Annotated in this window: 56 protein-coding genes, 1 tRNA gene and 1 pseudogene (2 of these 58 only partly in view); 26 read left to right on the forward strand and 32 right to left on the reverse strand. The window is 68.4% G+C overall.

Annotation, left to right across the window (positions count from 1 at the left end; translation table 11 throughout):
- On the reverse strand, positions 1-130 hold the beginning of the coding sequence (locus tag ASF53_RS08690) for a hypothetical protein (RefSeq protein WP_056197005.1). Its footprint begins 962 nt before the window's first position; only the first 130 of its 1,092 coding nucleotides appear in the window; it begins with the start codon at positions 128-130; the stop codon falls past the left edge of the window.
- A 168-nt stretch (positions 131-298) separates the two neighbouring features.
- Between ASF53_RS08690 and ASF53_RS08695 the strand changes: the two genes are divergently transcribed.
- Positions 299-2,032, forward strand: coding sequence for a GspE/PulE family protein (locus ASF53_RS08695; RefSeq protein WP_056197007.1), 1,734 nt, complete (start codon positions 299-301; stop codon positions 2,030-2,032).
- Positions 2,032-3,246, forward strand: coding sequence for a type II secretion system F family protein (locus tag ASF53_RS08700; protein WP_056197008.1), 1,215 nt, complete (start codon positions 2,032-2,034; stop codon positions 3,244-3,246). The genes ASF53_RS08695 and ASF53_RS08700 overlap by 1 nt, the downstream gene beginning before the upstream one ends.
- Positions 3,247-3,277: 31 nt before the next feature.
- Here the strand turns inward: ASF53_RS08700 and ASF53_RS08705 are convergent, their stop codons facing one another.
- A complete protein-coding gene (locus ASF53_RS08705) occupies positions 3,278-3,754 on the reverse strand; it encodes a prepilin peptidase (protein ID WP_056197011.1) in 477 nt (158 codons plus the stop codon).
- A 312-nt stretch (positions 3,755-4,066) separates the two neighbouring features.
- Here ASF53_RS08705 and gspG point away from each other — a divergent pair, with 312 nt between their 5' ends.
- From gspG to gspD, 7 genes are all read left to right on the forward strand, one after another.
- Complete coding sequence (gene gspG, locus ASF53_RS08710; protein ID WP_056197014.1) at positions 4,067-4,510, forward strand: type II secretion system major pseudopilin GspG; 444 nt, start codon at positions 4,067-4,069, stop codon at positions 4,508-4,510.
- A 293-nt stretch (positions 4,511-4,803) separates the two neighbouring features.
- A complete protein-coding gene (locus tag ASF53_RS24840; RefSeq protein WP_286134244.1) occupies positions 4,804-4,962 on the forward strand; it encodes a hypothetical protein in 159 nt (52 codons plus the stop codon).
- Complete coding sequence (locus tag ASF53_RS08715; RefSeq protein ID WP_082482595.1) at positions 4,959-5,420, forward strand: prepilin-type N-terminal cleavage/methylation domain-containing protein; 462 nt, start codon at positions 4,959-4,961, stop codon at positions 5,418-5,420. The genes ASF53_RS24840 and ASF53_RS08715 overlap by 4 nt, the downstream gene beginning before the upstream one ends.
- Positions 5,417-5,812: a PulJ/GspJ family protein gene (locus ASF53_RS08720; protein ID WP_056197020.1), complete on the forward strand. Its 396-nt coding sequence runs from the start codon at positions 5,417-5,419 to the stop codon at positions 5,810-5,812. The genes ASF53_RS08715 and ASF53_RS08720 overlap by 4 nt, the downstream gene beginning before the upstream one ends.
- On the forward strand, positions 5,805-6,416 hold the full coding sequence (locus ASF53_RS08725; protein ID WP_056197021.1) for a prepilin-type N-terminal cleavage/methylation domain-containing protein: 612 nt from the start codon (positions 5,805-5,807) through the stop codon (positions 6,414-6,416). Before ASF53_RS08720 ends, ASF53_RS08725 begins: the two co-directional genes overlap by 8 nt.
- Positions 6,413-7,303 (forward strand): type II secretion system minor pseudopilin, encoded by an 891-nt coding sequence (locus ASF53_RS08730; RefSeq protein WP_082482597.1) that lies wholly within the window; start codon positions 6,413-6,415, stop codon positions 7,301-7,303. The genes ASF53_RS08725 and ASF53_RS08730 overlap by 4 nt, the downstream gene beginning before the upstream one ends.
- 91 nt (positions 7,304-7,394) lie before the next feature.
- Entirely contained in the window at positions 7,395-9,809 is a 2,415-nt protein-coding gene (gspD, locus tag ASF53_RS08735; RefSeq protein ID WP_056197023.1) for a type II secretion system secretin GspD, read from the forward strand.
- Between the two features lie 59 nt (positions 9,810-9,868).
- Here the strand turns inward: gspD and ASF53_RS08740 are convergent, their stop codons facing one another.
- The 7 genes from ASF53_RS08740 to mdcA are packed head-to-tail and all read right to left on the reverse strand — an operon-like array spanning position 9,869 to position 15,898.
- Positions 9,869-10,792, reverse strand: a complete 924-nt coding sequence (locus ASF53_RS08740; RefSeq protein ID WP_056197025.1) for an ACP S-malonyltransferase — start codon at positions 10,790-10,792, stop codon at positions 9,869-9,871.
- Positions 10,789-11,649 carry a triphosphoribosyl-dephospho-CoA synthase MdcB gene (mdcB, locus tag ASF53_RS08745; RefSeq protein WP_056197027.1) on the reverse strand — a complete coding sequence of 287 codons (861 nt, stop codon included), beginning with the start codon at positions 11,647-11,649 and terminating at the stop codon, positions 10,789-10,791. The genes ASF53_RS08740 and mdcB overlap by 4 nt, the downstream gene beginning before the upstream one ends.
- Positions 11,646-12,305, reverse strand: coding sequence for a malonate decarboxylase holo-[acyl-carrier-protein] synthase (gene mdcG, locus ASF53_RS08750; protein WP_056197029.1), 660 nt, complete (start codon positions 12,303-12,305; stop codon positions 11,646-11,648). Before mdcG ends, mdcB begins: the two co-directional genes overlap by 4 nt.
- Entirely contained in the window at positions 12,298-13,014 is a 717-nt protein-coding gene (mdcE, locus tag ASF53_RS08755; RefSeq protein ID WP_056197031.1) for a biotin-independent malonate decarboxylase subunit gamma, read from the reverse strand. Before mdcE ends, mdcG begins: the two co-directional genes overlap by 8 nt.
- Complete coding sequence (locus ASF53_RS08760; RefSeq protein ID WP_056197033.1) at positions 13,001-13,933, reverse strand: biotin-independent malonate decarboxylase subunit beta; 933 nt, start codon at positions 13,931-13,933, stop codon at positions 13,001-13,003. Before ASF53_RS08760 ends, mdcE begins: the two co-directional genes overlap by 14 nt.
- A 2-nt stretch (positions 13,934-13,935) precedes the next feature.
- Positions 13,936-14,244 carry a malonate decarboxylase acyl carrier protein gene (gene mdcC, locus ASF53_RS08765; protein ID WP_056197035.1) on the reverse strand — a complete coding sequence of 103 codons (309 nt, stop codon included), beginning with the start codon at positions 14,242-14,244 and terminating at the stop codon, positions 13,936-13,938.
- A 7-nt stretch (positions 14,245-14,251) separates the two neighbouring features.
- On the reverse strand, positions 14,252-15,898 hold the full coding sequence (gene mdcA, locus ASF53_RS08770) for a malonate decarboxylase subunit alpha (RefSeq protein ID WP_056197037.1): 1,647 nt from the start codon (positions 15,896-15,898) through the stop codon (positions 14,252-14,254).
- Positions 15,899-16,168: 270 nt separating this feature from the next.
- Here mdcA and madL point away from each other — a divergent pair, with 270 nt between their 5' ends.
- The 4 genes from madL (at position 16,169) to ASF53_RS08790 (ending at position 19,199) form a co-directional block, all read left to right on the forward strand.
- Positions 16,169-16,618 carry a malonate transporter subunit MadL gene (gene madL / locus ASF53_RS08775; RefSeq protein WP_056197039.1) on the forward strand — a complete coding sequence of 150 codons (450 nt, stop codon included), beginning with the start codon at positions 16,169-16,171 and terminating at the stop codon, positions 16,616-16,618.
- A gap of 4 nt (positions 16,619-16,622) precedes the next feature.
- Entirely contained in the window at positions 16,623-17,387 is a 765-nt protein-coding gene (gene madM, locus ASF53_RS08780; protein WP_056197041.1) for a malonate transporter subunit MadM, read from the forward strand.
- A 5-nt stretch (positions 17,388-17,392) separates the two neighbouring features.
- A complete protein-coding gene (locus ASF53_RS08785; protein WP_056197042.1) occupies positions 17,393-18,079 on the forward strand; it encodes a GntR family transcriptional regulator in 687 nt (228 codons plus the stop codon).
- A gap of 121 nt (positions 18,080-18,200) precedes the next feature.
- Complete coding sequence (locus ASF53_RS08790) at positions 18,201-19,199, forward strand: SDR family oxidoreductase (protein ID WP_056197043.1); 999 nt, start codon at positions 18,201-18,203, stop codon at positions 19,197-19,199.
- Between the two features lie 30 nt (positions 19,200-19,229).
- Here the strand turns inward: ASF53_RS08790 and ASF53_RS08795 are convergent, their stop codons facing one another.
- Complete coding sequence (locus ASF53_RS08795) at positions 19,230-20,435, reverse strand: DUF2252 family protein (RefSeq protein ID WP_056197046.1); 1,206 nt, start codon at positions 20,433-20,435, stop codon at positions 19,230-19,232.
- Positions 20,436-20,818: 383 nt separating this feature from the next.
- Between ASF53_RS08795 and ASF53_RS08800 the strand changes: the two genes are divergently transcribed.
- A complete protein-coding gene (locus tag ASF53_RS08800) occupies positions 20,819-22,345 on the forward strand; it encodes an ATPase domain-containing protein (RefSeq protein WP_056197053.1) in 1,527 nt (508 codons plus the stop codon).
- On the forward strand, positions 22,345-24,390 hold the full coding sequence (locus ASF53_RS08805; protein WP_056197056.1) for an ATP-binding protein: 2,046 nt from the start codon (positions 22,345-22,347) through the stop codon (positions 24,388-24,390). The genes ASF53_RS08800 and ASF53_RS08805 overlap by 1 nt, the downstream gene beginning before the upstream one ends.
- A gap of 88 nt (positions 24,391-24,478) precedes the next feature.
- Here ASF53_RS08805 and ASF53_RS08810 read toward each other — a convergent pair whose 3' ends face one another.
- From ASF53_RS08810 to ASF53_RS08820, 3 genes are all read right to left on the reverse strand, one after another.
- Positions 24,479-24,811: a hypothetical protein gene (locus tag ASF53_RS08810; RefSeq protein WP_056197057.1), complete on the reverse strand. Its 333-nt coding sequence runs from the start codon at positions 24,809-24,811 to the stop codon at positions 24,479-24,481.
- Positions 24,812-24,867: 56 nt separating this feature from the next.
- Positions 24,868-25,485, reverse strand: a complete 618-nt coding sequence (locus ASF53_RS08815; protein ID WP_056197059.1) for a hypothetical protein — start codon at positions 25,483-25,485, stop codon at positions 24,868-24,870.
- A gap of 345 nt (positions 25,486-25,830) precedes the next feature.
- Positions 25,831-26,391 carry a helix-turn-helix transcriptional regulator gene (locus ASF53_RS08820; RefSeq protein WP_156635445.1) on the reverse strand — a complete coding sequence of 187 codons (561 nt, stop codon included), beginning with the start codon at positions 26,389-26,391 and terminating at the stop codon, positions 25,831-25,833.
- A 683-nt stretch (positions 26,392-27,074) separates the two neighbouring features.
- Between ASF53_RS08820 and ASF53_RS08825 the strand changes: the two genes are divergently transcribed.
- The 6 genes from ASF53_RS08825 (at position 27,075) to ASF53_RS08850 (ending at position 32,346) form a co-directional block, all read left to right on the forward strand.
- Entirely contained in the window at positions 27,075-28,352 is a 1,278-nt protein-coding gene (locus ASF53_RS08825) for a hypothetical protein (protein WP_056197064.1), read from the forward strand.
- A 297-nt stretch (positions 28,353-28,649) separates the two neighbouring features.
- A complete protein-coding gene (csgH, locus tag ASF53_RS08830) occupies positions 28,650-28,979 on the forward strand; it encodes a curli-like amyloid fiber formation chaperone CsgH (RefSeq protein ID WP_056197066.1) in 330 nt (109 codons plus the stop codon).
- Between the two features lie 306 nt (positions 28,980-29,285).
- Complete coding sequence (locus ASF53_RS08835) at positions 29,286-29,924, forward strand: hypothetical protein (RefSeq protein WP_162242222.1); 639 nt, start codon at positions 29,286-29,288, stop codon at positions 29,922-29,924.
- A 40-nt stretch (positions 29,925-29,964) separates the two neighbouring features.
- Entirely contained in the window at positions 29,965-30,408 is a 444-nt protein-coding gene (locus ASF53_RS08840; RefSeq protein ID WP_056197071.1) for a curli production assembly/transport component CsgF, read from the forward strand.
- A gap of 134 nt (positions 30,409-30,542) precedes the next feature.
- Positions 30,543-31,466 (forward strand): CsgG/HfaB family protein, encoded by a 924-nt coding sequence (locus tag ASF53_RS08845; protein ID WP_056197073.1) that lies wholly within the window; start codon positions 30,543-30,545, stop codon positions 31,464-31,466.
- Positions 31,467-31,491: 25 nt separating this feature from the next.
- Entirely contained in the window at positions 31,492-32,346 is an 855-nt protein-coding gene (locus tag ASF53_RS08850; RefSeq protein ID WP_056197075.1) for a lytic transglycosylase domain-containing protein, read from the forward strand.
- 77 nt (positions 32,347-32,423) lie between these two features.
- Here the strand turns inward: ASF53_RS08850 and ASF53_RS08855 are convergent, their stop codons facing one another.
- Positions 32,424-32,783 (reverse strand): curlin repeat-containing protein, encoded by a 360-nt coding sequence (locus ASF53_RS08855; RefSeq protein WP_056197077.1) that lies wholly within the window; start codon positions 32,781-32,783, stop codon positions 32,424-32,426.
- 674 nt (positions 32,784-33,457) lie between these two features.
- Here ASF53_RS08855 and ASF53_RS08860 point away from each other — a divergent pair.
- A complete protein-coding gene (locus ASF53_RS08860) occupies positions 33,458-34,288 on the forward strand; it encodes a hypothetical protein (RefSeq protein WP_056197079.1) in 831 nt (276 codons plus the stop codon).
- 16 nt (positions 34,289-34,304) lie between these two features.
- Here ASF53_RS08860 and ASF53_RS08865 read toward each other — a convergent pair whose 3' ends face one another.
- The 9 genes from ASF53_RS08865 to ASF53_RS08905 all read right to left on the reverse strand — a co-directional run bounded on the left by ASF53_RS08865 (position 34,305) and on the right by ASF53_RS08905 (position 44,078).
- Entirely contained in the window at positions 34,305-34,520 is a 216-nt protein-coding gene (locus tag ASF53_RS08865) for a hypothetical protein (protein WP_056197081.1), read from the reverse strand.
- A gap of 185 nt (positions 34,521-34,705) precedes the next feature.
- Entirely contained in the window at positions 34,706-35,590 is an 885-nt protein-coding gene (locus ASF53_RS08870) for an SMP-30/gluconolactonase/LRE family protein (protein WP_056197083.1), read from the reverse strand.
- A gap of 110 nt (positions 35,591-35,700) precedes the next feature.
- Entirely contained in the window at positions 35,701-36,603 is a 903-nt protein-coding gene (locus ASF53_RS08875; RefSeq protein ID WP_056197085.1) for an NAD(P)/FAD-dependent oxidoreductase, read from the reverse strand.
- Between the two features lie 71 nt (positions 36,604-36,674).
- Entirely contained in the window at positions 36,675-37,010 is a 336-nt protein-coding gene (gene grxD, locus ASF53_RS08880) for a Grx4 family monothiol glutaredoxin (RefSeq protein WP_056197087.1), read from the reverse strand.
- A 73-nt stretch (positions 37,011-37,083) separates the two neighbouring features.
- A complete protein-coding gene (locus ASF53_RS08885) occupies positions 37,084-37,320 on the reverse strand; it encodes a BolA family protein (RefSeq protein WP_056197090.1) in 237 nt (78 codons plus the stop codon).
- A gap of 27 nt (positions 37,321-37,347) precedes the next feature.
- Positions 37,348-39,573 carry a phosphoribosylformylglycinamidine synthase subunit PurL gene (gene purL / locus ASF53_RS08890; protein ID WP_056197092.1) on the reverse strand — a complete coding sequence of 742 codons (2,226 nt, stop codon included), beginning with the start codon at positions 39,571-39,573 and terminating at the stop codon, positions 37,348-37,350.
- A 190-nt stretch (positions 39,574-39,763) separates the two neighbouring features.
- Positions 39,764-40,948 (reverse strand): hypothetical protein, encoded by a 1,185-nt coding sequence (locus ASF53_RS08895; protein ID WP_056197094.1) that lies wholly within the window; start codon positions 40,946-40,948, stop codon positions 39,764-39,766.
- A 143-nt stretch (positions 40,949-41,091) separates the two neighbouring features.
- Complete coding sequence (gene recD2 / locus ASF53_RS08900) at positions 41,092-43,293, reverse strand: SF1B family DNA helicase RecD2 (protein WP_056197095.1); 2,202 nt, start codon at positions 43,291-43,293, stop codon at positions 41,092-41,094.
- A 98-nt stretch (positions 43,294-43,391) separates the two neighbouring features.
- The gene (locus ASF53_RS08905) at positions 43,392-44,078 is read right to left on the reverse strand and encodes a hypothetical protein (RefSeq protein WP_056197097.1); all 687 of its coding nucleotides are present in this window, start codon (positions 44,076-44,078) and stop codon (positions 43,392-43,394) included.
- A gap of 509 nt (positions 44,079-44,587) precedes the next feature.
- On the opposite strand from ASF53_RS08905, the gene ASF53_RS26585 reads away from it, so the two are divergent.
- On the forward strand, positions 44,588-44,731 hold the full coding sequence (locus ASF53_RS26585) for a hypothetical protein (protein ID WP_286134249.1): 144 nt from the start codon (positions 44,588-44,590) through the stop codon (positions 44,729-44,731).
- A 48-nt stretch (positions 44,732-44,779) separates the two neighbouring features.
- Here the strand turns inward: ASF53_RS26585 and recQ are convergent, their stop codons facing one another.
- The 8 genes from recQ to rpsT form a co-directional block, all read right to left on the reverse strand.
- Positions 44,780-46,627, reverse strand: coding sequence for a DNA helicase RecQ (gene recQ / locus ASF53_RS08915; protein ID WP_056197099.1), 1,848 nt, complete (start codon positions 46,625-46,627; stop codon positions 44,780-44,782).
- Between the two features lie 330 nt (positions 46,628-46,957).
- Positions 46,958-47,569 carry a LysE family translocator gene (locus ASF53_RS08920; protein WP_056197101.1) on the reverse strand — a complete coding sequence of 204 codons (612 nt, stop codon included), beginning with the start codon at positions 47,567-47,569 and terminating at the stop codon, positions 46,958-46,960.
- 7 nt (positions 47,570-47,576) lie between these two features.
- Positions 47,577-48,734, reverse strand: coding sequence for a DNA replication/repair protein RecF (recF, locus tag ASF53_RS08925; protein WP_056197104.1), 1,158 nt, complete (start codon positions 48,732-48,734; stop codon positions 47,577-47,579).
- Entirely contained in the window at positions 48,727-49,023 is a 297-nt protein-coding gene (locus tag ASF53_RS08930; RefSeq protein WP_056197107.1) for a type II toxin-antitoxin system RelE/ParE family toxin, read from the reverse strand. Before ASF53_RS08930 ends, recF begins: the two co-directional genes overlap by 8 nt.
- Positions 49,020-49,271: a ribbon-helix-helix domain-containing protein gene (locus ASF53_RS08935; RefSeq protein WP_056197109.1), complete on the reverse strand. Its 252-nt coding sequence runs from the start codon at positions 49,269-49,271 to the stop codon at positions 49,020-49,022. Before ASF53_RS08935 ends, ASF53_RS08930 begins: the two co-directional genes overlap by 4 nt.
- Before the next feature lie 74 nt (positions 49,272-49,345).
- Positions 49,346-50,467 (reverse strand): DNA polymerase III subunit beta, encoded by a 1,122-nt coding sequence (gene dnaN / locus ASF53_RS08940; RefSeq protein WP_056197111.1) that lies wholly within the window; start codon positions 50,465-50,467, stop codon positions 49,346-49,348.
- A gap of 303 nt (positions 50,468-50,770) precedes the next feature.
- On the reverse strand, positions 50,771-52,276 hold the full coding sequence (dnaA, locus tag ASF53_RS08945) for a chromosomal replication initiator protein DnaA (protein ID WP_056197113.1): 1,506 nt from the start codon (positions 52,274-52,276) through the stop codon (positions 50,771-50,773).
- Positions 52,277-53,082: 806 nt separating this feature from the next.
- Positions 53,083-53,349: a 30S ribosomal protein S20 gene (gene rpsT / locus ASF53_RS08950; RefSeq protein ID WP_056197115.1), complete on the reverse strand. Its 267-nt coding sequence runs from the start codon at positions 53,347-53,349 to the stop codon at positions 53,083-53,085.
- A gap of 282 nt (positions 53,350-53,631) precedes the next feature.
- On the opposite strand from rpsT, the gene ASF53_RS08955 reads away from it, so the two are divergent.
- A tRNA-Thr gene (locus ASF53_RS08955) sits at positions 53,632-53,706 on the forward strand.
- Positions 53,707-53,739: 33 nt separating this feature from the next.
- Positions 53,740-54,099 (forward strand): annotated as a pseudogene (locus tag ASF53_RS24845) (response regulator transcription factor); the annotation flags it as partial.
- On the opposite strand, the gene ASF53_RS08960 reads toward ASF53_RS24845, so the two are convergent.
- Entirely contained in the window at positions 54,089-54,838 is a 750-nt protein-coding gene (locus tag ASF53_RS08960; RefSeq protein WP_286134253.1) for a Crp/Fnr family transcriptional regulator, read from the reverse strand. The pseudogene ASF53_RS24845 and the gene ASF53_RS08960 overlap by 11 nt on opposite strands.
- Positions 54,839-55,315: 477 nt before the next feature.
- Here ASF53_RS08960 and ASF53_RS08965 point away from each other — a divergent pair, with 477 nt between their 5' ends.
- Positions 55,316-55,834, forward strand: partial view of a sensor histidine kinase gene (locus tag ASF53_RS08965; protein WP_056197118.1) — the start only. It continues 1,380 nt past the right edge of the window; the window shows 519 of its 1,899 coding nt (coding positions 1-519); the start codon lies at positions 55,316-55,318; the stop codon falls past the right edge of the window.

Below are 55,834 nucleotides of genomic sequence, written 5' to 3' on the forward strand. Positions count from 1 at the left end.
GGTCGCGCCGCGTATCGCTCAGGCCGAGCCAATGGGCGGCCGTATCGAGACCGTCGCGCAGGGCCGCCCGACCACTCGCCCGGAGCGAGGACAGCGCGCGCCCGGATGCGGCAGTTTCGGTGGCACTCACGGGGGCGGCGCTCCCTGGACGGCGCGGGCGCCGGAGAGGAGTTGTTAAGCGTGGCGGCGTTTATGTCGGCTTAATGCGCCGGCCCGCGTTGCCGACGACCTTTGGCTCGGTGCGATCCCGGCCGCGCCGACGGGCCGATCGCGCAAGACGTGCCTTGGAGGCCGGACCATGCTGAGCGTCTGGGGATCGAAGAGCCGTCCGCGGCGGATCCTGCAGGACCGGCGCGGACGGGACCGGCACCGCTGCGGCGCCGGGGAGGCCTTCGTCGAAACGCTGGCCGCAGCGAAGGTTCTCGACGCCGCCGGCCGTGAACGCGCGCTCGTCGCGCTGGACCGGCCGGGCCGGCGGCCTCTGCCCGTGCTGCTCACCGAACTCGGCCTCATCCACGAGGCGGCCCTCATCGCCGCCCTCTCGGAGACCACCGGCCTCGCCGTCCTGCGCGAGGAAGACTGGCCCGCCACCTCCGTCCTGCCGGAGCTGATCGGCGCCGATTACTGCGCCCGCGCGCGCGTGCTGCCCGTGGCCGAGGCGCCCGGCCGGCTCGTCGTCGCCGTGGTCGATGCCTTCGACCCCGAGATCCCGGCGGCGCTCGAACACCTGACCGACCGGTCGGTCGAATGCCGCCTCGTCGGCCCCGGCAGCTTCGAGCGGGCGCACCGGGCCGTCTACGGGGACGCTGCCTCCGACGACGAGGCCAGCGCGGGCGACGACGACGTCGCCCGGCTCGCCGACGTGGCAAGCCAAGCGCCGATCGTGCGGCTTGCCGCGCGCCTCGTGCGCAAGGCCTTCGAACTCTCCGCCTCCGACATCCACTTGGAGGCGGAGGAGGCGGATATGCGGGTCCGCTACCGGGTCGATGGCGTGCTGGTCGAGGCCGAGCGGCTGGCGAAATCGGTGCAGCTCGCGCTTACCACCCGCATCAAGATCCTGGCCGGGCTCAACATCGCCGAGCGCCGCCTGCCGCAGGATGGGCGCATGCGCGCGCCCGACCGCGGCCAGGAGGTCGATATCCGCGTCTCGACGCTGCCGACCGCCCACGGCGAGAGCGTGGTGTTGCGCGTGCTCGACGGCTCGCGCCGGATCGAGGATTTCGCCTCGCTCGGTTTCGATGCGCCGGCCATCGCCCGGATCGAGGCGATGACGAACCGGCCCAACGGTCTCGTCCTCGTCACCGGCCCGACCGGTTCGGGCAAGACGACGACGCTCTACGCGGCGCTGCGGCGCATCAGCGGGCCACATCTCAAGGTCGTCACCGTCGAGGACCCGGTGGAGTACCGGATGGCCGGGGTCAACCAAGTGCAGGCCCATCCCGGCATCGGCCTCGACTTCGCCGCGGCCCTGCGCTCGATCCTGCGCCAGGACCCGGACGTGGTCATGGTCGGCGAGATCCGCGACGCCGAGACCGCCCGCATCGCGGTGCAGGCCTCGCTCACCGGCCATCTCGTGGTCTCGACCCTGCACACCAACTCCGCTCCCGCCACGGTGACGCGGCTGATGGATATGGGCGTCGAGCCCTACCTCATTGCCGCGACCCTCAACGGCGTCGTCGCCCAGCGCCTCGTGCGCCGGCTCTGCGCCGTCTGCGCCGTGCCGGAGCCCGCCGACGATCAGGAGCGCCTGCGCCTCGGCGTGGCCCCAGGTGCACCGCTGAGCCTCAAGCGCGCTTGCGGCTGCGCCGCCTGCAACGGCACCGGCTATCGCGGGCGGATGGTGGTGTCCGAGATCATGCCGCTCGACGCGGCGTTGCGCGGCCTCATCGCCGACGGCGCGGGCGAGCAGGCCATCGCCGCCAAGGCTCGTGCCGCCGGCATGGTGAGCCTGGTCGAGACAGGCCGGGCGCGGGTACTGGCGGGCGACACCACCCTCGACGAGATCGGCCGCGTGCTGGAGGGGCAGATCTGATGCCGCGCTACGCCTACCAGGCCTATGCCGCCGACGGGCGGGCCCGCTCGGGCCGGATCGAGGCCGAAAGCCGCCAACGGGCGGTGGCGCAGTTGCGGGCCGACGGGTTCCAGGTCTTCGCCATCGAGCCCGCCGCGAGCGGTGCGGCGCCGTTCTGGAGCCGCGACCTGTTCGGCCGCGACCGGGTCAACGACGCGGCGCGGCTCGCCTTCCTGCGGGAATTCGGCACGCTGGTGGGTGCCGGGCTGACGGTGGACCGCGCGTTGCGCCTCGTCGAGCGGCAGGCCTCCGCCGCGCTGAGGCCCGTGCTCGCCGACATTTTGGAGCGGGTCGTGGCCGGCGCCTCCCTGTCGCGGGCGATGGCGGCCCACCCGCAGGCCTTTCCGCCGGACATGGTCGACATCGTGCGGGCCGGGGAGGCGACCGGCACGCTCGTCGCCGTGCTCAGCTCGCTGACCGGCTCGATCGAGCGCCGCGACGCGGTGCGCCGCCACCTCACCTCGGCGATGATCTACCCGGCGCTACTGGTGCTGATGGCCATCGGCACGCTGGTGATGATCGTCGTCGTGCTGGTGCCGGCGCTGGCGCCGCTGTTCGAGGGCAGCGGCCGCGCGCCGCCGTTCACGATCCGGGCCGCCGCCGCCCTGGGCGATGGGATCGGCGCGTTCTGGCCCTGGCTCCTCGGCGGCGTGGCCGTGATCCTCCTCGGCTTGGTGCGATCCTGGCGTGAACCCGGCTTTGCCGCGGCGCGTGGGCGGCTGGCACTGCGCCTGCCGCTGGTGCGGGAGATCGTGACCGGGATCGAGCTGGGCCGCATCTGCCGGGTGCTCGGCACGCTGCTCTGCGCCGAGGTGCCGATCCCCGATGCGGTGGCCGCCACGCGGCCGCTCGCGGGCAACCGGGTGTTTCGCGCGGCCCTCGAGGAGGCCGGCCGAAAGCTCACAGAGGGCGGCAGCCTCGCTGCCGGTCTGTCGAGCCTGAAACCGCACGCGCCCTCGACCCTCAACCTCATCGCCAGCGGCGAGCAGGTGAACCGCCTCGGTCCAGTGCTGCTCCATGCCGCCGAGATGCATGAGACGCAGACTCGCCAGCGCATCGACCGCCTGCTCGCCCTGCTCACGCCGCTGGTGACGGTGGCCATCGGCGGCCTGATCGGCGGCCTGATCATCTCCGTGATGGGCGCGATCATGAGCGTCGGCCAACTGGCGCAGTGATCCGTCTTCAAGGGCTTGCGACGGGGCGAGATCAGGCGGTGTGTCCGGCCAGGAGCGCGACGTGCAGCCCGAGGGCCAGGAAGGGGGCGAAGGGCAGACGGGAGGTCCCGTCCAGCCGCCGCCCGGCCAGCACGGCGAGCCCGACCGCGGCCAACGCGCTCAGGCTGGCGACGAGGATCATCAGCGGAAGCCCGGCGAGCCCGGTCCAGGCCGCGGCGGCGGCGATGAACTTCACGTCGCCGAGGCCGAGCCCGGTTCGGCCGCGCAGTCGGGCATAGGCAGCCCGCAGGCTCCACAGCAGCAGGAAGGCGGCGGCCGCTGCGGCGAGGCTCGCTCCGAGCTGCGGCAGCGCCGGTCCGCGCAGGAGGCTCGCTCCCAAGCCGAGGACGAGCAGGGCGAGGTTCACCCGGTCGGGAATGATGCGACGGCGCAGATCGATCGTGGCCGCCGCGACGGTGAGCGGCAGCGGCAGCAGCGCGAAGAAGAGTTCGGACAGGTCAGGCGACACGGCGGTTCAGGCCCGGCTCGGCCGAGGCCGCGCCGCCAGGACTGAGGTGGCGAGACCATCCGCGTGTGTGGCCGGAAGGAGCGGCGTCGCGCGTCGGGGGGCGGTGATCGCTACAGGCCGATGCATGGGCGTCTCCGTCACGGTCGCGGGCCTCTTCCCCCGTAGACGATGCCGGGGAAGGGCATAACAAAGATCAAAAATTCAGGTGGATTCCCGCCCAAGGCGCACCCTTCGCGGCACCGCCCGCAGGGGTTCCTTAGGCTTCGGCCGCCATCCTCCGTGCCAATTCTCAATGGTGGTCGGGCGGCGGCGATGGTGGTCAAGGCAAAGCGGGATCGCGCGGATGCCCGCTCGGGCGAGGCCGGCTTTTCGCTGGTGGAACTCCTCGTCGTCCTGGCCATCATCGGCCTGATCGCGACCATGGTCACGCCGCAGGTGCTCGGTTATCTCGGCCGCGCCAAGGGCGAGACGGCGCGGATTCAAGTGAAGAACATCGCCCAGGCGGTCGAACTCTACTATGTCGACCTCGGCACCTATCCGACGAGCCAGCAGGGGCTTCAGGCCCTGGTCCAGCCGACCGGGCCGGCGTGGCGCGGCCCCTATATCCGCGACAGAAGCGGCCTGAACGATCCGTGGGGCCAGCCCTACCTCTACCGCTCGCCCGGCGCCGGCGGGAAACCGTACGAAGTCTACTCGCTCGGCAGCGACACCAAGCCCGGCGGCACCGACGACGCGGCCGACGTCACGAGCAACTGACCCGAGCCTGATGTCCGCCGGGGACGCACGGCCCCGCCATGGCCAGCGCCTTGGCCGCGAGGGGATCGGACCGGCATGATCCGCTCCGTCCGGTCCTGCACCGGCGACGTGCCCAAGAGCGCCTGCGCCGCGATCGCCATGGCATCAAAGGGCGAAGACGCCGGGACGCAGGACGAATGCCCCTGAGAACGGGGACGGCTAGGCCTGCGCCCGAAAGGTCCGGGAAACCCGTCGGGCCTATCCTCACACCGCTCGCCCGCCTCGGGCGCGGCCGATTCCGGATTGCACCGCCGATGACGCCCCCGCCGCGCCACCGATCCGTTCGCCGCCTTCGGCCGAACTGGGCACGCGTTGCATTCCTGCTCGCACTCCTGCCGGTTGCGGGGCCGGACCTGCGGGCCGAGCCCGCCGCCCTGGCCGCCCGCCTCACCCTGCGCGAGGCCGCGCGGTGACCGGTGCACCGGCCCGCCCCGACACGGCGGGGTTCAGCCTCGTCGAGATGCTCGTCGTGCTGGCGGTGCTCGGCCTCGTGGCGAGTCTCGCGGTGCCGGCGCTCGGCAACCTGCTGCCCGGCCGACGGCTCGACCGCACGGCGAGTGCTGTGGCGGGCGAACTGACCCGCCTGCGCGCCCAGGCGCGCCGCACCGGCGCTTCCGCGAGCCTGATCTTCGACCCCGCCCGCGCTCTCTTCGTCAGCAGCCGCCCCGGAGCAGCGCCGATCCCCGCCGCCGACCTTGCCGTGACGGTGCTGCGGAGCGAGGCGAGCCGGGCCGGGCCGGGCGAGATCCGCTTCCTCGCCGATGGCGGTTCGACCGGCGGCGCGATCCGCCTCGACGGACAGGCCGGCACGCGGCTCCTCTCGGTGAGCCGCCTCACCGGCCGGGTCACCGAGGCGGAGGCGCCGCGATGATTCCGCACTGTCCCGACCACGATGGCGCCGAGGATGGGTTCACCATCGTCGAGATGCTGGTCGCCTTCACGATCGTCGCCCTGTGCACCGTCACGGCACTCCAAATCTCCGCCTCGCTGACGCAGCAGGGCGCCGGGGTCGAAGCGGCCCTGCGCACCTCCGATGAGGCCCAGGGCATCGTCTGGCTGCGCTTTGCCCTCGGCAGTCTTCGGCCCGGCCAGGAAAGCGGCCGCTTCTCCGACGGTAGCCCCTGGGTGCTCACCGTCGCTGATGTCGCCCCCGCTCTCGACTGGCGCGACGTGCCGCCGGTCTGGCATCTGCGCCTGACCCGCGACGACCCGCGCGGCCCGATCGTCTACGAGACCGTCCTGGCGGCGGGTCTCGGTGGCTGAAGCCGGTGCCGGCGCGGCGGCCGGGCCCGATGAAGCCGGCTTCTCGCTGGTCGAGATGCTGGTCTCGCTCGCGTTGATGTCGCTCGTCGCGCTGCTTCTGCTGCAGGCGATTGGCACGGCCGGCCTGCTGTCGCGGTTCGGCGGACGGCTCGCGGCCGAGACCGATCTCGACATCGTCCGCGACCACCTGCGCACCTCCCTGAGCCGCCTCGTGGGGCGCGGCACCGACGGGCGACGTCCGCCATTCCGGGGCGAGCCGGAGCGCTTCTCCGGCATGGTGCTGGCCAGCCGCGATGCCGAGCGGGGCGGCGCGGTGCAGCAGACGGTGTGGGCGGTGCGCCGCGAGGACGGCACGATCGATCTCGTGGAAGCCCGCAGCCTCGGCGAGGACGGCGCCAGCCCGCCGGAGGTGCTGGTGAGCCGGGCGGCGACCCTGCACCTGCGCTATTTCGGCAGCGGCCATACCGATCCGCAGCCGAACTGGCATCCGGCCTGGGGCCGCCGCGACCGCCCGCCGACGCTGATCGAGATCGGCCTCGATTTCCCCCCCGGCGACCGGCGGCGCTGGGCGCCGCTCCTCGTGCCGCTCGGCGTCGGCCAGTGAGCCCGCACCGAACCAAGCGAGAGGGCGAGCAGGGCTTCGTCCTGCCGGCGGTGCTCGCCGTGATGATCGTCGTCTCCGCCGCCGCGCTCATCGCCACCGATCGTCATCGCACCCGCACTGCGGTGGCCGAGAGCCAGACCCGCGGCCTGCGCCTACAGGGACTGGCCGATGGCGCCGCCCGGCTCGTCGCCACGGGGATCGTGCTGGAACGGACCCGCGGGATGCCGGGGCTCGGCCTGCCGCGCAACGGCACCGCCATCGCCTGCGGCCTGCCCGAGGGGCGGCGCCTCGTGCTGGCGCTCCAGGATCAAGCCGGCCTGATCGATCTGAACGCCGCCCCGCGCCCGCTGCTCGAAGCGGGGTTCCGCGCGCTCGGGATCGGCGATGCCGACGCCCTGCGGCTCGCAGCCGAGACCATGGATTACCGCGACCCGGACGACGACCCGGAGCCCGGCGGTGGTGCCGAGCGTCCGCAATACGCCGCACGGGGTCTCAGCTACGGGCCGCGCAACGCACCCTTCGCCAGCATCGACGAGATCGAGCGTCTGCCCTCGATGACGCCGGAGCGCGCGGCGTTCCTGCGCGGAGCTCTGACCGTCTACAATCCCGGCGGCGGCCTCGATCCCGGCCTCGTGCCGCTTCGCGCCCTGGCGGAGGGCGTCGCCGCAGACCGGCTGCGTCCGCACGCAGCCCCGTCCTCCGGCCAATATGTCGAGATCCGCGCCGCCGTCTCGGACGGACGGGGACGCGCCCTGCGCAGTGCGATCGTCTCGGCGAGCGGCACCGGCACCCCGGTCCTGTCCTGGCAGCCGGACGGGCCGGATCTGATCGGCGGCGTGGCCCACCCGGCTTGCGGGCCGCTCACCGCCGCGCTGGTCCGGCCCTGAGCGGGGCCTATCAAATGTCAATCGGTCGTTAACCATAAGTACCTAGCGTCGCCGCCACCAGCAACCAGCGGCATCGGGGTCGAGCGGAGGCATGGCGATTCGTGCACATGTCCTCGCGCTGACGTTCGGGCTGGCTCTCGGCCTGCCCGGCGCAGCCTTCGCCGCCGAGCCATTGTCGGGCCCCGCCTACGGCCCGCGCCCCTCGGGCGGCTTCATCCTGCGCGGGAACGACCGGTTCATCGCCGGGGAGACCCCCGCGGCGCAGTCGCTTCCGGGTGGCCTCGTCAGCCTCAACCTCGTGGACGCACCGCTGCCGAATGCCGCCAAGGCGGTGCTCGCCGACACTTTGGGCCTCGGCTACACCCTGGATCCGCAGGCCACCGGCACCGTCACGCTCCAGACCGGCGGCGCGGTCACCCGCGACGCGCTGCTGCAGATGTTCGAGGCGGCGCTGTCGAGCCGCGGCCTCGTGCTGCGGCGGCGCGGACGCATCGTCCAAATCGCACCCGCCGCCGCCGACCCGAACGCCGTGCGCGCGGTGCGCGGCCCGGCCGCGGAAGCCGGCGCCGTCGCCGTACCCCTGCGCTGGGTCTCGGCGGTCGAGATGCAGGCGATCCTGGCTTCGGTCGCCCCCCGCGACGTGGTGCTGCGGGCCGACCGAGCGCGCAATCTCCTGATCCTCAACGGTGACGCGACCCAGATCGGCGCCCTGCGCCAGACCATCGCGATGTTCGACGTCGATTGGATGCGCGGCATGTCCACGGCGATGCTGCCGGTGCGCAGCGCCAGCCCCGTCACGCTCGCCCGCGACATGACACAGATGTTCGGGGGCGAGGCCGCCGGCACCGGGGACGTGATCCGCTTCATCCCCAACGAGGCGCTGAGCGCCATCCTCGTCGTGTCCTCCCGCGCCGTCTATCTCGACCGCGCCCGTGTGATGCTGGAGCAGATGGAAGTGCTCGCGGCCGAGCGCGAGCGCCAGCTCTTCGTCTACCGCATTCAAAATCGCTCGGCCCGCGAACTCGCGGCGGTGCTTCAGGGCGTGGTCGCCGCGGAAACCGGCGCCCCCGTGAACGTGTCGTCGGGCCACGGCGCCGCCCAGGCCGGCCTCGGCGGCGGGTTCGGGCAGGGCGCGGGCGCGATGCCGGGCGGGTTCGGGCAGGGCGCGGGCGCGATGCCGGGCGGGTTCGGGCAGGGCTATGGCGGCTCGGGCGGCTCGGGATATGGCAGCTCCGGCGGCCCGGCCGGACTGTCCGGGGCCGGCGCCCCTTACGGCGGCTACGGGGCTGACGCCGCGACGGGCGGGACGGGTGCCTACGGAAACACCGGGTCCATGTCCGGCATGGGATCCGCGGGGGGCCTGTCCCCCATGGGCGGCGCCAGCATGGACACCGGGGACCCGTCCGCCCCCTACGGCGCCGCGCCGGCCGCTTACGGGGGCGGCTACGGAAACGGATACGGCGCGGAGACGGGCATGGCGGGGGGATACGGCGGGGGCTACGGCGCCCGCCGCGATGCCATCGGCGTCGTCGCCGACGAGGCCAACAACAGCCTCGTGATCTCGGCCACCCGCAACCAATACGACAAGATCCTGCGCATCCTCGGCCGGCTCGACGCGATGCCGACACAAGTTCTGCTCGAGACCGTGATCGCCGAAGTGACACTCAACAACGAGCTTCAGTTCGGCGTGCAATGGTTCCTCAAGAACAGCGGTTCGCGCTTCAACCTGGCCCAGTCGGAGACGCGCCGCACCGTCGCCGAGGGCACGAGCGGCACGGACGCGCTGATCAAGGCCGCGGTGCGGGGCGTACCGGGCTTCAACTACCTGCTCAACGCCTCCGACTTCAACGTCGTGCTCAATGCCTTGCAGGGCGTGACGCGGGTCAACGTCATCTCGTCGCCTAACATCACCGTGCTCGACAACCGCACCGCCAAGCTCCAGGTCGGCGATCAGGTGCCGATCGTGCGGCAGAGCGGCCAAAGCGCGTTCGCGGCGGGCGCGCCGATCCTCAACCAGATCGAGATGAAGGATACCGGCGTGATCCTGTCGGTGACGCCGCGGGTGAACAAGAACGGCCTCGTGGTGCTCGACATCAATCAGGAGGTCAGCGACGTCGTGAAGACCACGACCTCGGAGATCAACTCACCGACCATCCGTCAGCGCCGGGTCGCGACCAGCGTCGCGGTGAATGACGGCCACAGCCTCGCCATCGGCGGCATGGTGCAGGAAAAGGCGCAGATCACCAACGAGAGCGTGCCCGTCTTGGGCGACCTGCCGATCGTCGGGCCGGCCTTCCGCAACCGCATCGACGGACGCGTGCGTACGGAACTCATCGTCTTCATCCGGCCGAAGGTGATCCGCGGCACCGTCGAGGCCGACCGCATCGCCGAGGATTTCCGCCAGCAGTTCCGGGCGATGATGCCGATCCGCCCGGTGCCGGCGCCTCTGCCGATGGCCGCCATGCCGATCGGGCCGGATGGCGTGCTGCGACGGATGATCGACTGAGGCGTTTTGATCTCAGACGAGCATCGGCACACCGTGGATGCACGCCGATCGCATCGCCTTCATCGACCGCCGATCCATTCGGTGATGCCGGAGACCGAATGGAATTCGTCGAGGGCGTGGACCCGCGCTGCGGGGATCGCCTCGCGGACCATGGTCGCGAGGGCATGGCCGGGCCCGAGTTCGAGGACGGTGTCGCAGCCGTATTCCCGGCAGGCTTCCAGGCAGGCGGCCCAATCGATCCTGTGCGAGATCTGGCGCGCGAGCTTCGACAGCCCCGCGCGGACGTCGAAGACCGGCGCGCCGTCGAGACCGCTGATGAGCCGCGGCGCGCCCGGCGGCGGGCGCAGGGGCGGCCTCTCGGAGAGAGCCGCCTCGAAGCGCCGACTGGCCTCGCGCAGGAGCGGCGTGTGCGAAGGGGTTCGCACGGGCAGAACCACGGCGCGCAACGCACCGGCCGCCAGCGCCTCGGCGCAGAGGGTTTCGAGCGCCGGGCTCGGGCCGCCGATGACGGCGCTGTCGGCGGCGTTGCGGATGGCGAGGGCGCAGCCATGCGCCGCCGCCAGGGACTCGATCGTCGCAAGCGGCAATCCGCGAAGGCCGGCGAGGCCGGCGCCATCACCGCCAGCCGCATCCATCGCCTCGGCACGCGTGGCGGCAAGGCGCAGGATCGTCTCGGCGTCGAAGCGGCCGGCGCAGCCCCAGGCGGCGAGATCGCCGATGCTGTAGCCGGCGACGATGGTGCGGGCGGGGTGCGCCGCCTGCACGATGGTCCAGCCCGCCAAGGCCGCGACGCAGCAGAGGATCTGCCCGGTGCGGTTGCCATGCAGGTCCGCCCCCGGAGCGCGGACGAAGGCCCGCGGGTCCTGTCCGAGAACGCGCTCGGCCGCCGCGAAGACCGGCGCGGCGGGGGCCCAATCCGCGGTGAGATCGAACATCCCCGGATGCTGGCCGCCCTGGCCGGAGAGGAGCACGGCGAGCGTCACGCGGAGGCCTCGACGCTGTCCACGAACAGCGTCATCGCCAGCAGGTCGGCTGCGCCGCCGGGGCTGAGGTTGCGGGCGACGAAGGCGCGATGCAGCGCCTCGGCGCGGGCCCGCCAGCCGGGCTGCGCCATGCCGCCTTCGGCGATGAACCGCGCCGCCTCGCCGCGCGCGAAGGCAAACCCCTCGGGCCCGCCGCGATGCAGCAAGTTCGTGTCCTCGACATGCGCGATCAGGGCAAGACAGGCTTCGACCCGCGCGGCTTCTTCATCGCCGGGGTGACAGCACCGTCCCCGGCGCAGGGCCGGCAGGGCGACCCGGTAGAGGCTCGGAAAGCCGGCGGCGGCTTCGGCCGGTGCACCGCCGACGCCGTGGCGCCGCCGCACCTGCGCGCCGGGCGCGTGGAGCAGCACCGGGCCATTGAGGATCGCCGAACCGTAGCGGTCGCGGACAAGGGCGCCGAGCGCGCCGGCCCCCGGCCGTGGCCGCGCGCCGGCCGCCGCGCAGAGCAGGCCGAGCCCGAAGATGGCGCCGCGATGCGTGTTCACGCCGCCGGTCGCGACCCGCATCGCCGCCTCCGCGTCGAGGCCGATGCGGCGCAGGGCCGGCATTGAGGCGCCCGCCGCCCCGGCGAGTGCGAGCGCGCGGAAGAACGGCGTAATCGCCGCCGTGCTTGCCCGGAACGTGTCCGCATCCATGTCGGCATGGCTGCCGCGATCGACGTGGCTGACGAGGCCCGGCTTCGGGTAGGTTTCGAGTTCGAGCCGGAGCGCGGTCGCCGCCACCCGCGCGATCGCGTTCGCCGCCGGGTGCCCATCATCCTCGGGGGTAAGCGCGCGAAGGGCAGCGAGCGGGCTCATTCGGGATCTCCCGCGAAAAGGGCGGCGGCCTCGCGGAGGGCGAGGCGGTCGCGGTGCTTGACCAGCACCGTTTCGCCGAGGCCGGCTCTATGCAGTTCACGCCAGTTCACGCCGCCCCCATCGGGCAGCACGATCTCACCATCGAGGCGCATCGGCGCCCGCGCCTCGATCGCGGCGATCTCCTCCATCAGCCGAGGAGGAATCGCACCAGGAACCGGCCAGAGCAGATCGAGATCCGAACGCTCGGAAAGGTAGGGGAGGCCGGTCAAGCTCTGCCAGAGCAGGCTTCCGAACGGGCGCGGCGCGAGGCCGTGGCGCTCACCGAGCGCGATCAGCGCGTCGAGCGTCGCCTGCCAGGACGGCGGGCATACCGCGAGGGCCTCAGACAGCAGGACGGGCGCACGCGGCCGGACCGCGTCGGGCGAGAGCATCAGGCCGATGCGGCGCTTGCCGTCCCGCGGCGGCAGGGGCAGGCCGACCGGTACGAGGCCCGCCTCCTCTCCCGGATACGAGCGGCGCAGGATGACCGGCCGCCCGTCGTCCACCCAACCCGCGACGTGGGGCACCCCGGCGAGATCCGCCCGCCCGGCCACGGCGGCGGCCCAGGCTGCCGGCTCGACGTCGAGGAGGTCATGGCGCCGGTGCGCCTCAGCCAAAAGCGGCCTCCCGCACCACCTGCGCGGCGATCGCCTCGGCCACGGGCCGTCCGCCGCGTTCGCGCCCGGCCCGGTCGCGGGTATCCTCGGCGGGCAGCGCGTCGATCACGGCGGCGATTTGCTCCGCTAGCGGCTGGTCGGGGTCGAGCACCGCCTGCACCGCGCCCGTGCGCACCATGTTGTCGAGGCCCGGCGCGAAGACCGGCGTGTCCTTGGCCATGGCCTCCAGCCGGTCGAGGGGCAGCTTCGTGACGCGGGCGACGGAGGGCAGGTCCATCACGCTCGGGTTCGCCCCCGGCAGGCCGACGAGGACGCGGGTCGCCAGCGCCGTGGCGATGAAGGCGCCCGCCGCCGAGTGGCCGTAGATCAGGCCGACCGTGGGGTGGCCCTTTGCGTCGGCGAGCAGCAGCGTCTTGGCGAGGTGAGCGAGATACTCGTTGAGGCCCAGCAACTCGTCGCGCCGGCTCATGCGCTGGCTGTCGGAATCGATGGCGACGAGGATCGGCGTGGCGTCGCCCCGGCGGACCACGTCGAGGACGTGGCCCGCGAGCCGGCAGGCGCCGTCGACGCCGAGCGCCGTGTCCCCGTCGATGCCGATCACCGCGAGCCGACCGCCCCGGAACGGACCCTCGCCGTTCACGAGCCCATCCGCGACGGTCACGGAATGACCCTCGGGAAACAGCGAGGCCAGGATCTCAGCGAGCGTCATGAGTTGTCTCCCCGAGGCGGGCGAGCAGGGCGTCGAAGTCGGCGGTCGTCAGGGCCGGCACCGCCTCCGGATCGTTCACCCCGAGGCGCGCCCAGATCTCGGTGGCGTCGCGGCAATCGCCGAAACGGGTCAGGCGCTGCTCCAACCGTGCCTGCTCCGCCTCCAAAGTGGCGAGGTCGAAGGCCGGGGCACGCCCGATCAGGTCCAGGGCGGCTTGGCGGAAGGCCGCGACGGTGTCGTCGGCATAGGCGTCGGCACCGCCGGTGAGGCGGCGGTGCTTGCCGCCCATGGTGCGCCAGACCAGGGCGCGATCACGGGAATCGAACTCTTCGGCGCCCTTGTTGGTCTCGATCACCTCCGGCCCCGAGACCGAGATGCGCCCGCCCTCGGAGACGACGAGCCGCGAGCAGGTGGCTGCGATCAGGCCGCCGCCGCCATAGGCTCCGGCCCGGCCGCCGATCAAGCCGATCACCGGCACGCCGGCCGCGCGCAATTGCGTGATCGCGCGCATCACCTCGGCAATCGCGGTCTCGCCGGCATTGGCTTCCTGAAGGCGCACGCCGCCGGTGTCGAACAGGATCAGCACGGCGGCCGGCTTCAGTGCCAGGGCGGCGCGGAGCAGGCCGACGAGCTTGGCACCGTGCACCTCGCCGAAGGCGCCGCCCATGAAGCGGCCCTCCTGCGCGGCGACGAGGACGGGTTGGCCGTCGAGGCGGCCCGAACCGACGATCATGCCGTCGTCGAAGGCGCGCGGCAGGTCGAACAACGGCAGGTGCGGACTCATCCGACGCTGCTCGGGGCCGATGACCTCGCGAAAGCTGCCCGTATCCAGCAGGCCGTCGATGCGGGCACGGGCGCTCGCCTCGTACCAGCTTGCCGCCCAGCCTTTGGTGGCCGGGTCGATGATCCGTTCGCTCATCGTCAGACCTCCATCAGCCGGGCGCCCTGAAGCAGGCGTAGGGACACGGTGTCGGGGCGTGCGCCGCCATCGTTGATCGTGATGCGCAGGCCGCCGGGCTGAGCGCGAGCAACGAAGTCGGCGACAACCGCCGCCCAGACCTCGCCGTAACCGCGAATCGGCGTCTCGATCTCGACGGTGCACTCGGTCGCGGGCAGGGCGCGCTCCAAGAGCACTTCGAGATTACCGGAGGCGACGACGCCGGTAATGGCCTGTGCCTTCGCACCGGCCAGGGCGTTCTGCGTCGTGTGTCGGAAGCTCAGCTTTTCCATCGCGGCCTCACCAGTTCCGGAACTTGGCCGGCGGCTCGTAGAGCCCGCCCGACCAGTGCACGAGATCCTTGATCGAGCGCGCCGCGAGCAGGGAGCGGTCGGCGTCGAGGGGTTCGATGCCGAGATCCTCCGGGCGGCGGACGATGCCGCGCTGGCGCAGGCGTTCGACCATGGCCCGGTCGCGCCCGCGGCCGATCTCGGTATAGCCGGCCACCCCGCGGATCGCCTGTTCGCGCTCGTCGGCGGTGCGGCAGAGCAGGAGGTTGGCGATGCCTTCCTCGGTGACGATGTGGGTGACGTCGTCGGCGTAGACCATCACCGGAGCCAGCTCCAATCCAATCTTTTTGGCGAGTTCGAGTGCGTCGAGCCGCTCGACGAAGGCCGGCACCAGCCCCTCGCCGAAGGTCTCGACGATCTGCACCACGAGCTTGCGCCCGCGCATCAGGGCGGGATCGCCGGTGACCTGCGCCTCGCGCCCCGCCTTCATCCAGGTGTCGGAGGGGTGACGCCGGCCATGCGGGTCCGAGCCCATATTCGGCGCACCGCCAAAGCCCGCCACGCGGTTCTGCGTCACCGTGGAGGAATGGCCGGCCAAGTCGATCTGCAGGGTCGAGCCGATGAACAAGTCGCAGGCATAGAGCCCGGCCGTCTGGCAGAAGGCCCGGTTCGAGCGGAGCGAACCATCCGCGCCGGTGAAGAAGATGTCGGAGCGCTCGCGGATGTAGCGGTCCATGCCGACTTCCGAGCCGAAGCAATGCACCTGCTTCACCCAGCCCGATTCGATCGCCGGGATCAGGGTCGGGTGCGGGTTGAGCGCCCAGTGGGTGGCGATCTGACCTTTGAGCCCGAGGCGGTCGGCATAGGTCGGCAGCAGCAATTCGATCGCCGCGGTGCCGAAGCCGATGCCGTGGTTGAGCCGGCGGATGCCGTACTCGGCGTAGATCCCCTTGATCGCCATCATGGCCATCAGGATCTGCGTTTCGGTCATGGCCGCGGGATCGCGGGTGAAGAGCGGCTCGACGTAGAACGGCCTGTCGGCCTCGACCACGAAATCGATCCGGTCACCGGGGATGTCGACGCGGGGCACGCGCTCGACGATCTCGTTGACCTGCGCCACCACGACGCCGTTCTTGAAGGCGGTCGCCTCCACCACGGTCGGCGTGTCCTCGGTGTTCGGCCCCGTATACAGGTTGCCGTCCCGGTCGGCCGAGACGCCCGCGATCAGCGCCACGTTCGGGGTGAGATCGACGAAGTAGCGGGCGAACAGCTCGAGATAGGTGTGCACCGCCCCGAGCTCGATCTGCCCGCCATAGAGCATGCGGGCGATGCGACTGCCCTGCGGCCCCGAATAGGAATAGTCGAGCCGCTTCGCGATCCCCTGCTCGAAGATGTCGAGATGCTCGGGCAGCACGATGCCGGACTGGACCATGTGCAGGTCGTGCACGCGGGCGGGATCGCACTGGCTCAGGCCCCGCGCGAGGCAGTCCGCCTGCTTCTGGTTGTCACCCTCCAGGCAGACCCGGTCGCCGGGCTGGAGAATCGCCTCCAGGAGATCGACCACGTTGGCGGCCGCGACCACCTTGCCCGCGGCATGGGCCCGACCCGCCTCGATCCGCGCATCGCGGGCCGCCCGTTCTCGACGCCAACCGCTCATCCGGTTCGCTCCTTAGTGATGGCCCGGCTGTGCATACGCCGACCGGCGCATCGACCGTCGGCGTATCTTCAAGCCCGCTGTTACACCGATCTTTGTATTCCCGCTTGCGCCATTGTCAATATCTTGCATACGATCGCGCAACAAAAGCGAATCACGAAATACAGGAAGGAGCCGCCCGATGAAGGCTGTATGCGCAAGGCCTCGGATAGGCCTGATACGGGGGCCGAAGCCGGTCGAACCCACGGCGGTTCCGCGCGGGGAGGACATCCGATGACGATCCTCGGCGTCGCGCTCCTCGCGCTTTGCACCTTGATCGGCGTGTTCCTGGGCGACCTGCTCGGGATCCTGCTCGATGTGAAGGCCAATGTCGGCGGCGTCGGCATCGCCATGATCCTGCTGATCGCCGCCCGCGTCTGGCTGCTGCGCCACGACCGGCTCGGCCACGCGACCAAGCTCGGGGTCGAGTTCTGGGCCAGCATGTACATCCCCATCGTCGTGGCCATGGCCGCGCAGCAGAACGTCGTCGCGGCGGTGAGCGGCGGCCCGATCGTCATCATCGCGGCCGTCGGCAGCGTGCTGCTGTGCTTCGCCGCCACGGCCCTGCTCGGCCGGATCGGCGGGCGTGCGCCGCGGGACGCGGCCGAGGTCGAGCAGGCCGGCGCCGTGATCGCCGGCGAGACGACTGCACCCATGCGGCCGTCCACAACGGCCGGGAGGTAAGCCCATGCTGCACATGCTGGAACACGTCTTCGTCGAGCAGAGCCTGGTCGCCGCCTTCGCGGTCATCGGCGGCCTGATTCTCGTGTCGAACTTTCTCGGGAAGCGCCTGACGCGCGGCCGGGTCCACGGCTCGGCCATCGCCATCGTGCTGGGGCTCGTGCTGGCCTACTTTGGGGGACTCGCCACCGGCGGGAAGCGGGGGCTGGCCGACATCCCGGCGCTCGCCGGCATCGGCCTGATGGGCGGGGCGATGCTGCGGGATTTCGCCATCGTCGCCACCGCCTTCGAGGTGGACGTGATCGAGGCGCGCCGCGCCGGCCTCCTCGGCGTCGTGGCGCTCGCGCTCGGCACGGTGCTGCCCTTCCTCGTCGGCACCCTGACGGCGGTGGCCTTCGGCTATCACGACGCGGTGTCGATCACGACGATCGGGGCGGGCGCCATCACCTACATCGTCGGCCCCGTGACCGGCGCGGCGCTCGGCGCCGATTCGACGGTGATGGCGCTCTCGATCGCCACCGGCGTCACCAAGGCGGTGATGGTGATGGTGGGGACACCCCTCGTCGCCCGGCTGATCGGCCTCGACAACCCGCGCTCGGCGATGGCCTATGGCGGGCTGATGGGCACGGTCAGCGGCGTCGCCGGCGGGCTCGCCGCCACCGATCCGAAGCTCGTGCCCTACGGGGCGTTGACCGCGACGTTCCACACCGGCATCGGCTGTCTCGTCGGCCCGTCGCTGCTGTTCCTGATCGTGCGGGCTCTGGTGGGGTGATGCGGATGGGGGAGGAGGGCGCGATGGACGGCGTGGCCGAGGGCCGCGGCCTCCTTTCCGACCAGATCCGCAACGCCCTGACCGACGAGATCGCCTCCGGTGTGCTCGCGGCGGGCATCGCGCTGGACGAGCAGGATCTCGCCGACCGCTTCGGCGCCTCGCGCACCCCCGTCCGCGAGGCCCTGCGCCAGCTCGCCTCCAGCGGTCTGGTCGAGATGCGCCCCCGGCGCGGCGTCGTCGTCACCCGCATGACGCCGGAGCGGATCATGGAGATGTTCGAGACGACCGCCGAGTTCGAGGCCCTGTGCGTGCGGCTCGCCACCTACCGGATGACGCCGCTCGAACTCAGCGCGCTGATGGTCCTGCACGAGCAATCGGCGGCGCCGGTGGCAGCGCAGGACTACGACACCTACGACGCGCTCAACCGCTCATTCCACGAGGCCCTGTACCGCGCCACCCATAACGGCTTCATGGCCGAGCAGGCGCTGGCGATCCGCTCGCGGCTGTCGGCCTTCCGCCGGACGCAGTTGCGCCAGGGCGAACGCATCCTGCGCTCGCGCGCCGAGCACGGCGAGATCCTTCAAGCCATTGCCGAAGGCGACGGCGACGCCGCGGCGCGGCGGATGCGGGCTCACATGCTCAACGCGGCGAGCGCCCTCGGCCGCTACGTCGCCGACCACGCCAGCGAGTGAGCGCCGGGGGGGGCCTGAAGGCTCCGGCCTGCGCGGTTTGCGCGCGGGCCGAAACAGTTGGTCCCGTCGCGCGTACCCCCATCGCTGCCGCATCGACGCGGCGGGATAGGAGTTATTCGGAATGGGTCACAAGCCGCTGAACGAACAGGTTATCGTGATCACCGGCGCGTCCAGCGGCATCGGGCTCGCGACGGCGCGCATGGCCGCACGGCGCGGGGCCCGCGTCGTGCTCGCCGCCCGCAGCGCGGATGTCCTGGCCGACATCGCCGCGGAGTTCGGCACACGCGCCACCTACGTGGTCGCCGATGTCGGCCGGCGGGCGGATGTCCAGGCCATTGCCGACCACGCCGTCGCCACGTTCGGCGGCTTCGACACCTGGGTCAATGTCGCCGGTCTCACCGTCTACGGGCCGCTTCGCAAGATCGCCCTCGAAGACCACGAGCGGCTGATCCAGACCAATCTCTGGGGGACGGTGCACGGCTCGCTGATCGCCGCCGAGCATCTGCGCGGGCGGGGCGGCGCCATCATCAATGTCGGCAGCATCGCCTCCGACCTCGCCTTCCCGTTCCAGGGCCTCTACGCCACGTCGAAACACGCGGTGAAGGGCTTCACCGACACGCTCCGCATGGAGCTGGTGGCGGAGGGCGCGCCGATCTCCGTGACGCTGGTGAAGCCGGCCTCGATTGATACGCCGCTGCCGAACCGGGCCCGCAACTACATGGATCGCGAGCCGACGCTGCCGCCGCCGATCTATCCGCCGCAGGAGGTTGCCAACGCGATCCTGCACGCGGCGGTCCATCCGCAACGGGACATCATCGTGGGCGGCGGCGGCAAGCTCTTCGTCATGGGCAAGGAGTTCGCGCCAGGGGCCTATGACGAGCTGGCGCCGGCCATCATCGCTCTGCAGAAGCGGGCCGAACCGCCGAGGGACCCGAAGGGCGCGCTGCATGCGCCGCAGGGGGCCGGCCGGGAGCGCGGCGACCCGCCGATCTACGTCATGCGCAGCAGCGCCTATACCCGTGCGAGCCTGCACCCGCTCGCGACGGCCGGGATCGCCGCGGGCCTGGCGGCGACGGCGGCCCTGGTTCTGGGCGGGAAGAGCGCCCGGCGCCGATCCTGAGATCGGACGCCGGGACGGCTCGTCCCGGCGTCAGGCCGCCTGCTGGCCGGCGTAGCGGCGGCAATGCTGCAGGTATCCGACCTCGTGACGCCCGGCGAGTTCGACGACGCTGGACCAGAGCCAGGAGGGCGCCCCCTCGTCCTCGCCGCTGCCGCGCGTGATCTCGATCCGCCAAGCCGCACGCGTCTCGGCATCCATCTGCCGGCCATGCGCCTTCCCTACGACATGGGCGAGGTAATGCGCCGCGCGGACCGCCTCCTCGCGGCCGAACTGATCGACATCGAGCTTCAGGTCCTGCGGCGCGAGTTCGCGCATCACGACCGACTTGCCCAGCAGTCGGACGGGCAGCATGCGTTCGCCGAGATTCGGCGACAGGGCACGTGCCCCGGCCACCACCCGTTCGGCCGGGTCGGACGGCATCTCCACGCCGGGAGCGGTCGGCGCGGCCGGATCGATCGCCTCCTTCAGGTCCACCAGCGCGAGGCGGCGCTTGTTCCCGGGCTCGGTGATGCCGACGAGCGCGGCATAGCGCAGGAAGCCGAGCGAGCTGCAGCCCTTCATCCAATAGGCCGCATCGATCAGGCGGATCTCGGCTTCCTCGCTGCGCCCGTTCAGCGCCAGAACGAGGTGGCGCACCGTGTCCTCTTGGAAGAGCCCGTTGAGCGCCTCACGCTCCTCCGTATCGAGCTTCCAGAACTTGCGCCCGAGCGGAATCGCCGGCTCCACGCCCTTCAGGCGCTCCCGCGCGAGATGCTTCCAGTGCCGCCCCAGCGCCCGGCGGCGGACCGAGCGCACGGCGTCCGGTTCGGAGGGCTGGCGGTTCGTCTCGTTCTGTCCCAGCCCCACGGCGTAACCGAGCAGCATCTCTTCGAGCATCCGCGCCGTCACGACACCGGGCAGGTCGGAGCCGCGCGCCGCGCTGGCGAGCGACAGCCCGAGGCGCACGAGGTCATGCGTCGGATTGCCGATGACGGTCTGATCGAGATCGCGGATCTGGATGTCGACGCGACCATCGGCATCGGCCAGGGGCCCGAGATTGCCGAGATGGCAATCGCCGCAGATCCAGATCGGCGGTCCCTCCGGCAAGGTGCCGCGGGTGAGACCGTCGAGCCACTCGTAGAACTTCAGGGTATTGCCACGGACATAGGCGTGCGCCGATTGGGCCATTTTGAGCGTGCGTTGCCGCTCCAGCACCTCGGCGCGCTCCTCAGGACCATAGGCTCCGTTCACGGGCATCAAACACCTTCATTCGATCGTTGGGCGCTCCGCGCCCGCCTTCAGCATCAACGCGCTTGCAGCCGGGAGCGAAGCGCGGCTCATCGTCTCCGCTGTGGATTAAGGCGGCCTCCCAAAACGTGAGAGGACGCCGAGCCAGGGCGAGGCCGGTCGACGTGCTGGGGAAAAGCAATCTCGGTGGCCATCGACCGGGCGACGCCGACGGATAAACGGGTTTGAACGGCGTCGGCGCGGTTCGTTGGAAGAGTAACGCCCCACACGCTAAGGAAATGATCGGATCGCGCTGCCCGTGCGTTATCCCCGGCGCTGACGCGGGTTTATGGGGCGCTCGGTCAGCCCCCATGCGAGATGGGCCAAACAGGATAGGAGCGGCGTCCGAGCCGATGAACGACGCGATGGACACGACAGGCACCCGATCCGGTTCCGAGACCAGGATCTCGACCGGCATAACGGGCTTGGACGAGGTTCTCTGCGGCGGCGTCACGCCCGATCGGCTCTACCTTCTGGAAGGGACGCCCGGCACCGGAAAGACGACGCTCGCGCTGCAATTCCTGCTCGAAGGCGTGGCCCGAAAAGGCCGTAGCCTCTACGTCACGCTGTCGGAGACGGCGGACGAGCTGCGCGCCGCGGCCACGAGCCATGGCTGGTCGCTTGACGGCATCGAACTCTACGAACTCGTCAATGAGATGGGGCTCGACCCCGACAGCGAGCAATCGATCCTGCACCCGTCCGAGATCGAACTCGGCGAGACGGTCCGGGAGGTCATGGCGCGGGTCGAGAGTCTCAAGCCCGAGCGCGTGGTGTTCGACAGCCTCTCGGAGCTGCGCCTGCTGGCCCAGAACCCGCTGCGCTACCGGCGCCAGATCCTCGCGCTGAAGCAGTTCTTCGCGAAGCGCGCCTGCACCGTGCTGATGCTCGATGACCGCACCTCGGAGGCGGGCGACCTTCAGCTCCACAGCATCGCCCACGGGGTGATTTCCCTCGACCAGACCCCGCGGGAATTCGGCTCCGAGCGCCGACGCCTGCGGATCGTAAAGATGCGCGGCATCAAGTTCCGGGGCGGCTACCACGACTTCGTGTTGGAGACCGGCGGCGTGCAGGTGTTTCCGCGCCTCATCGCGGCCGAGCATCGCGCGACCTTCGATCCGACGGCGCAATCGACGGGCTCGGACGAGCTAGACCTGCTGCTGGGCGGCGGCCTCGTGCCCGGCACCAACACGCTCCTGCTCGGCCCCTCCGGCGTCGGCAAGACGACGACCGGATTGCGCTGCATGCTGGCCGCGCTGGAACGGGGCGAGACGGCGACATACTACCTGTTCGACGAAGGGCTCGCGACGATGATCGCGCGAGCCGCCATGCTCGGCATGGACCTGCGGCCGCATCTCGGAACCGGGCGTCTGACGATCATGCAGATCGACCCGGCGGAGCTCTCGCCCGGAGAGTTCGCCTCGATCGTCCGGCAGGCCGTGGAGGAGCGCGGGTCCACCTTCGTCGCCGTCGACAGCTTGAACGCCTACCTGCACGCGATGCCGGGCGAAGAGCACCTCATCCTGCAGATGCACGAACTCCTGAGCTATCTGAACCAGAAGGGTGTCACCACGCTCCTCGTCCTCGGGCAGCACGGTGTCATCGGCGAGGTTCGGACCGACATCGACCTGAGTTACCTCAGCGACTGCATCCTGCTGTTCCGGTTCTTCGAAGCCAAAGGCGAGATCCGCACGGCGCTGTCGGTGGTGAAGAGCCGCGTCAATCCGCACGAGCGGACGATTCGCGAGTTGCGGCTCTCGACGGACGGGCTTCAGGTCGGCGAGGCACTGAGCGATTTCGAGGGCGTGCTCACCGGCCTGCCGGCCTATCGTGGGCGGGTCGAGATGCTGAAGGGGCCCGATGCGTCTGGGGACGGCGCTTGATGTCATCCGCCGAGGAGCGTGCCCTGATCCTGGCACCGCGCGGGCGCGATGCCACGGTGATCGAGGGGGTGCTGGACCGCTCGGGCATTCACGCCGCGGTCTGCGCGAACATCGCAGAGTGGTTGACGGGGCTGCGTGAGGGCGCCGGAACCGCGCTCGTGACCGAGGAAGCCTTGGCCGACGGCGACACGGCGGACGTGTTCGCTTGGCTCGACGCGCAACAACCCTGGTCGGACTTCCCCTTCATCGTGCTGGCGACACGCCAAGCCGGACGCCGAACCCAGAGCGCGGCGGAACTGCTGCGGCGGCTCGGCAACGTGGTTCTTCTGGAACGCCCGATCAATGCCGAGACGCTGACCAGCGCCGTCGTCTCCTCCCTGCGGGCGCGCCGCCGCCAGTACCAGGCCCGGCAGCATCTGCTGGAACGGGAGCGGGCGCAGGAGCAACTTCGGCTGGCGAACGAAGAGTTGGAGCGACGCGTCGCCGAGCGGACGCGGGAGGTCGAGACCGCCCACGAGACCCTCGCCTTCGCCCTCGACGCCGCCGGCATGAGCTCGTGGGACATCGACTACGTCGCTGGAACCCATCGCCGCTCGCCCCGATTCGATGCCGTCTTCGGCTACGCCGGCACAGGACGGACCTGGGACCGTGAGTCGTTCCTCGCCCATGTCGTCGATGAAGACCGCGAGACGGCCGAGGAGGCGTTCGCCAGTGTCGCCAGGACGGGCCGGCTCGATCTCGAATGCCGCATCCGGCGCGCGGACGGAGCGGTGCGCTGGATCGCGATGCGGGGGCGGGTCAAGTCCGGCGAGGCCGACAAGCCGGAGCGTATCGCCGGCATCCTGATGGACCGCACGGATCAGCACGTCACGGAGGAGGCGTTGCGCCAAGCCCAGAAGATGGAGGCGATCGGCCAGCTCACGGGCGGTGTAGCGCACGATTTCAACAACCTGCTCACCGTCATCGTCGGCGGCCTCGACATGATGCTGCGCCGCCCCGACCAAACCGACCGCGTGAAGCGACTGGCCGAGGCGGCGATGGGCGCGGCGCGCCGGGGCGAGCAGCTCACCCAACAGCTCCTGGCCTTCTCACGCCGCCAGATGCTGCGGCCGCAGACGCTCAACCCGAACCGGCTGCTGCTGGATTTCCGGCCGCTCGCCGAGCGCGCGGCGACCGGTGCCGTCGAGTTGGCCTTCGATCTCGACCCGGCCCTCGACCCGATCCGCATCGATCCGGCACAGTTCGAATCGGCGTTGCTGAACCTGATCGTGAACGCCCGCGACGCCTTGGAGGGCAGGGGAGGGCACGCGCGCATCGAAGTCACGAGCCGCAATGTCCGGCTCGGCACGGCGGCGGTCGCGGATCGGGGCGTACCGCCGGGCCCCTACGTCGTCATCTCCGTGACGGATACCGGCAGCGGCATCCCGGCCGACAAGATCCAGCGCGTCTTTGAGCCGTTCTTCACCACCAAGGAGGTCGGCAAGGGCACCGGCCTCGGGCTCAGCCAGGTCTACGGCTTCACCCGCAGCGCCAAGGGGTTCGCGCAGATCGAATCGGAGGTCGGCCAGGGCACGACGGTCAGCCTGTACTTCCCGCGCTCGACCGACCCGGCGGGCGAGGAGATCGGGCCCGGACCGGTCGGCGCCATCCCGCTGCGCCGGGCCGGGGAGGGCGAGACGGTGCTGCTGGTCGAGGACGACGAACAGGTGCTCGGCATGGCCGTCGAGAGCCTGGAGGAGCTTCGCTACCGGGTCATCGTCACCCGCAATGCGGCCGAGGCGCTGGAGCATCTGCACGGCGTCGAGCGCATCGACATCCTGTTCTCGGATGTCGTCATGCCCGGCGGGATGAACGGCTCGCAGCTCGCTGTCGAGGCGCGGCGGGTGCGCCCGGACATCAAGATCCTGCTGACCTCTGGCTATGTGGCCAATCTCGACGAGGGGCAGGTGATCGGCCAGGGCGAGCTTCCGGTGCTCAACAAACCCTATCGGCGCGATGAACTCGCCCGGTCGCTGCGCCTGGTGCTCGGCGGCGAGAGGGCCTGACAACTCCGGGTGCGGCTCCCAGGCGCGTCAGCGCCGCGCAGGACGACCGGAGGAGACGCCTGCAAGGCTCAGCTCCGTCGGTCCGTCCTTACTCGTCGAGATCGATGACCTTGCGCTTGGACGGGGGCCGATCCCGTGGCTTCTTGGCATCGCCACCCAGCCATTCCGGCGAGTCTCTATAACTGGCGCTCGGCGGCGGACGATCGAGCTTGTCGCGTTCCGCCTGGGCCGGACTCTCGATCTGCGGGACGGGCTCCGATTGCGGATACTGCGCCGACGGTCCGCGGAGCTGGAAGCCGTCGATGCAGCGCCGGAGCGCGATCGGATCCGTGATGAACGTGCACTCGTTCACGTTGGTGATCGCCTGAGCCATCGCCGCCCCGGATTGCACCGATAGCGCGATGGCAAGAATGACCGACATCCATCGCATCGATGGCCTCCTGATCCGCTACGCCAATCCGGCTGAGCCGGCCCTGCTCAGCGCCCCGCCGCCGGCGCGACCTGTCGGATCTCGACCTCGCTCGGCTCCGCCGGGCGCGGGCGCTTCACCTGCGTCTGCGGCGACGCCGTACCGGTCGAAGCGGCCGCGCTACGCCCCGCGCCGGCCGAACCGGCGGGGAGTGCGGCCGCTGCGGCGGTGGCACCCTTTCCGTCGATGCGTCCGAGCCGGACCTTGACGCTACGGACGGACTTGGCCGCGGTGTCGTAATCGCACTCGTAGGTGATGCGAACCCACTGACTCTGCGGATTGAGGAACCGCACCGAATCGCCGCGGAACCTGACCACCGTATCAGTGCCGGCCGGCGGCTCGGCTTCTTGGAAGATGGTTCCGGTCGGCCGGTTCATCCACTCGAAATCCGTCGGCGCTTGGCGCTCGATGCCCGGCACGCAGGCCTGCACGGCCGCGGGAATGGCCTGGCGCGCGCAGGCGGCATCGCATCCCGCCTTGGCGGCCTCGGTCGGAGCCGGCTTCGCGTCCTGGGCGGAAGCGGTGGAGAGACAGAGCCCGGCCAAGCCGACGCCCACCAGGGCGCGGGGAACCACCGTCAGGGGGAAGGCCCGGCGCGCCACCAGTCCAGCCACGATCCGAATCATCCGTCGAACTCTCCAATATCCACCCAGGCGCGGCAGCGCCCGTACGGCACCTTTGTCAAGATGCGGGCGGAAGACATAGCGGGGTTTTGCGGCGTCAACCACTATCCAACAGACGCGCCGCGGCCATTTTCCGGCACGGAGCCGATCATTTCCAAAGTCCGTTGCCGAAATGTGAAGGCTGCGCCACCGATCGCTGCATCGCGCAAGATTCACCGATGGATATCAGCGGCAATCGCGCCTCGAAAGCGATCCAACGGATCGATCAGCGATGTACGCTTCGAATGGCAACAGACAATAATTCAATTATCTCACGCGTTGCCGGAGCGAACACCTAACGTCACGGCCTCAACGTGCCACCTCCGCCATCGGCGAGAATTGGCAGACGCGCGCGAGCAGCGCCACAAGCTCGGGCTGCCGCGAGGTTCCCGTCTTGGCAAAGATCGAGGCAAGTTGCGTGCGGAGCGTCGCGATACTCACATTGCGGCTTTGCGCGATGGTCGCCAGCGGCACGCCTCGACTGAGTTCCGCTGCCAGACGCCCCTCGGCGGCAGTGAGGCCGAAAATCTTCTCCAGCGCCGGGGCGCACACCTGGGTCCGAACCGTGAGGTCGATCAGGATGAGCAGACGGTGGGCCTCTCCCATCGCCGTGATATCCATCGCCTGAAACACCAGACGCTGATCGCTGCGCGGGCGCTCCAGTTCGACCGTACCGAACGGCTCGGTCAGCGCATTATGGATCATCCGGTTCGTGAACGGCTCGTTCGCCGCAGCCGTGTCGTGATCGCCATCAAGAACAATCTGTCGCGCCAGCATATTGCAATCGACCGTCTTTCCGCGACATTTGATCAGTACAGCAGCCGATCCAACTTTATCGAGAACATTGAGCAATGCATATTTATCCGGCATCGTAATTTTCTTTGTTCTTTTGCGTCAACATACAAGTACGAAATCATCTTTACTCGTCGTGCCGCCGCATCCTGAATCTACAGGGAGCGTGGGGCGCGGCGTTAACGATATATACCAGGTGATGCTTTCGCGTCACTACCGGTCTTCAGGCATTCAGTGCCGTTTCTCACAGCGGCAAACTACGCATGAATCGGCCTCATCTGCGCGAAGATTCAAGCGCAAAAAGGATCTGGAAACCTGTTCGCCGAGTGATTGCAGAACGGCATGATCGATCTCGATAGATTGAGCGCCACTTGTTTTGAACTGATCCGAGCAAATCCGAAGCAATCGCGGCCTCGTTTCGCAGCGGCATCGGCAGAATTTGTTACTGAAAGTTTCTTCCGGCGGTAATATGGCCTACAAGAATAGCCACGAACAACGCAAAAAGCATATTCAATACATAGAAATCATCGGTGTGATATTACAGCCTCTTCAGTTCAAAAATTAAGGTAAACGGTTCGTTTCCATCTGAAACCGCAATTTATCCTTCAAATGAATGATGCGGCTGCCCACGGCCTCTCGTATTTAACTCCTCGTTAACAACGGCACGAAGCAGCCGCCCCCACCGGCAGACTGGTCAACAGTCGGTAAAGACCGGGCGAGCGCCTGCGGGATGACTGAATTCGACACGCAGGGGATCAATCATGAAGAAGCTTACGTTCGCCGCGATCAGCACGCTCGCCCTCCTGACCGCTGCTCCCACCCTCGCCCAAGGCTTCAACGACGCGACGCTGACGCAGGCAGGCCGCAACAACGTCCTCGACCTGACGCAGACCGGCACCGGCGGCGCAGTTAACGTCCAACAGCTCGGCGACTGGAACGGTGATAACCGTCTTGGCGCTACGGGCACCCAATCAGGCACCGGCAACGACCTCCTCGTCGTGCAAAGAGGTAACCGGAACGCGTTCTCGACCGTCCAGGAGCGTGGCAACAGTAACAAAATCGACCTGACGCAGACCAATAACGGCAACTACGCCAGCAGCGAACAGATCGGCGGCGAAAATGCCACCGCGACGGTCAACCAGAGCGGCGGTTTTGTGGGCGGCTTCACCCGGCACGTCGCCGTCACGACCCAGAACCGCACGAGCGACTCGCAGATCAAAGTTACGCAGACCGGCCTTCTTCAAAGCGCCACTGCTGAGCAGATGGACAACACGCGAAACGACTCGAAAATCGTGATCGAGCAGGCCGCCGTCGCGAATACGGCATTGGCTACGCAGTCGAACGCGAATAACTCCACGCTGTATGTCGGTCAGTTCGGCGCCCTCAACATCGCTAACGCCACCCAGTCGCGTTCGACGGGCACCACCGGCTCCATCTTCCAGGCCGGTCTGTCCCATGTTGCTTCGGTCCAGCAGGACCGGAACGTCGGATCTTCGACCTACCTCGCGCAGATCGGCGTTGGGAACCGCGCCGCCACGATCCAGACCGGCTCGGCGAACAGCGATATCTTTGCGAACCAGGGCCTCGATAACAACCTGCTGTTCGTGAGGCAGGCGGGTTCGGATGGGGCACAGATCAATGTGACCCAGGCCGGAACGGGCAACGACGCCAACATCACTCAGACGGGATCGTTCGGCTCCGGCATCACCCTGCTCCAGAACAACAACAACAACTCGGCGAGCCTCCAGCAGAACCGTGCGGGTGCCAGCACCATCACCGGCATCCAGACGGGCGAGGCGAACGTCCTGCTCGCCAATCAGATCGGCGGCTCGCTCAACACGATCGTGAGCACGCAGACCGGCGATTTCAACACTGCGAACCTGACGCAGAACAACGCCAGCTGGAGCACGATCACCAGCTTCCAGCTCGGCAACAGCAACACCGTGAATGCTACGCAGAACACGGGCACGAGCAACATGATCCTGAGCGCGCAGCTCGGCAACGGCAACATGGCGACCATCACCCAGGGCCGCCGCTAACCCGCGACACGCCATCGAAGGGCGTGGTCCTCCTCGCAACGAGGGTGACCACGCCGCTTCACCGGCGACAGCCATCGACCTGTGTCCATCAGGCCGGTGGCTTTTCCCGTTCAGGCATCGACTCCTGTCGGTCGCCGGATCCGGGTCTCGTCCAAGTCGAGGACCGAACGAGCCGCGCGTCCAGGGATGCCTTGCGGTAGTCTTCCGTGCCGCTTCCGGGCTCAGGTCGCTGAAGGTCGGTAAGCGAATCGCGACGGCGGCAGCCGCTCAAGCGCAACAGCGAGGCACCGCATCCGCATGACCGGCGACCTCCCACCTCTGCCCATCACCTGTTCCGTGACCGAGCTGCGCCAAGGCTCGCAAATCCAGATCGACGCCGAGATTCGCTCGGATGCGGCGCAGTCCGGCCATTACCGCCTGCTGGTCCTGAAGCAAGGATCCTCCGGCAGCGCACAGGTCAGCCAGCAATCGGACTTTTCCGTCGCTCAGGGGGCCGCCGTGAGAATTCAGGGATTGCGCCTGTCGATCGAACCGCACGGGCGTTATCGCGCCCGCCTGCTCGTCCGCGTCGGCAACGCTGAATATACCTGCGAGCGTGAGGGGCCGGATGCACCCGAACCCCTCTGACATGACGGCTCAATCGCACCCGCCCCTCGAACGCCGACGCACGGCCGAGGGCCGGCCCAGCCTGACGCGCTGTGGCGCTTGGGTCACGCCGTCCCGCCGGAACGGATGCGAATCAGGATGCGGGCGGGGTTTCGCGTTGACTTCAATCCACGCATCTCACAATGACAAATGAACCGTGGCGACGACAATGATCGTCTTAGCGCAATCTTAATCTAGAAGCTTATCTAACAATTAAACTGTAACTGCCTTCAATAAAGAAGAGGCAGATGCGGCCGCAACCGAGCTATGAATGGACGGCACAGCAATATGACCAGCACCATCCATAGATTACCCCGTCTTCCTTTGACGGCTTGTGTTATGGCTCTTGGGCTTTTGTCATCCGCCGCCGAGGCTCAGCAGACCGGCGTCGCGCGCATATCCGGCGGACAGCCGATCGCGACCGAAGTCGCCGTCGAATACGCAACGATCGGTTCGGTTTCGCTTCCGATCCGGATCCTCGGGCTAAATGGCGCCGCTGCCCCCGGCGGGCAGACCGCGACCAACCTGCAGGTCGGCGCCAACAACCGGACCGACATCCGGCAGGGCGGCACCGGCAACGCGGCGGCGATCCAGATCTTCGGCGACGGCAACGCGGCCGCGATTACCCAGCAAGGCACGAACAACGTCGGGCAGGGCGTCTTGACCGGCTCCGGTATCCGCTTCGACCTCCAGCAGAATGGCAGCGGCAACCAAGCCGACCTGAGCGTCAACGGGCCCGCGGGCGTGAGCACGCCGGCGGGCGTAAGCCTGCAAGTCCGGCAGGACGGCAACAACAACAGCGCGACAGGCTCCGTCCCGGGCGCCGCCAACGTCGTCCTCAATCAGGTCGGCAACGGTCTTTCGGCCGATGTGAGCCAAGCCGGCGTCGCCAAGAGCATCAACATCCTGCAGGTCCGCACCCGCTGAGGGTGGCGACGCAGAGAGCGTGAGAAGGTGAGACTCCCCCATGAAGACGAATGTCCTGGCGGCAAGTGCTCTGCTGGTGCTCTCGGCTGGCCCGGTCCTGGCGGGTAATCTCATCTACCAGCCGGTGAACCCCGCTTTCGGCGGCAGCCCGCTCAACGGCGGCTGGTTGCAGAGCGGCGCCGCCGCGCAGAACCTCCCGCAGGCGCGCGAACAGCGCCTGAACGAAATTCAGAGCAGCCAGACAGGCCGCGGGGGCCAGGGGCTGACACAGGGGCAGATCTTTGCTCAGCAGTTGCAGTCACAGCTCTTCAGCTCCCTCGCCAATCAGATCACGCGTGCAATCTTCGGTGAGAATGCACAGCCGAGCGGACAGTTCGTTTTTCAGGGAACAACAATCGATTTTACACGCGTCGGCCCGAATGTGCGGGTGATCATTAACGATGGTCAGACTAGCACTGAAGTCGTGGTGCCCGCCGGTCCTTAAAACTTATTGCAATTCATTTTATCGCCTCCTCAACAGCGTTGAGATTGCTCGCGCGCGATGGATGCGGTGTTTGCGCCACGATAATCCGAAGGTTGCGCCAAGCAACCCGGTCATGGTCGGGATTCTTGATCCTTATGTGGGCTGAAAAACTCTCGATCCGGCGCCTTGCCGTCGGTGGTCTTCTTGGGGCGGCGCTCAGCTTGGGCGGCTGCGTGTCCTTGGGCGGCGGTGAGCCTCTCAACGAGGCACCGACCGTGACGGAAACGTCGCCGACGGGCTTGAATCTCGAATTGCTGCCGCCGCCGGTGAAGGCCGTTGATCTAGCCGTCTATAGCTTTCCCGACCTGACGGGCCAGAACAAGCCCAGCGACAACTTCGCCGAGTTCTCCCGCGCCGTGACGCAGGGCGGCGCCGCCTTTCTCGTGGATGCGCTGCGCCGCACCGGCGGAGGGCGCTGGTTCAGGGTCGTGGAGCGCGGCAGCCTCGCCAACATCCTGCAAGAGCGGCAGCTCATCCGCGCGACCCGCCAGGAGTTCGATCAGGACCAGGCCAAGCCGCTGCCGCCGATCCGCTTCGCCGGCCTGCTCGTCGAGGGCGGCATCCTCGCCTATGACGCCAACTTCGTGACGGGCGGCATCGGTGCCCGCTATCTCGGCATCGGCGGCGACATTCGATACCGGCGCGACGTGGTGACGGTCGGCATGCGCATCGTCTCCGTCCAATCGGGCGAAGTGCTCACCAGCGTCACGACGACGAAGACGATCTATTCGATCGGCCTCAACACGAACACGTTCCGCTACGTTGCGGTCAACAAGCTGTTTGAGCTCGATGCCGGCGTCACGCGCAACGAGCCGACGCAGTTCGCCGTCCGAGAGTCGATCGAGTTGGCGGTCTACTCGACCCTGATGGAGGGCGCGCGCAAGGGTCTGTGGAAGTTCCGCAATCCCGATATCGGGCAGCGCCTGCTTCAGGAATACATCGAGCGCGACAAGCCGCTCCCGGCGGCAAGCGCGAACGCCGAGGTGGTTCAGGAAGCCGTCGTGGTCGCGAAGAACTGAGACGATGTCTGACAGACATCACCGGGTGGGGTCGGCCCTCGTCGCGGCCATCCTGATCACGTCGCAGGCGCAGGCCGATGTGCGTGGCCGCCTTCCGGTTCTGGATTTGACGGCTACGGTGCAGGTCGCGGCAGTGATCGAACCTCCGGCCACGGCGTCCCTCGCGATCGTCCAGAGGGTCGCGCCGGAAGTGCAGGTTTCCGCGATCTCCACGCTCATTGCCCAAGCGGCCATCAGCGCCGGCGTCCCGTCCGACTTCCTCCTGCGGCTGCTGAAGCGAGAGAGCGGGTTGAACCCGATGGCCGTGAGCCCGAAGGGCGCGCTCGGCATCGCGCAGTTCATGCCGGCGACGGCGGCCGAGCGCGGCCTCGGCGATCCCTTCGATCCGGCTCAGGCGATTCCGAAGGCCGCCGAGCTTCTGCGCGATCTGCGGTCACGATACGGGAATTGGGCCTTGGCGGCGGCGGCCTACAATGCCGGACCCGGTCGGGTCGATGCTTGGCTGAGTGGCCGCCTGGACCTGCCCAAAGAGACGGTGGACTACGTTGCCAACATCACCGGCGTGAACACGCCGGCTTGGACGGAGGCCTATCGTCCGTCCGGCACCGGCTTGCCGCTCCAGATTGCGTCCTTTGCGGCGCCGCTTTCCCCGTTCGGCCCGACGGCGGATTTTGCCGCGGTCCGGATATCGAATCGCCCGGAGGCATCAGCCGAGGGGAAGAAAGCCACGGGAGCGACGGGCGGCGCGAACGCACCGCTCTCCACCGCGCAGCTCCGCGCCGCGGCCGGCGGTATTCTGCGATCGTCGGGCGGAGCGAGCGGCCCCTGTGCCGCCCTGCTCACCCCCGGCGCGCAATGTTTGAACTACAGCCGTTATTGATTGACCGTCCACGCCCCGCCCTGGGGCGCCCCTCAGGAGGCGCCGCGAGCGATCCGCTCGCGGCGAGGAATCCGGTCTCAGCGGCCCTGTCTCAGAATGATCTGGTTGAACGAGCCGGACTGCGCGATGACCGCGGCATTCGCGTTGCCGGTCTGCGTCACGCGGATGAGGTTGCCCGTACCGGTCTGCGTCGCGTCGATGCTGTTGTACTGCCCATTCTGCACGCCGTAGAAGACGTTGCCCTGCATGCCGCTGCCGGTCGGAGCGTCGAGGCTGGCGGGGACGCGACTCATCGTGTTGCGCAGGGCACCGTTCTCAATGTCCTGCATCGTCGTGTCGGACCGCGCCGTGAAGGGCGACAGCTCCTGTGCTTGCGCGGCGCCGGTGATGGGCATCACGGCAGCGCAAAGCGCGATGGTCGCAACGATTTTACGCATTGAAGACGATCCTTACGTTCGTTCAACGATCCCGTGGCCGCATTAAGAAAGGCTGAATTCGGATCGACGCGTCCCCAATCAGCGGTCGCCACAAGACCGTGCGCAAAATTGATTTGCACCGTTATCATCTCACTCGAAATCCAAGAGCGCAGTTTTTCAGAACTAAAATTCTGAGAATTCGCACTATCCAGGCAGGACAAAGGCAATTCATCACAACGATTGCTTGAACGTCTTGCGGCGGATGCAGAGACATTCGCTGTAGCAGCGGCAAAGCGGCTAATGAGGATTTTCATCCTGCAACGGACGGGCGGATGAACCCGTATTCAACGCTGTCCGAAAAGTCTGTCTACGAGAGATGAGGGCCGCTGCGATCCGCATGGGCCCGACGGCGCTGGACCAGTTCTCAACAGGCGAAAGAAGCCCGCTCGAAGCTTACGCGAATCCGCGACGGTAACCTTTCGGTAAAGAAACATCGTTAACCGAAATCCTGAAGGTCTGTCGGGGTTTGGTTCGAGCGGGTGCTGCCGCCGCGTTTCGTATTCATCGGTGTGCTTCGCACGGAAGCATGCCGAGCGGGTGGCGAAGTCTGAACGAAGCCGGTCGCTGTCCGGCCGGTGCCCCTCGTGGATCACCGTTTCGAGGTCGGCCGACCTCATCATTGGAAAGCCTATTCCATGTCGGATACGATCGAAGCGGGCAAAGGTGCAACCGGCAAGCCGCAGCTCTCGCCGGTCGAGATGCTGAAGCAGGCGGTTGCCGGTGGCGCGAATGTCGGTGCAAGCGCCGTGGCGCCCAAGGCCACGTCGACCCGCAACTCGTTCCGCCTCGGTGCGAACGGCCGGCTGGCCGCGGCGAGCGTGGCTGCCTTGGTCGGCGGCGTGTGCCTCGGCTTGGTGGCAGCCCCTCAAGAGCGATCCGGCGCGGAGCTGGCGCAGGTTCAGGCCGAGCTGTCGGCCGGGCGCTCGGACGCGGCTCGTTTCGCACAGGAGATCGACCGGCTCGCTCGCACGGTGACGGCCCTGCGCGAGGCGAACGAAGCGGCGCGCGGTGAGACCAAGGCGCTCGGCCACAGCCTGACAGACCGGCTCGGCCGCACCGAGCAAGCCCTCGACAAGCGCCTGGCGAACCTGTCCGACACGGTGGTCCGCGTCGAGCGCGATCAGGGTGAGCGCATAACGAGCGCCATCGCCCAGTGGGAGAAGAAGCTGCAACCGGCGGCGGCTGTCGCTCCGGTCAAATCCGAGCCGAAGCTCGAGACGCGTGCGCCGGAGCCGATCCAGACCGGAAGCCTGCCCGACAAACCGAAGACCAACACGGTCGAAGGCTGGGCGCTGCGCGACGTCTATGACGGCGTCGCGGTCCTCGAAGACCGTCGCCGTCAGCTCGTCGAAGTCGGGCGGGGCGATGCGGTGCCCGGACTCGGCCGGGTCGAGGCGATCGAGCGCCGGGGTCGGCAGTGGGTCGTGGTCACGCGCCAGGGCGTCATCACGCCCCAGGCGTGGTAGCTCAGCGAACGGGCTGTCAGGTCACCGGCAGGATGTCGGCGCGCTTGAGTGAAGCGAGTGTGGTGCCCGGCACGGCCGGTGCCAGCTCCGCCAGCATGGACGCTCGCTCGATGCGCATCCGGCCGCGCTCGCGCGCCTCTTCCCGAGCCTTCGGGGTCGGGCGCAGGATCATGGCGAGAATCGTTTCGCTCTCGCCGTGCTCGGTCAGATACTTCGCATCGAAGACTGGCATGACCCGCTCCCACCCTCGGTGAGGGCACGCGGTTTACGAGCGAAAGCTCGACCGTGTGTGGAGAACCAACAAAACGGGGATAAGTTCCGCCAGTTCTTCGATCTTCACCGTGTCTTCATATTTGCGCCGCAGCAGAACTTACTGCGGTGCGAAGTCGCACGCCATGGCGGCAATAGTCGTACAACTCAGGTTTGCGGCAGCGCCAAAAGATTTGCCGGAATGCCTCGAAAGCCCGTTTCGACCTTGTAGAGGTGGCCCGCCATCGGCTCGAGCGTCGGATCGCGACCGCGAAGACAGGTCGTGACATAGAGCGTCGAGAGGTCGTCACCGCCGAAAGCGCATTTGGTGACAAGCGGCGTCGGCATCGGCACGACATATTCGACGCGGCCCTCCGGATCGAAGCGGGTGATGCGGCCCGCCCCGTAATGGCAGATCCAGAGGTGACCTTCGGCATCGAGCGTCAGGCCGTCCGGCTTGCCCCAGCCCTCTTCGAAACGGATCAACGGCTTCCCTTCGTCGATCCGCCCGTCATCGAGAGCGTGGACCCGCACGATGCCGTTCGCCGTATCGATCGTGTAGACGCGCCGTCCGTCGGGGCTGACGACCGGACCGTTGGTGACGGCGGCACGGGGGCCGAACGTCTCGACCTTCGCTCCGTCCCAACGGTGGAAACCGCCGGTCTGCGCTTCCTCCGCGTCGTCCATGCTGCCGAAATAGAGCCAGCCATCCGGCCCGGCATTGCCGCTGTTGAGCCGGTTGCCGGCGGGGCATTCGTCCGGACGCACGAGCGGCGTCCGTGATCCGTCCGAGAGCCTCAGGGCGGCGACACCGGACTTGAACCCCGCGACGACGCGATCCGGATCCGGCGTCAGAACGGCGAAGCCGATCTTCTCGTCGAGCGCGATACGCACCGTCTCGTCCGTCGCGGGCCAGTGCCGCCAGATCGCTGGGTTCTCGATATCGACCCATAGCAACGACCCATCGCGGGCATCCCAGACGACCTCCTCGCCGAGGCTGCAGCCGCAGGCGACCGCAACGCGCGGCGCGTGGGGATGGACGGGTGGGGTCATCGAGGCTCCGGGACGCTGAAGGGTGGGGGCTTCGACACCCCGCCTCGATCAACGCGCCGCGCCCGCGCTCTTTCCTTCATCGGGTGAAGGCCAATTCGAATCCCGCAGCTCTACTGCGTCTCTTCCGCAACGAACTCGGCGTTGATGGCAAACGCGGCCATCGCGCCCTCCGCGGCGGCTACGACGGCGAATTGCACGCGGCGCGACGCATCACCCGCGACGTAGAGACCGGGCACATTGGTCTTCTCGTATTCGCGGGTCGGAACCACGCTGCGGGTCTCGTCGAGTTCGCAGCCGAGCTGGGTGATGAGCGGGGAGGGGCTGCAGGTGAACGGCATCAGGAACAGGGCCGCGCAGGGGGTTTGGCTTCCGTCGCGAAAGCGGAGGCAGGTGGGCCGCGATCCGTCCCCTTCCAGCCGTTCGATCTCTGCCTCGATCACCCGCACGCCGTTGCGGGCGAGCCGGTCACGATCCTTGTCGGACAGATCACCGTCGTGACCGCTCGTGCAGAGGGTGACGTCCTGGCTCCAGCCGGTCAGTTCCAGCGCCAGCCCGCAGCCGCCGTGCCCGCGACCGTAGACGACGAGCGGACGGTCGCGAACCTCGAAGCCGTCGCAATAGGGGCAGGAATGCACCCCCGTGCCCCAATAGGTGTCGAAGCCCTCGATCTCGGGAATGTCCTGCGCGAGGCCGGTCGCGAGGATCAGGCGGCGCGCCCGCTCACGAGTGCCGTCGGCCTGTAGGATGGTGAAGCCATCGGCGTCCCGGGCGGCTTCCGTCACCGCGACGTCGCGGCACTCGACGGTCTCGTAGCGGTCGAGATCGGACCGGCCCTGGGCCCGCAAATCGAAGGGCGGGGTGCCGTCGCGGGTGAACAGGCCCCAGGTGCGGGGCGTTGCGGCGTTGCGCGGCTGGCTCGCATCGCAGAGCAGAACCGTGCGGCGGGCCCGGCCGAGGATCAGGGCGGCGTTCAGCCCGGCCGGGCCGCCGCCCACGATGATGACGTCATGCATGCTGATCTCCCGGCAAACCGCCGGGGATCAAGCCTCGTGATCGCGGTAGAGTTTCCGAAAAAGGGCGCGGCTCAGGCGGCGCTCTTCACCGGCACGCCCTTCTCGGACAGGAACTGCTGCAGCTCGCCCGACTGGAACATCTCACGGGCGATATCGCAGCCGCCGACGAATTCGCCCTTCACATAGATCTGCGGGATCGTCGGCCAGCTCGAAAAGGCCTTGATGCCCTCGCGCACGGCCATATCGTCGAGGACGTTCACGCCCTTGAACGGCACACCGAGGTAATTGAGGATCTGGACGACCTGGCCGGAGAAGCCGCACATCGGGAATTGCGGCGTGCCCTTCATGAACACGACCACGTCCTGCGAATCGATCTCGTTCTTGATGGTGGAGTTGACGTCGGTCATCGCACGGTCCTCGTTGTCGCTTCGTCGCGGTCAGGTGTGAAATCAGAACTGACCGTCACATTTCAAGGTCGGCTCAATCCTGCGGGACACCCGTGGTGAGCGCAAGCGCGTGGAGCACGCCCCCCATCCGTCCCTGAAGCGCGCCGTAGACCATCTGATGCTGGGCGACGCGGGTCTTGCCCTTGAAGGCGGCGGAGATGACGGTCGCCGCGTAGTGGTCGCCATCGCCCGCCAGATCCTTGATCTCGATTCGGGCGTCGGGCAGCGCCTCGCGGATCATCGACTCGATCTCGCGCGCATCCATCGGCATGGGGGCTCTCCGCTCGCTTTCGTCTCGTTACGCCGCAGGTGCGGCCGGCTGGCTCGCCATATAGGCGGGGAACCAGCCTTCATGCGCGGCCTTCAGCTCGGCCACGGATATGGTCTCTTCGCCCGGCAGCACCAAGCTGTCGCCCGTGACGATGCCGACGGTCGAGGCATCGATGCCCTGCGCCGAGGCACTGTAGAGGAGGTCGGTCGCGGCCTCCGCCGGCACGGCGATCAGGTAACGGCCCTGATCCTCGCCGAACAGGTAGGCATGGACCGGCACGCCCTCCGGCGCCGCCGGCAGGGCGGCCCCGAGGCCGCCGGCCATCGCCATCTCGGCCAAGGCCACGGCGAGACCGCCATCGGAGAGGTCGTGCACCGTGTCGGCGATCCCGGAGACGATGAGGCTGCGGACGAAATCGCCGTTGCGGCGCTCGATCGCCAGATCGACCGGCGGCGGCGCACCCTCTTCGCGGCCCGCGATCTCGGACAGGTAGAGCGACTGGCCGAGCCAGCCCTCGGTGCGCCCGATCAGCACCAGCACGTCGCCCTCGCGCTTGAGCGCGACCGTGGCATGGCGCTCGACATCATCAATGACGCCGACGCCGCCGATGGTCGGGGTCGGGAGGATGCCGACGCCGTTGGTCTCGTTGTAGAGCGAGACGTTGCCGGACACGACGGGGAAGTCGAGGGCGAGGCAGGCTTCGCCGATGCCCTTCAGGCAGCCGACGAGCTGGCCCATCACCTCGGGCTTCTCCGGGTTTCCGAAGTTGAGGTTGTCGGTGATCGCGAGCGGGCGCGCGCCGACGGCCGTGATGTTGCGCCACGCTTCGGCGACCGCTTGGCGTCCGCCCTCGACCGGATCGGCCTCGCAGTAGCGCGGCGTCACGTCGGTGGAGATCGCCAGACCCTTCGGCCCGTCTTCGACGCGCACGATGGCCGCGTCGCCGCCGGGCTTCTGCACGGTGTTGCCGAGAATGAAGTGGTCGTACTGCTCGTAGACCCAGCGCTTCGAGGCGAGTTCGGGCGAGCCGACCAGGCGCTTGAGCGCCTCCGCGTTCGGCACGCTCGCCTCGACGCTCGCGGCGGCGATGACGGGTTGATGCGTGTTGGCGATGTGCGGCCGGTCGTAGAGCGGCGCCTCGTCGCCGAGTTCTTTGATCGGCAGATCGGCGACGGTCTCGCCGTTATGCTTGATGACGAAGCGCAGCGTATCGGTGGTATGGCCGATGACCGCGAAATCGAGGCCCCATTTCACGAAGATCGCCTGCGCCTCGGCTTCCATGCCGGGCTTGAGCACCATGAGCATGCGCTCCTGGCTCTCCGAGAGCATCATCTCGTAGGGGGTCATGCCCTCTTCGCGGGTCGGCACCTTTTCGAGATGCAGCTCCACGCCGAGATCGCCCTTGGCGCCCATCTCGACCGCCGAACAGGTGAGGCCGGCGGCTCCCATGTCCTGAATCGCGATGACAGCGCCGGACGCCATCAGTTCGAGACAGGCTTCGAGCAGGAGCTTCTCGGCGAAGGGATCCCCGACCTGCACGGTCGGGCGCTTCGACTCGCTCGACTCGTCGAACTCGGCCGAGGCCATGGTCGCGCCGTGGATGCCGTCGCGGCCGGTCTTCGAGCCGAGATAGACGATCGGGTTTCCGATGCCCGTGGCGGCCGCGTAGAAGATCGCGTCGGTGCGGGCGAGGCCCACCGCCATGGCGTTGACGAGGATGTTGCCGTCATAGCGCCGGTGGAAGCCGACGAGGCCGCCCACCGTCGGCACGCCGAAGGAATTGCCGTAGCCGCCCACGCCCGCCACGACACCGGAGACGAGGTGGCGGGTGCGGGGATGGTCCGGCGAGCCGAAGCGGAGCGCGTTGAGCGCCGCGATCGGCCGCGCGCCCATGGTGAAGACGTCGCGCAGGATGCCGCCGACGCCCGTCGCCGCGCCCTGATAGGGCTCGATGAAGCTCGGGTGGTTGTGGCTCTCCATCTTGAAGACGCAGGCCAGACCGTCGCCGATATCGATCACGCCGGCATTCTCGCCCGGCCCCTGGATCACGTGCGGACCCGAGGTCGGCAGGCCGCGCAGGTGCTTGCGCGAGGACTTGTACGAGCAGTGCTCGTTCCACATCGCCGAGACGATGCCGAGTTCGGTCAGCGTCGGCTCGCGGCCGACGAGGGCGCGGAAGCGCTCGTACTCGTCGGGTGTCAGGCCGTGCTGGCGCACCAGCTCGGGTGTGATCGGAACATCGTTGCGAAACATCCGAAGGCCCTGTCCCAAACCGTTGCCGCAGATCGATCCGATCCCTCAACGGGAACCGGTCGATGGCAAGCCGAATGGGCTCGCTGCGACGAAAATGACTTTGCGCATCGCTCTAGAGCGGATCAGTACCGGCTGCAAAGGGCGCGCACCGCCATGGTCGGATTGCGCACAAGCCGTGTGCCCCTTTTCCCTACGTAATTTCGGCGCCAACCGTCACGGGCCGCTGCGTCCGGCACCGCTCCACCGCCGCATGGACGGGCTCCGGCCCGGCGACGAAGGCGACGTAATCGAAGGCTTGTCGCTCCCGGCTCGACATCAGGAGCTGGAAATGCATGTGGAACAGGTTCCAGCGCCGCCGCGCCACGAGAGCCGGCTCAATCAGATCCTCGATCTCGACGCGCATCACCGCGAAGCGGCCGGGGGGCGGCGCGGGCAGGCCCGACGCGCTGACCGGATCGCGCAAGTGGATCGAGAGCCAGTCCCAGCTTGCCCGGACGTCGAGCCAGCCGATTGCTGTGTCGCGGCCGATCCGGCCGAGGGAGCCCCGCGCCGCCTCGGCCAGCGGGTCGAGGGTAAGCCAGGGGATGACGCTGCCGATGGTCACGAGCGTCACCGGCGTGCCGCGCCGGCCAAATCCGGGATCGGCCTTCACGATGCGGTCGAGGCACTCGAAGGCGAGGAAGCTCGACGAGGAATGGCCGATCACCACGATCTCGGAGGCCCGCCCCTCCGCGGCGCGGATGCGCTCCGCCCAGGGGCCCAGGCGCTCGCGCATCGCCGTTTCGCGCCCCGAGGCGTGATCGTGGGTGAAGGCGGTGTCATCGACAAGATGCGTGACGTAGAGCGGCTTTCCCCGAGTCAGATGGGTGATCAAGGCCAGGATCGCGTAGGCGAACAGCGGGACAAGGGCCATGCCGGCGAGCGGCGGCAACGCGGCGAGCGGGGTCAGCGTCACTGCCGCGACGGCGAGCGCGAGGCTCGCAAGAACGAAGACCAGATAGAACTGGTGGACGCTGACGATCACCCGATAGAAGCGCCGCGCCTCGCGCTGGAACTTGCGCAGGTAACCGGAGCGCCATAGCCGCCACCACAGGCCCGGCAGGCTCGCGAGCCGGCGCAGGTTGGAGCGGGGAAACCGGTCGCGGACGATGTCGTCCCAGCGCAGGAGGCTGTAGCGCACCCGCGTCGCTTCCCCCTCGGCCTCGCTCTCCACGTCCCAATCGAGGCTGATGCCGTCGGCGGACCGGACCGGGTCGCCGACCGTGATCGCCATGCCGCGCCGTTCGGCCGTGATGCGGCTCTCGCGGCGGAACAGACCCCAATAGGTCTCGGGTTCGCGGGGATCGAAGCCCGGCAGGTAGAACACCTGCCGCACCGGATGCGCGTCTTCGGACTCAGGAATGGCGGACCGCCGTTTATCAGGACTGAAGGCGGGGCGTGCGGACGACGCGCCCCTTCGCCCGCTGCCTACACGATGCGGCGGGGCCGGGGCGAGGGCAAAACGCCGACCGCCCGGCCTCAGGCGGCGTCCAGCCACTCCCGCAGCTTGGTCCAGCGCCGCCGCGAGGCGCCTTCGCGGATCGCCATCGCGAGGGCCCGGCGCTGGCCGACCAGCACGACAAGACGGCGCCCGCGGGTGACGCCGGTATAGAGCAGGTTGCGCGCGAGCATCGTTCGGTGCTGCGTCACCACCGGGATCACCACGGCGGGATATTCCGAGCCCTGCGCCTTATGGATCGTCGTGGCGAAGGCCGGTACCAGCGTGTCGAGTTCGTTGAACGGATAGATCACCGCACGACCGTCGAAATCGACCACGAGCGCCTCGTCCTCCGCATCGATGGCGCTGACCGTGCCGAGGTCGCCGTTGAACACGTCGCGATCGTAGTCGTTGCGGGTCTCCATCACCCGGTCGCCGGGGGCAAAGCGCCAGCCGAAGCGCTCGACCTCCGCCGGGGGCGACGGATTCAACACGCGCTGAAGCGCATGGTTGAGGTTGCGGCTGCCCAGCGAGCCACGGATCATCGGCGTCAACACCTGGATATCGCGAGTGGCATCGAGGCCGAAGCGGCGGGGGATGCGGCGGGTGACGAGTTCGATGAGCGTCGCCACGCCTTCGTCCGCGTCCTCGATCTTGACGAGGTAGAAGTCGCTCTCTTCGCCCTTGGCGGGCGCCGCTGGCATCCGTCCGGTGTTGATGCTGTGGGCGTTGACGACGATCCGGCTCTGCGCCGCCTGGCGGAAAATCTCGGTGAGACGCGCCACCGGCACGGTCTGCGAGGCGATCACATCGGCGAGCACCTGTCCGGGCCCGACCGACGGAAGCTGATCGACATCGCCCACGAGGATCAGGCCGGCACGTTCGGGCACGGCCTTGAGCAGGGCATGCATCAGCGGCACGTCCACCATCGAGGTCTCGTCGATGACGAGGAGATCGCAATCGAGCGGGTTGTCCTCGTTGCGCTGAAAGCCGCCATTGCGCGGATCGATCTCCAGCAGGCGGTGGAGAGTGCGGGCCTCCAGCCCGGTCTGCTCGGCCATGCGCTTGGCCGCCCGGCCCGTGGGGGCGGCGAGCATCACCCGCACGCCCTTGGCGGTGAGAATGCGCAGGATCGCATCGAGGGTGCTGGTCTTGCCGACGCCGGGACCGCCGGTGAGCACGCAGAGCTTCGAGCGAAGCACCAGATCGACCGCCTCGGCCTGCGAGGCGGAGAGGGTCTTCCCGGTCTTGGCCTCGACCCAGGGCTTGGCCAGAGCGAAGTCGATCGCCGGCCAGGGGGGTGGGCCGGCGGCGCGCTCGGCCAGACGCATGGCGATGGCGCGCTCGGCGCCGTGCAGGCCTTTCAGGAACAGGCAGGGCTCGCCGCGCAGGGTATCGGCGACGACCTCGCGGCCCTCGCGCAGGACGAGCGCCGCCGCGAGCCGGACGAGATCGGGCGCGACCTCAAGGAGGTCGGCGGCGAGGCGCACCAGCCGCTCGACGGGCAGGCCGCAGTGGCCCTCGTCCATCGCCGTCTGGAGTGCGTAGGCGACACCGGCGGCGAGCCGCTGCGGTGCATCGCGGGCCAGACCGAGGCGCAGGGCGATGGCATCGGCCGTACGGAAACCGATCCCGCGGATGTCGCGGGCGAGCCGATAGGGATCCTCGGCCATTACCTTCAGCGAGTCTGCGCCGTAGGTGCGGAAGATGCGGGTTGCCCGCGCGGTGCCGACGCCGTGGGCGTGCAGGAAGATCATGATCTCCCGCACTGCCTTCTGCTCCGCCCATCCCTTGACGATGCGGGCGGCGCGCTTGCGACCGATGCCCTCGACCTCGGTGAGGCGGGCCGGCTCGGCCTCGATGATCTCGAACACCGCCTCGCCGAAGCGGGCGACGATGCGCTTGGCCATCATTGGGCCGATGCCGCGCATCTGACCCGAAGCGAGGTAACGCTCGATGCCGTCGATCCCCGTGGGCGGCGTCACTTGCAGCGTGTCGGCGCGGAACTGGAGGCCGTGCTCGCGGTCCGTGATCCATCGCCCGGACGCCGTCAGCCACTCGCCCGCGGCGATGGCGGGGGCATGGCCCACCACCGGCACGAGGTCACGCCGGCCGCGGGCATGGACCTTGAGGACGCAGAAGCCCGTCTCGGCGCTGTGAAAGGTGACGCGCTCGACCGAGCCGGCGAGCACGTCGAGCGCGGCGGCGCCGTCGATGGCCGAGGAGCGAAGGGGCGTGTTCATGCGCTCGACCCATCATGGTTTCGAAAGGACGAGTCCTTTCGCGGGTCCAGGGCAGAGCCCTAGAACACCGACGGAGGGCTTGCCCTTCCTAGAACCCGTTACGCAGCCTTACTGCCGCGTCCGCCCTTCTTGGCCGGCGGCCAACCGAGCGCCCTGAGCCGCGCCTTGGCGTAGTCGCGCACCTCCTCGCGGGTGCCGTGCGGCATGGCGTTGAGGATGCCCTGCGTCCGCTCGTCGAGCATCAGGTCGGTCACCGCGTTGATCGATTCCGCTTCGTCGATCAGGCGCTTGAGGTCGGCTTCCTGCTCGGTCACCTCGTCGAAGGCCGGCGGCGCGTCGAAATCTTCGTCCACCGCGCGGATCGCCATCGGCTGGTTCTGGCGGAACTCGTCCGCCTCCTCCTCGGAATAGACGAGGCCGTGCAGCTCGATCAGCTTGAGGATCACCCGGTCCTTCGCCCGCTTCTCGGCCATGGCGTAGACATAGGCCGCCTGCCGGCCGGAAACGCGATAGTTCACGTTGACCAGCGCCTCGCCGATCGACCACTCGACCCGCTCCTCGCCGGCCTTCTCGCCCGGCATGTGGCCGGTGACGAGGATCACCGCTTCGTCGCGCTCGCTGCGCAGCAGGGTCGGTGGATCGAAGCGGATCTTGGTGTGGGCGGCGATGCGCTCCAGGGTCTTGTGATAGATCACCGCCGTGCCCTGCACGCGCCAGACGTTGCCCGCGAAGGGCTCGCCGAAGCGGACGAGGATGTCGGCGATCTGCTTGTCGGCTGTTCTCATGGTGCGTCCCCAGACTGTGGACAGGGCCCGTGAGTGGGAGCACGCCGCCCTCGGCGACGGCCAATGTTCGCTATATGTTCTATATGTGGATAATATGTGGATAACTTTTCCCGATGCAAACCGCTGGGCCTGCGGCGGGAGGTCGCGATGCGCCGGTGCGGGTCGTCCATCGGGGTTCGAGATCGGTGACAGCGCCTTGCGCTGAACCCGATCAAATTTTGGAACGCTGCATCAATCCACGCGGGCTTCACCAATTTACGGGTGAGTATGGACGTGGCTTTATCATCTGATCACGTCTCAATAACGGATTTAAGATGATAAAGTTTATCGCCGGCTCTGCATTAGCCGGATTGATGGCTCTTCCGCCCATCGCAATGGCGAGCGACTACGCATTCAGATTGCACAACCGCGCAGAAGGCTATGCCATTACCGGGTTCTATACCTACCAGAACGGTCGTTGAAGCCGGAATTGGATCGGCGGGTCGATCAATTCCGGTCAGTCGGCGTCCTTGGACTGGAACAGCGATGACGGCGATTGCATCGTGCCGTTCCGCGTGAAGTGGCGCGACTACGGCTCGGAGGATTTCAAGCTCGATTGGTGCAAGGGCGTGTCCAACGTCTACATGAAGGACAAGGGCTTCAGCTACGATTGATCCCCGGCTCGCATGGGGGCACCGCGCCGTATCGCTGCCCCCACTTGCTCAGCCGGCCCGCTTCGCGTCGGCGAGGAATTCGCGGATTGTGTCGGTGAAGCGCTCGCCATAGGCCTCGCGCTTGCGCTCGCCGACACCATGGACGGTTCGCAGCGCCCAGAGATCGACGGGTTTCGAGCGCGCCATCTCGATCAGGGTGCGGTCGGGGAACACCATGAAGGCGGCGATGCCTTCCGCCCGCGCGATGGTGGCGCGCAGCCCCCGCAGGTGCTGGAACAGAGCCTCGTCCGCCTCGCTCAGCGCATTTGCCTCGTCGTCGCGCGGCGTGGCGCGGCGGCTCCTCGGCTCGGCCTTCTTCGGCTCCGGATCGGGCCGCACCTCGATCGTTTCGCGACCGAACAGGATCGCCTCGCCCTTCTCGGTCATGACGAGGCCGCCATAACCGTCGGTGTTCTCGGCCACCGCTCCTGCGGCGAAGAGCTGGCGCAGCAGCGCGCGCCACGCCGCCACCGGCTTATCGTTGCCGACGCCGAAGGTTTTGAGCGCGGCGTGGCCGTTGCGACGGATGGATTCGCTCTCCTTGCCATGCACCACGTCGCAGACATAGGCCGCGCCGAAGCGCTGCCCGGTGCGGACGATGGCGGAGAGCAGCTTCTGGGCGGCCACCGTCCCGTCGATGAGGGAGATGCCGCCGCGGCAGAGATCGCAGCGCCCGCAGCGCTCGCTCGCCTCGCCGAAATAGCCGAGCAGCGATTGGCGGCGGCAGGCGGCCCCCTCACACAGGGCGATCATCGCCTCGAGCTTGCGCCGCTCGACCCGGCGGCGCTCCTCCGAGATCTCCTTCTCGTCGATCTGGCGGCGGCGCAACGCCATGTCGTCGAGGCCGTAGAGGGTCAGGGTGTCCGAGGGCAGCCCGTCGCGGCCGGCACGGCCGATCTCCTGATAATAGCCCTCGATGTTGGTCGGCATGTCGGCGTGGCAGACGTAGCGCACATCCGGCTTGTTGATGCCCATGCCGAAGGCGATCGTGGCGGTCATCACCACGCCGTCCTCCTGCAGGAAGGTGTCCTGGTTCTTCGCCCGCGTGCCCTGGTCGAGCCCGGCATGGTAGGGCAGGGCGTTGAAGCCGTCCCCCTTCAGGGTGTCGGCGAGCTGCTCCACCCGCTTGCGCGACGAGCAGTAGATGATGCCGCTCTCCGCACGGCGGTCGCGCAGGAACCGCTCCAACTGGCGGGTCGGATTGTCCTTGGGCTGGAAGGTCAGCCGGATGTTCGGCCGATCGAACGAGTGGACGAAGGTTTTCGGCGGGCGTCCCGCCGGGAACAGCCGCTCGGCGATCTCGGCGCGGGTCGCGGCGTCGGCGGTGGCGGTGAGTGCCAGGGTCTGCACGTTGCCGAGGGCTTCGCGAGCGCGGGCGATCTCGCGGTATTCCGGGCGGAAGTCGTGGCCCCATTGCGAGACGCAGTGCGCCTCGTCCACCGCGAGCCGCCGCACGCCGGCCCCGCGCAGGGCCTCCATGCAGCCATCCATCAGGAGACGCTCCGGCGAGACGAACAGCAGCCGCAGCTCACCGGAGCGGATCTTGCGCCACGTCTCCCGCGACGCCGCCTCCGCGATCGTCGAGTTGAGGGTCGCGGCCTCGATGCCGAAGGCGTGCATCTGCTGCACCTGATCGTGCATCAGCGCGATCAGCGGCGAGACCACAACCGTCAGACCGGCATCGACCAGGGCCGGCAATTGGTAGGTCATCGACTTGCCCGAGCCCGTCGGCATCACCGCGAACACGTCCGTGCCGTCGAGCACGGCGCCGATCACCTCGTCCTGGCCCGGACGGAAATCGTCGTAGCCGAAGGTCTTCTTGAGCGCGGCACGGGCCTCGTCGAGGCGTTTCGACATGGTGTCTCAATGGCTGGATTTGGGACCGCGAGGCGGCGCGTGTCGGTTCAGGTCGAGGCTGAGTCTACAACGGCAACGCGACGGCCGCAGCCGAGACCTGTGACCATGCCGCTAACCATCGACGAGACCGAACGGATTGCGGAGCAGTTGGCGGCTCGGTTGCGGGTTGGCAAGATCGGATCCATGCGTGTGGCGCTCGCCAACGAACGGTGCCTCCGTGAAGCCCCGCTCGCGGACGGCGTATCGCCTTCGCCGGGACACCATAGGATTGAGGCCAACGGGTCAGCGAAAGAGGGCCGATCTGGCCTGCCCGCCGAACCGGACTGCGGTTCACCGCACCGCGACAGCGATGGCTGCCCCTGCCATCACCGTGCCGGCGCCGCGATTGACCGCCCGCCTTGCGCCGACCGAGACGAAGAGGCGCCGAACCCGGAGCGCGGCAAGCGCGTAGGCGGTGAGCGTGGTGCCGAGAACGGCCACGATGGTCGCGGCAATCTCCATCATTCCAAGCGGCGTCAAATGCTCCAGATCGATCACGGTCGGCAGCAGCGCGAGGAAGAACAGGACGACCTTCGGGTTACCGAGCGTCAACGCCAAGCCACCGAGGAAGAGCCGCGGCCCGTTCTCGCCGCGCACGGGCTCACCCGAGATCGGTTCGACCGGCGCGGTCCAGGCGCGCCACGCAAGGTAGGCGAGATAGGCCGCGCCGAGATACCGGATGCCGACGAAGAGGGCGGCAAAGCTCTGCGCGAGCAGGGCGAAGCCGGTCGCTGCGATCGAGAACCAGAGCAAGTCGCCGACGAGGAACCCCGCGATGAAGGCGGGTACGCCGCGGGTTCCGCGCGCCAGCACGCGGGCGACGAGGGCGAACACGCCCGGCCCCGGTGAGGCAGCCGCAACCGCGTAGACGGCAGCAAACAGCGCGAGGCTCGACAGCGGCATTGGCGGTTCAACCGGCTTCCGACGCCACGATGCGCCCGTCCGCAATGTTGACCATGTCGGCCCGGCCTTGCAACTCGACGAACAGGGCCGGGTCGGCACCCGTCATCCAGACCTGCCCCTCCAAGGCTTCGAGCGCATCGAACAGCCCGCCACGGCGGCGCGGATCGAGATGCGCGGCCACCTCGTCGAGGAGGATGAGGGGCGCAAATCCGCTCATCGCGCGCACGAGGCGGGCATGGGCCAGCACGAGGCCGATCAGCAGCGCCTTCTGCTCGCCGGTCGAGGCGGTGGCGGCGGGCACGTCCTTGGGGCCGTGACGCACGACGAGGTCCGTGGTCTGCGGGCCGATCAGGGTGCGGCCGGCCGCCCGATCGCGATGGCGGCCCTGCATCAGCGCCCGGCGGAAGCGATCCTCCGCCTCCAAAGCCGGCCAGACCGCGACGAGATCGTCGAGGTCGCCCTCCAGCCGCAGCGAGGCCCAGGGGAAGGGTGCCGCATTGTCCCGCGTCTCGGCGATCAGCCGATCGAGGCGCTCCACCGTCTCGCGCCGGGCCAGCGCCACGGCGACACCGAGTTCGGCCACCTCACGCTCCACCGCATCGAGCCAGCGGCCGTCATCCGGCCGTTCGTCGAGCAAGCGGTTGCGCGAGCGCAGGGCTCGCTCCATCGCCGAAACGCGGGCGCCGTGGCCGGCATCGACGGCGAGCACGAGCCGGTCGAGAAAGCGGCGCCGGTCGCCGGCCGCACCGCGAAACAGCCCGTCGAAATCCGGTGTCAGCCAGACGATCCGCAGAAATTCAGAGAACGCCACGGGGGAGGGGGCGGGCGCCCCGTCGATCCGGCAGACCCGCGTGCCGCGCCCGTCATAGCCCGGCGGCTCATAGCCGGAGCCGAGGCGGTGCTCGGTCTCCGAGGCTTCGAGCGTCGCCGACACGGCGAAGCCGCCCGGTCCGCCGACGCGCGCCATCGTCGCGAGATCGGCCCGGCGCAGGCCGCGGCCGGGGCAGAACAGCGAGACCGCTTCGAGAATGTTCGTCTTGCCCGCCCCGTTCTCGCCGACCAGCGCCACGAAGCGGCGAGTGGTGGCAAGATCGAGATCGACGTGGTTGCGGAAATCGCGGGCGATCAGGCGGGTGAGGCGCGTCGCGACGGCGAACTCACTCATACGGCGACGGGCCGGAGCGATCCCGCGCGGAATGGAGCACGCGGTCGATGAGAACCGCATCTTCGCGCACGCGGTGAAGGATGAGGTATGAGCGGAACACGAGGATGCGGACGTCCGGTGCGATGTCAGGCGCAGGACGGCCCTGCAACGGGGTTCGGGACAAGGACTGGCAGCGTTCCCGCAGTTCGGCAACGAAGCTTACGGCCCGGCTCGGGTTGTCCGCGGCGATGTAGTCTGCGATTGACCGGAGATCTTCCCTGGCCTTACGCGAGATGACGACCGATCTCACGTGCCGGCCTTCGCCCTCGCGCTGTAATCGGCAGCCAGCTCATCGAGTACGATTTCGACCGGCTCGTAACCGCCACTCTCCGCGCCGTCGCGCCACGCCTCCCTCAATTCCCCGAGGCGCTCTTCGCGGGCCTTCAGGAGCCTGATGCCTTCGACAACGGCCGCGTCGGGTGACGGGAAGCGGCCGGCGGCCACAAGGCCGTCGACGAAGGCAGAGTGCAGGGGGTCGAGGATGACGGGCTTCGACATGGCCGATACGCCTATGGCAGTCTCGCCCACATCTTATCCCCCACGGGCGCGAGATGCGAGGCGCCGCCGGCGCGTCAAACGCGCATCGGCATCAACACGTAAAGCGCCGGAGCGCCCTCCCGATCCTGGATCAGCGTCGGCGAACCCGGATCGGCGAGCTTGAACAGGGCCGTGTCACCCTGGAGCTGGGCGGTGATGTCGAGCAGGTAGCGGGCATTGAAGCCGATATCGAGGGCGGAGGCGTCGTAATCGACGTCCAGCTCTTCGGTCGCCGAACCGGCATCCGGGTTGGTCACGGACAGGGCGAGACGGCCTTCGCCCATGGCGAGCTTCACCGCGCGGCCGCGCTCGGACGAGATGGTCGAGACGCGGTCCACTGCCTTGGCGAAGGCGTCGCGCTCCACCGTCAGGCGCTTGTCGTTGCCGGTCGGGATCACGCGCTGATAGTCGGGGAAGGTGCCGTCGATCAGCTTCGAGATCAGGGTCACGCCGCCGGCAAACGTCAGGCGGATCTTGGCCGGGGACAGCTCGACCTGCACGCTGTCGCCGCCATCGTCGACGAGCTTTTGGATCTCGGCAACGGCCTTGCGCGGCACGATGATGCCCGGCATGCCGCGGCTGCCGTCGGGGGCCTCGGTCTCGACGCGCGCGAGCCGGTGCCCATCGGTCGCCACCGCGCGCAGCTTCAGCGCGCCCTCGACCTCGAGGGTGTGGAAGTAGATGCCGTTGAGATAATAGCGCGTCTCCTCGGTGGAGATCGCGAACTGCGTCTTCTCGATGAGCTGCTTCAGCTCGGCCGCGGGAATGACGAAGGAATGCGGCAGCTCGCCCGCGGCGAGATCGGGGAAATCGCCCTCCGGCAGGGCGCCGAGTGCAAAGCGCGAGCGGCCGGACCGGATCGTCATCTGGCCCGTCTCGCCGGAGGTCTCCAGCGAGACCTGCGCCCCCTCGGGCAGCTTGCGAACGATGTCGTAGATGACGTGGGCCGGCACCGTCGTGGCGCCGGCATCGAGCACGTCGGCGGCCACGGTCTCGGTCACCTCGATATCGAGGTCGGTCGCCTTGAGCTGAAGGCCGTTCTCGCCGGTGCGCAGCAGGACGTTGGAGAGGATCGGAATCGTGTTGCGCCGCTCCACCACCCGGTGCACGTGGCCGAGCGATTTCAGGAGGGCCGCGCGCTCGACTGTGACTCTCATCGGAAAACCCGTCGTCTCTTGAACAATCGGCCCGCCCGCCGTCGATCAGGCCGGATAAGGATGTGGCTCACCAAACGCCCGTTCCGCCATCGCGACCGGAGAAGGGGCCGGCGACCGGACGTTTCGCGAGGCACTCCGAAGCGGAACGGGGCCGGCAGCTTGGCGAAGCGCCCCCCCGAAGGCAAGGGCGGCCTTCGCACTGTCCCGCCCCTCGACGGCAAACGGCTCGGACCGGATCCGCAGGGAGGATGAACTGCCCCAAGACGAGACCGGGACGAACCCGGCCCCGCCCGTGGCCGTCTCTCAGTCTTGCAGCATGCGCTTCAGCAGCTCGACCTCGTCGCCGAGCACCGCATCCTCACCGATCTGCTTCTCGATCTTGCGCACCGCGTGCAGCACGGTGGTGTGATCACGCCCGCCGAAGCGGCGGCCGATCTCGGGCAGGGAGCGCAGGGTCAGCACCTTCGACAGATACATGGCGATCTGGCGCGGTTTCACCACGGCAGCGGTCCGGCGCTCGGACAGGATATCGGAACGCGAGACATTGTAGCGCGAGGCCACCAGCTTCTGGATGTCCTCGATCTTCACCCGCTTGGGCTCGCGGTTCTTCACGAGGTCGCGGATCGCGGTCTCCGCGGTCTCGACCGTCACCGGCGCGCCGGTCAGCGTCGCGTGAGCCAGGAGCCGGTTCACCGCACCTTCGAGATCGCGGCCATTGGCCGTGATCGCGCGGGCGACATAGGCCGAGACCGCTGGGGAGACCTCGAAGTTCGGGTGGCTCTGGCGCACGGCATCGAGCCGGGCGGAGAGGATCGAGGCACGAAGCCCCTCGTCGAGCCCGCCGATTTCGACGACGAGACCACCGGCGAGGCGCGAGCGCACGCGCTCGTCGAGCGCTTCCAGCTCCGTCGGCGGCCGGTCGGAGGCGACCACCACCTGACGGCCCGAATCGATCAGCGCGTTGAGGGTGTGGCCGAACTCGGTCTGGATCGACTTGCCCTGGATGAACTGCACGTCGTCGAGGATGAGCAGGTCGATCGCCCGCAGACGCTCCTTGAAGGCCAGCGCGTTCTGCGTCTTCAGGGCGTTGACGAAGCCGTACATGAAGCGGTCGGCGGTGAGGTAGATCACCCGGCGCCCGGCCTCGCGGGCGGCATGGCCGGCCGCGTGAAGCAGGTGCGTCTTGCCGAGGCCGACGCCGGCATGGACGTAGAGCGGGTTGTAGAGCGCGCCGTCGCTGTCGCTGCGGGCGATCCGCTCGGCGGCGGCATGAGCCAGCGCGTTGGAGCGACCGACGACGAAGTTCGCGAAGGACAGCCGCGCATCGAGCGGCGCACCGTTGAGATCGACCCCAGCCGAATCGCCGCGGGGCGAGGCGATCTCGGTCTCGATCATCGGGCCGGGGCCCTGAAGGGCCGCAGGCGTCGCAATCGCGTGGAGACGGGTCAACGGCCCGCTCGTCGCGTTCGACTTCGCCGGCACGCCGGCACTCGGCCGGACCGGGGCGGAGGGGCCGCGCACGCCGACCTCGATGCGACTCACGCCATCGGCCTCAGCGCGGAAGGTCGTCAGCACCCGGTCGATGTAATGCGATTCGATCCAGCTCTTGAGAAACCGAGTCGGAACGGTGAGGCGGGCGACGCCCCCTTCCACGTTCTCCAGTTCGAGGCGGGCGAACCAGCTTGCGAAAACGTCCTCGCCAAGTTCCGCCCGCAGCCGCCGCTTCACCCGTGTCCAGGCGGCGGGAAGATCGACGCTTCCCCTGCCGTTTCCGCCATCGCCGTCCGACATGCTGCCGTCGAGGTGCATCACCGTGTCTCCTCGCATCCTCAGCCGGCGGACCGGAGGGGACGCGTACGCATACGCCACACGAGAGGAGGCTCCGCCCGATCGGGGCGGTGCCGAGAGTGGCCGCGGCGCTGTCAAGAGCGGCGTCGCGGCCCATCGCTAAAGATGGCTGTGTATCAACAATCCTCTATCGTTCTCCTAACAGCGGGACGATCGGGGAAAACATCTTCGCGCCCACCGAGTCGTCAGCCCACGACCAAGAGTCGAAGGCCTGCCCGCAACTTGGGGATGACTCTGGGGGTACCGGTGCTGAACTTGTCGAGCCGCTCGCCCGGCAAGGTTTTGTTAAGCTACACGGCCGGCGCGGCTGCATGCAATGGAAAGCACTCGCCGCATGGTTAACGAAACCTTCACGGCACCCTCAACGGGTGCGCGCAAGGGTCGATTCGGGATAACCCGACGCGAATTGTGGAGAAGCCTCACGGGCCGGTGCACAACCGTGACCGACCGAGCCTGAGCGCGGCACCCGATCCGGAGCACGGCGAGGCCCGCCCGGTTTGATGTCGATCACCGAACGCCCGCTGCGCCGCCGTGCTTAAGGGGAGACGAGGGGCAACTAGGCGCTCTTCAAGCTCGGCGGGCGACAGCACCTGAGGGGAGGGGTCGTTCGCCCTACCCCTGCGGCCGACCGAGGCCTGCACGACGACTCGCGGGGCATGCAGACATGAAAAAAGCCCGGCCTGTGCGGCCGGGCTGAATGCAGCGTCGTCTCGAACCGGCTCCCCGAAAACCTTCCGCTGGGAAGGACGGGAGTCGTCAGAGTCCGATCAGGCCGCGATGGCCTTCACGCGGGCGGCCAAGCGGGAAACCTTCCGCGAGGCATTGTTCTTATGAACGATGCCGTTCTGGGCAGCGCGCATGATCTCCGGCTCGGCGGCGCGGAGGGCGGTGAGGGCTTGGCCCTGATCGCCGGTCGCAATCGCCTCCTCGACCTTGCGGACGAAGGTACGCATCCGCGAACGGCGCGAGCGGTTGATCGCCGTACGCTTGGCGATCTTGCGGGTCATCTTCTTGGCCGACACGGTGTTGGCCATGGGGCATCCTCGTCTGGTCGTGGCGGCAAGAACGCGGCCCGGAGCATCCGGTGTCGGTCAACGCAGCCTGATGATAAGCAAAGGCGAAAAGACCGGGCGCAAGACTGCGGCCGGACGTGGTGGCTGCTCTATAGCGGCAGCCCCAGGGCCCGTCAACAAATCGTCACGCCATCGCTCGATCTCACAGCTCATGCATTTTGTGCGACGGAAGAGCGTTGCCAAGCGAAATTCGATCGGCTAATGCCCCTCCAGTCCGGCGGCGGCACCGCCCCCCGGCCCCGCGCTGCGGTAGCTCAGTGGTAGAGCACCTCATTGGTAATGAGGAGGTCGAGAGTTCAATCCTCTCTCGCAGCACCATCCATCCCCCCCCTGATTTCGTTAAACGTCGTAAAGCCGTGCGAGCCAGCGGTGCTGCTGACCGTCGTCTCGGCTGCGTTGGCCGAGCTGCGCACCGACACTAAGCGCAGCCACGCGCGACGACGCCAAGCTTCGCATCGCGACCCTTTCGCCCCGAGAACGGGAAGTGTTGGAGGGTTTGCTGGCCGGCGGCACAAACAAGTCGATCAATCGGCACTCGGCATCAGTCCGTTTACCGTCGAAATCCACCGGGCCCGCGTCATGGAAGCGCTCGGGGCGCGGACCCTGCCGGACGCGGTGCTGATGCCGGCCCGAGGGGGGATGCAACCAACCGCTATCCTCGAGGAACGAGGGGCGGACGCTGCGGCGGCGAAGAACGCCGTCAGGCGGTGAGCTTGTCGGGTGCCGGGGGCCGCAGCGGGACAGCCGCTAGCTCCAGATAGGACGGGTCATACTCGGCCAGCACCTTGACCCCCTCGGGCTTCAGGATCGTGAGCCGGCGGCCGGACAGCTCGATCAGGCCGTCGCGACGCAGCTTCTGCAGGACGCGATTGACGTGAACGCACGACATGCCGAGCGTGTCGGCAAGATCGGCCTGCGTGATGGGGAAGCTGTACTGGTTACCGGGGGCGAGACCGGCGGTCCGCAGGCGCAGGAGCATCTCGCACAGGAAGTGCGCCAGCCGCTCGGGACCGGATCGCGAGCCGAGATTGGTGATCCATTCGCGCAGGGTCGCCGATTCGGTCAGCCGAACCATCTGCAGGGCGCGGGCGATCCGCGGACGTTGCCGGATGAGGTTCTCGTAGTCGGCGCGCGGAATGAAGGCGAGCTGGCAGGCGGTCAGTGTTCCGACCGCGCAATCGAGCGGCAGACGGAAGTCGAGATCGAGCTCGAACAGGTCACCCGGCAGGAGGTAGGCCGTGATCTGTCGCCGCCCGTTCGTGAGGAACTTGTAGCGGCAGGCGAAGCCGTCGAGCACCAGGATGGCGCTCTCCGGGATGTCGGACTGGTGCAGAAGCGGCGTCTGCGCCGCGTAGCGGCGGCCGTTTGCGGCCCATTCCGCCAAGTCCAGAAGATCATCCGGGGTCAAATCCACATAGGTCGCGAGCTTGCGCGCCAGGGGATCGCGCAACGGCTGCTCAGGCCGCGCGCCCTGAATCGGCTCCGAAAGGACCGGCCCACCGGTTTGAGATGCAGCAGTCTCTCCCTCGTCGAGCGTTGCTCGACTGGATCCGGACGCGAGCGGCGGGGTCATGAGGCAATCCGATCGCTTCTGCCGCATCTGCTTCTGGTACTCAGCCATACACGTCCGCCATCCATGCGACATTCCGCGCATGGTCGCATCTGTTTCCTACCTAAGGTAGTTACAGAAGCAAGCGGGTTGCGTCCATTCTCCGACCTAAAACGCTCTCGTGATTTTGTGCGACAATGACCGGCGCGACGATCTCAGTGGCGGGCCGCGATAGCGTCAAGCGTGGGGGCACTGTAACTTAAGCGGGTCTCGGGCCGCCGTGCCGCGCCCGGCTCGCATCGTCGCGGTTCGTGGAGCGGACCCGATGGCGCTCGTGGCGCAAGCACGTATCGACAGCCTCCGAGATTCGGCACGACGATGGTTTCCACCGGCTACAATCCGGCGCTCGTGGCGCTGTCCCTCGCCATCGCCGTACTCGCCTCCTACACCGCGCTCGATCTCGGCGGTCGCATGCGTGCCGCCGCGTCCGGGCTGGGCTGGGCTTGGCTTCTGGGTGCCTCTCTGGCGATGGGGGGCGGCATCTGGTCGATGCACTTCGTCGGGATGCTGGCCTTCGAGATGGGCCTGCCCGCCGCCTACGACCTCGGCCACACGCTCCTGTCCCTGCTCATCGCCATCGGGACGACCGGCGCGGCCCTCGCCTGGGTCGGCCGTCGACGGGCCGGCCGCTGGGACGTCCTGGTCGCCGGCCCCGTGATGGGGATCGGCGTGGCGGCGATGCACTATACAGGGATGGCCGCGATGCGGATGCCCGGTCATCTTGCCTACAGCGTGCCGATCGTCGCGCTCTCGGTCGGGATCGCCATCACTGCGGCGACCGTCGCTCTGTGGCTGACCTTCCGCCCGACCAGCGTCTGGCAGCGCTTCGCCGCCGCC

The sequence above is a fragment of the Methylobacterium sp. Leaf123 genome (genome assembly GCF_001423405.1).
Lineage (GTDB): Bacteria > Pseudomonadota > Alphaproteobacteria > Rhizobiales > Beijerinckiaceae > Methylobacterium.

Coding starts and splice junctions, on each gene's coding strand:
- ASF53_RS08695 (WP_056197007.1), top strand. CDS start 299: ATGCTGAGCGTCTGGGGATCGAAGAGCCGTCCGCGGCGGATCCTGCAG.
- ASF53_RS08700 (WP_056197008.1), top strand. CDS start 2,032: ATGCCGCGCTACGCCTACCAGGCCTATGCCGCCGACGGGCGGGCCCGC.
- gspG (WP_056197014.1), top strand. CDS start 4,067: ATGGTGGTCAAGGCAAAGCGGGATCGCGCGGATGCCCGCTCGGGCGAG.
- ASF53_RS24840 (WP_286134244.1), top strand. CDS start 4,804: ATGACGCCCCCGCCGCGCCACCGATCCGTTCGCCGCCTTCGGCCGAAC.
- ASF53_RS08720 (WP_056197020.1), top strand. CDS start 5,417: ATGATTCCGCACTGTCCCGACCACGATGGCGCCGAGGATGGGTTCACC.
- gspD (WP_056197023.1), top strand. CDS start 7,395: ATGGCGATTCGTGCACATGTCCTCGCGCTGACGTTCGGGCTGGCTCTC.
- mdcB (WP_056197027.1), bottom strand. CDS start 11,649: ATGAGCCCGCTCGCTGCCCTTCGCGCGCTTACCCCCGAGGATGATGGG.
- mdcE (WP_056197031.1), bottom strand. CDS start 13,014: ATGACGCTCGCTGAGATCCTGGCCTCGCTGTTTCCCGAGGGTCATTCC.
- ASF53_RS08760 (WP_056197033.1), bottom strand. CDS start 13,933: ATGAGCGAACGGATCATCGACCCGGCCACCAAAGGCTGGGCGGCAAGC.
- mdcC (WP_056197035.1), bottom strand. CDS start 14,244: ATGGAAAAGCTGAGCTTCCGACACACGACGCAGAACGCCCTGGCCGGT.
- mdcA (WP_056197037.1), bottom strand. CDS start 15,898: ATGAGCGGTTGGCGTCGAGAACGGGCGGCCCGCGATGCGCGGATCGAG.
- madL (WP_056197039.1), top strand. CDS start 16,169: ATGACGATCCTCGGCGTCGCGCTCCTCGCGCTTTGCACCTTGATCGGC.
- madM (WP_056197041.1), top strand. CDS start 16,623: ATGCTGCACATGCTGGAACACGTCTTCGTCGAGCAGAGCCTGGTCGCC.
- ASF53_RS08785 (WP_056197042.1), top strand. CDS start 17,393: ATGGGGGAGGAGGGCGCGATGGACGGCGTGGCCGAGGGCCGCGGCCTC.
- ASF53_RS08790 (WP_056197043.1), top strand. CDS start 18,201: ATGGGTCACAAGCCGCTGAACGAACAGGTTATCGTGATCACCGGCGCG.
- ASF53_RS08795 (WP_056197046.1), bottom strand. CDS start 20,435: ATGCCCGTGAACGGAGCCTATGGTCCTGAGGAGCGCGCCGAGGTGCTG.
- ASF53_RS08800 (WP_056197053.1), top strand. CDS start 20,819: ATGAACGACGCGATGGACACGACAGGCACCCGATCCGGTTCCGAGACC.
- ASF53_RS08805 (WP_056197056.1), top strand. CDS start 22,345: ATGTCATCCGCCGAGGAGCGTGCCCTGATCCTGGCACCGCGCGGGCGC.
- ASF53_RS08810 (WP_056197057.1), bottom strand. CDS start 24,811: ATGTCGGTCATTCTTGCCATCGCGCTATCGGTGCAATCCGGGGCGGCG.
- ASF53_RS08815 (WP_056197059.1), bottom strand. CDS start 25,485: ATGATTCGGATCGTGGCTGGACTGGTGGCGCGCCGGGCCTTCCCCCTG.
- ASF53_RS08820 (WP_156635445.1), bottom strand. CDS start 26,391: ATGCCGGATAAATATGCATTGCTCAATGTTCTCGATAAAGTTGGATCG.
- ASF53_RS08825 (WP_056197064.1), top strand. CDS start 27,075: ATGAAGAAGCTTACGTTCGCCGCGATCAGCACGCTCGCCCTCCTGACC.
- csgH (WP_056197066.1), top strand. CDS start 28,650: ATGACCGGCGACCTCCCACCTCTGCCCATCACCTGTTCCGTGACCGAG.
- ASF53_RS08835 (WP_162242222.1), top strand. CDS start 29,286: ATGACCAGCACCATCCATAGATTACCCCGTCTTCCTTTGACGGCTTGT.
- ASF53_RS08840 (WP_056197071.1), top strand. CDS start 29,965: ATGAAGACGAATGTCCTGGCGGCAAGTGCTCTGCTGGTGCTCTCGGCT.
- ASF53_RS08845 (WP_056197073.1), top strand. CDS start 30,543: ATGTGGGCTGAAAAACTCTCGATCCGGCGCCTTGCCGTCGGTGGTCTT.
- ASF53_RS08855 (WP_056197077.1), bottom strand. CDS start 32,783: ATGCGTAAAATCGTTGCGACCATCGCGCTTTGCGCTGCCGTGATGCCC.
- ASF53_RS08860 (WP_056197079.1), top strand. CDS start 33,458: ATGTCGGATACGATCGAAGCGGGCAAAGGTGCAACCGGCAAGCCGCAG.
- ASF53_RS08865 (WP_056197081.1), bottom strand. CDS start 34,520: ATGCCAGTCTTCGATGCGAAGTATCTGACCGAGCACGGCGAGAGCGAA.
- ASF53_RS08870 (WP_056197083.1), bottom strand. CDS start 35,590: ATGACCCCACCCGTCCATCCCCACGCGCCGCGCGTTGCGGTCGCCTGC.
- ASF53_RS08875 (WP_056197085.1), bottom strand. CDS start 36,603: ATGCATGACGTCATCATCGTGGGCGGCGGCCCGGCCGGGCTGAACGCC.
- grxD (WP_056197087.1), bottom strand. CDS start 37,010: ATGACCGACGTCAACTCCACCATCAAGAACGAGATCGATTCGCAGGAC.
- ASF53_RS08885 (WP_056197090.1), bottom strand. CDS start 37,320: ATGCCGATGGATGCGCGCGAGATCGAGTCGATGATCCGCGAGGCGCTG.
- purL (WP_056197092.1), bottom strand. CDS start 39,573: ATGTTTCGCAACGATGTTCCGATCACACCCGAGCTGGTGCGCCAGCAC.
- recD2 (WP_056197095.1), bottom strand. CDS start 43,293: ATGAACACGCCCCTTCGCTCCTCGGCCATCGACGGCGCCGCCGCGCTC.
- ASF53_RS08905 (WP_056197097.1), bottom strand. CDS start 44,078: ATGAGAACAGCCGACAAGCAGATCGCCGACATCCTCGTCCGCTTCGGC.
- recQ (WP_056197099.1), bottom strand. CDS start 46,627: ATGTCGAAACGCCTCGACGAGGCCCGTGCCGCGCTCAAGAAGACCTTC.
- ASF53_RS08920 (WP_056197101.1), bottom strand. CDS start 47,569: ATGCCGCTGTCGAGCCTCGCGCTGTTTGCTGCCGTCTACGCGGTTGCG.
- recF (WP_056197104.1), bottom strand. CDS start 48,734: ATGAGTGAGTTCGCCGTCGCGACGCGCCTCACCCGCCTGATCGCCCGC.
- ASF53_RS08935 (WP_056197109.1), bottom strand. CDS start 49,271: ATGTCGAAGCCCGTCATCCTCGACCCCCTGCACTCTGCCTTCGTCGAC.
- dnaN (WP_056197111.1), bottom strand. CDS start 50,467: ATGAGAGTCACAGTCGAGCGCGCGGCCCTCCTGAAATCGCTCGGCCAC.
- dnaA (WP_056197113.1), bottom strand. CDS start 52,276: ATGCACCTCGACGGCAGCATGTCGGACGGCGATGGCGGAAACGGCAGG.
- rpsT (WP_056197115.1), bottom strand. CDS start 53,349: ATGGCCAACACCGTGTCGGCCAAGAAGATGACCCGCAAGATCGCCAAG.